The organism is Clostridium sp. AF15-41 (assembly GCF_003604095.1).
Classification (GTDB): domain Bacteria; phylum Bacillota; class Clostridia; order Lachnospirales; family Lachnospiraceae; genus Coprococcus.
This window is the reverse complement of record NZ_QTMQ01000001.1, coordinates 230,687-288,357: the sequence shown is the minus strand read 5'-3', so window position 1 is coordinate 288,357 and position 57,671 is coordinate 230,687. Positions and strand designations below refer to the sequence as shown.

Annotated in this window: 53 protein-coding genes (2 of these 53 running past the window's edge); 48 read left to right on the top strand and 5 right to left on the bottom strand. The window is 39.8% G+C overall.

Translation table 11 applies throughout. The features are described 5' to 3' along the window. Together DWW43_RS01325 and guaA are read left to right on the top strand one after the other, a co-directional pair. A protein-coding gene (locus tag DWW43_RS01325; protein WP_119962514.1) for a S41 family peptidase crosses the window boundary here: on the top strand, window positions 1-767 show its 3' portion. 481 nt of this gene lie to the left of the window's left edge; the window shows 767 of its 1,248 coding nt (coding positions 482-1,248); its start codon lies beyond the left edge, outside the window; the stop codon is at window positions 765-767. Between the two features lie 258 nt (window positions 768-1,025). Next, window positions 1,026-2,567, top strand: coding sequence for a glutamine-hydrolyzing GMP synthase (gene guaA / locus DWW43_RS01320; protein WP_044944527.1), 1,542 nt, complete (start codon window positions 1,026-1,028; stop codon window positions 2,565-2,567). 107 nt (window positions 2,568-2,674) lie between these two features. Here guaA and DWW43_RS01315 read toward each other — a convergent pair whose 3' ends face one another. Next, on the bottom strand, window positions 2,675-3,451 hold the full coding sequence (locus DWW43_RS01315) for a hypothetical protein (protein WP_119962513.1): 777 nt from the start codon (window positions 3,449-3,451) through the stop codon (window positions 2,675-2,677). Between the two features lie 296 nt (window positions 3,452-3,747). Between DWW43_RS01315 and DWW43_RS01305 the strand changes: the two genes are divergently transcribed. The 26 genes from DWW43_RS01305 to DWW43_RS01175 all read left to right on the top strand — a co-directional run bounded on the left by DWW43_RS01305 (window position 3,748) and on the right by DWW43_RS01175 (window position 33,697). After that, window positions 3,748-4,830 (top strand): ABC transporter permease, encoded by a 1,083-nt coding sequence (locus DWW43_RS01305; RefSeq protein WP_119962512.1) that lies wholly within the window; start codon window positions 3,748-3,750, stop codon window positions 4,828-4,830. A gap of 98 nt (window positions 4,831-4,928) precedes the next feature. After that, window positions 4,929-5,306: a winged helix-turn-helix domain-containing protein gene (locus DWW43_RS01300; RefSeq protein ID WP_119962511.1), complete on the top strand. Its 378-nt coding sequence runs from the start codon at window positions 4,929-4,931 to the stop codon at window positions 5,304-5,306. A gap of 79 nt (window positions 5,307-5,385) precedes the next feature. Continuing rightward, window positions 5,386-5,634, top strand: a complete 249-nt coding sequence (locus DWW43_RS01295) for a type II toxin-antitoxin system prevent-host-death family antitoxin (protein ID WP_055196174.1) — start codon at window positions 5,386-5,388, stop codon at window positions 5,632-5,634. A 3-nt stretch (window positions 5,635-5,637) separates the two neighbouring features. Further along, entirely contained in the window at window positions 5,638-5,934 is a 297-nt protein-coding gene (locus DWW43_RS01290) for a type II toxin-antitoxin system RelE/ParE family toxin (RefSeq protein ID WP_119962510.1), read from the top strand. A 108-nt stretch (window positions 5,935-6,042) separates the two neighbouring features. Then, a complete protein-coding gene (locus DWW43_RS01285) occupies window positions 6,043-6,693 on the top strand; it encodes a hypothetical protein (protein WP_119962509.1) in 651 nt (216 codons plus the stop codon). Between the two features lie 11 nt (window positions 6,694-6,704). Beyond that, on the top strand, window positions 6,705-7,934 hold the full coding sequence (locus DWW43_RS01280; protein ID WP_119962508.1) for a hypothetical protein: 1,230 nt from the start codon (window positions 6,705-6,707) through the stop codon (window positions 7,932-7,934). Window positions 7,935-8,657: 723 nt separating this feature from the next. Continuing rightward, window positions 8,658-10,343, top strand: a complete 1,686-nt coding sequence (locus DWW43_RS01275) for a hypothetical protein (protein WP_243104366.1) — start codon at window positions 8,658-8,660, stop codon at window positions 10,341-10,343. Beyond that, a complete protein-coding gene (locus DWW43_RS01270; protein WP_119962507.1) occupies window positions 10,340-11,590 on the top strand; it encodes an ATP-binding protein in 1,251 nt (416 codons plus the stop codon). Before DWW43_RS01275 ends, DWW43_RS01270 begins: the two co-directional genes overlap by 4 nt. Next, the gene (locus tag DWW43_RS01265; RefSeq protein WP_119962506.1) at window positions 11,587-12,216 is read left to right on the top strand and encodes a response regulator transcription factor; all 630 of its coding nucleotides are present in this window, start codon (window positions 11,587-11,589) and stop codon (window positions 12,214-12,216) included. Before DWW43_RS01270 ends, DWW43_RS01265 begins: the two co-directional genes overlap by 4 nt. A gap of 180 nt (window positions 12,217-12,396) precedes the next feature. Next, window positions 12,397-12,783: a response regulator transcription factor gene (locus DWW43_RS01260; protein WP_119962505.1), complete on the top strand. Its 387-nt coding sequence runs from the start codon at window positions 12,397-12,399 to the stop codon at window positions 12,781-12,783. Between the two features lie 62 nt (window positions 12,784-12,845). Then, complete coding sequence (locus DWW43_RS12225) at window positions 12,846-17,474, top strand: leucine-rich repeat protein (RefSeq protein ID WP_243104365.1); 4,629 nt, start codon at window positions 12,846-12,848, stop codon at window positions 17,472-17,474. 153 nt (window positions 17,475-17,627) lie between these two features. Next, the gene (locus DWW43_RS01250; protein ID WP_119962504.1) at window positions 17,628-17,792 is read left to right on the top strand and encodes a CopG family transcriptional regulator; all 165 of its coding nucleotides are present in this window, start codon (window positions 17,628-17,630) and stop codon (window positions 17,790-17,792) included. Between the two features lie 452 nt (window positions 17,793-18,244). Then, a complete protein-coding gene (locus tag DWW43_RS01245; RefSeq protein ID WP_008399859.1) occupies window positions 18,245-18,964 on the top strand; it encodes a response regulator transcription factor in 720 nt (239 codons plus the stop codon). Window positions 18,965-19,015: 51 nt separating this feature from the next. Then, entirely contained in the window at window positions 19,016-19,969 is a 954-nt protein-coding gene (locus tag DWW43_RS01240; RefSeq protein WP_119962503.1) for an ABC transporter ATP-binding protein, read from the top strand. Beyond that, complete coding sequence (locus DWW43_RS01235) at window positions 19,962-20,807, top strand: ABC transporter permease (RefSeq protein ID WP_008399857.1); 846 nt, start codon at window positions 19,962-19,964, stop codon at window positions 20,805-20,807. The genes DWW43_RS01240 and DWW43_RS01235 overlap by 8 nt, the downstream gene beginning before the upstream one ends. Before the next feature lie 3 nt (window positions 20,808-20,810). Then, window positions 20,811-21,719, top strand: coding sequence for a HAMP domain-containing sensor histidine kinase (locus DWW43_RS01230; RefSeq protein ID WP_119962502.1), 909 nt, complete (start codon window positions 20,811-20,813; stop codon window positions 21,717-21,719). A gap of 556 nt (window positions 21,720-22,275) precedes the next feature. Further along, the gene (locus tag DWW43_RS01225) at window positions 22,276-23,493 is read left to right on the top strand and encodes an ATP-binding protein (protein WP_243104364.1); all 1,218 of its coding nucleotides are present in this window, start codon (window positions 22,276-22,278) and stop codon (window positions 23,491-23,493) included. Beyond that, entirely contained in the window at window positions 23,483-24,112 is a 630-nt protein-coding gene (locus DWW43_RS01220) for a hypothetical protein (protein WP_119962500.1), read from the top strand. The genes DWW43_RS01225 and DWW43_RS01220 overlap by 11 nt, the downstream gene beginning before the upstream one ends. Window positions 24,113-24,138: 26 nt before the next feature. Further along, window positions 24,139-25,032, top strand: coding sequence for a macro domain-containing protein (locus tag DWW43_RS01215; RefSeq protein ID WP_008399852.1), 894 nt, complete (start codon window positions 24,139-24,141; stop codon window positions 25,030-25,032). A gap of 450 nt (window positions 25,033-25,482) precedes the next feature. Next, window positions 25,483-26,112, top strand: coding sequence for a hypothetical protein (locus DWW43_RS01205; RefSeq protein WP_207665980.1), 630 nt, complete (start codon window positions 25,483-25,485; stop codon window positions 26,110-26,112). Window positions 26,113-26,168: 56 nt separating this feature from the next. Next, on the top strand, window positions 26,169-26,723 hold the full coding sequence (locus DWW43_RS01200; RefSeq protein WP_008399848.1) for a TIR domain-containing protein: 555 nt from the start codon (window positions 26,169-26,171) through the stop codon (window positions 26,721-26,723). A gap of 480 nt (window positions 26,724-27,203) precedes the next feature. Next, a complete protein-coding gene (locus DWW43_RS01195; RefSeq protein WP_044944522.1) occupies window positions 27,204-27,587 on the top strand; it encodes a C-GCAxxG-C-C family protein in 384 nt (127 codons plus the stop codon). Between the two features lie 23 nt (window positions 27,588-27,610). Continuing rightward, window positions 27,611-29,320: a hypothetical protein gene (locus tag DWW43_RS01190; RefSeq protein WP_008399845.1), complete on the top strand. Its 1,710-nt coding sequence runs from the start codon at window positions 27,611-27,613 to the stop codon at window positions 29,318-29,320. Between the two features lie 158 nt (window positions 29,321-29,478). After that, entirely contained in the window at window positions 29,479-29,838 is a 360-nt protein-coding gene (locus DWW43_RS01185; RefSeq protein ID WP_008399844.1) for a hypothetical protein, read from the top strand. A 163-nt stretch (window positions 29,839-30,001) separates the two neighbouring features. Next, window positions 30,002-30,619: an HNH endonuclease signature motif containing protein gene (locus DWW43_RS01180; RefSeq protein ID WP_008399842.1), complete on the top strand. Its 618-nt coding sequence runs from the start codon at window positions 30,002-30,004 to the stop codon at window positions 30,617-30,619. 354 nt (window positions 30,620-30,973) lie between these two features. Continuing rightward, window positions 30,974-33,697 carry an AAA domain-containing protein gene (locus DWW43_RS01175; RefSeq protein ID WP_008399841.1) on the top strand — a complete coding sequence of 908 codons (2,724 nt, stop codon included), beginning with the start codon at window positions 30,974-30,976 and terminating at the stop codon, window positions 33,695-33,697. A gap of 2 nt (window positions 33,698-33,699) precedes the next feature. Here DWW43_RS01175 and DWW43_RS01170 read toward each other — a convergent pair whose 3' ends face one another. Continuing rightward, window positions 33,700-35,055, bottom strand: a complete 1,356-nt coding sequence (locus DWW43_RS01170) for an MATE family efflux transporter (RefSeq protein WP_119962499.1) — start codon at window positions 35,053-35,055, stop codon at window positions 33,700-33,702. A gap of 341 nt (window positions 35,056-35,396) precedes the next feature. Between DWW43_RS01170 and DWW43_RS01165 the strand changes: the two genes are divergently transcribed. The 4 genes from DWW43_RS01165 to DWW43_RS01150 are packed head-to-tail and all read left to right on the top strand — an operon-like array spanning window position 35,397 to window position 38,299. After that, window positions 35,397-36,440 carry a lysylphosphatidylglycerol synthase transmembrane domain-containing protein gene (locus tag DWW43_RS01165; protein WP_119962498.1) on the top strand — a complete coding sequence of 348 codons (1,044 nt, stop codon included), beginning with the start codon at window positions 35,397-35,399 and terminating at the stop codon, window positions 36,438-36,440. Beyond that, the gene (locus tag DWW43_RS01160; RefSeq protein WP_119962497.1) at window positions 36,434-37,054 is read left to right on the top strand and encodes a CDP-alcohol phosphatidyltransferase family protein; all 621 of its coding nucleotides are present in this window, start codon (window positions 36,434-36,436) and stop codon (window positions 37,052-37,054) included. Before DWW43_RS01165 ends, DWW43_RS01160 begins: the two co-directional genes overlap by 7 nt. A 21-nt stretch (window positions 37,055-37,075) precedes the next feature. Next, window positions 37,076-37,963: a phosphatidylserine decarboxylase gene (locus tag DWW43_RS01155; RefSeq protein ID WP_117785586.1), complete on the top strand. Its 888-nt coding sequence runs from the start codon at window positions 37,076-37,078 to the stop codon at window positions 37,961-37,963. A 45-nt stretch (window positions 37,964-38,008) separates the two neighbouring features. Next, the gene (locus tag DWW43_RS01150; protein WP_119962496.1) at window positions 38,009-38,299 is read left to right on the top strand and encodes a hypothetical protein; all 291 of its coding nucleotides are present in this window, start codon (window positions 38,009-38,011) and stop codon (window positions 38,297-38,299) included. 237 nt (window positions 38,300-38,536) lie between these two features. Here DWW43_RS01150 and DWW43_RS01145 read toward each other — a convergent pair whose 3' ends face one another. Continuing rightward, on the bottom strand, window positions 38,537-39,859 hold the full coding sequence (locus DWW43_RS01145) for a sodium-dependent transporter (RefSeq protein ID WP_119962495.1): 1,323 nt from the start codon (window positions 39,857-39,859) through the stop codon (window positions 38,537-38,539). 229 nt (window positions 39,860-40,088) lie between these two features. On the opposite strand from DWW43_RS01145, the gene metF reads away from it, so the two are divergent. The 5 genes from metF (at window position 40,089) to mutY (ending at window position 44,671) form a co-directional block, all read left to right on the top strand. Next, window positions 40,089-40,958 (top strand): methylenetetrahydrofolate reductase [NAD(P)H], encoded by an 870-nt coding sequence (gene metF / locus DWW43_RS01140; RefSeq protein WP_119962494.1) that lies wholly within the window; start codon window positions 40,089-40,091, stop codon window positions 40,956-40,958. A 626-nt stretch (window positions 40,959-41,584) separates the two neighbouring features. Next, window positions 41,585-42,559 (top strand): choloylglycine hydrolase, encoded by a 975-nt coding sequence (bsh, locus tag DWW43_RS01135; RefSeq protein WP_008399830.1) that lies wholly within the window; start codon window positions 41,585-41,587, stop codon window positions 42,557-42,559. Window positions 42,560-42,632: 73 nt separating this feature from the next. Beyond that, complete coding sequence (locus DWW43_RS01130; protein WP_008399829.1) at window positions 42,633-43,259, top strand: metallophosphoesterase; 627 nt, start codon at window positions 42,633-42,635, stop codon at window positions 43,257-43,259. A gap of 6 nt (window positions 43,260-43,265) precedes the next feature. Further along, window positions 43,266-43,505 (top strand): hypothetical protein, encoded by a 240-nt coding sequence (locus DWW43_RS01125; protein WP_008399828.1) that lies wholly within the window; start codon window positions 43,266-43,268, stop codon window positions 43,503-43,505. A 113-nt stretch (window positions 43,506-43,618) separates the two neighbouring features. Next, complete coding sequence (gene mutY / locus DWW43_RS01120; protein WP_243013925.1) at window positions 43,619-44,671, top strand: A/G-specific adenine glycosylase; 1,053 nt, start codon at window positions 43,619-43,621, stop codon at window positions 44,669-44,671. Here mutY and DWW43_RS01115 read toward each other — a convergent pair. Then, window positions 44,654-45,460, bottom strand: coding sequence for a LytTR family DNA-binding domain-containing protein (locus DWW43_RS01115; RefSeq protein WP_119962493.1), 807 nt, complete (start codon window positions 45,458-45,460; stop codon window positions 44,654-44,656). The genes mutY and DWW43_RS01115 overlap by 18 nt on opposite strands. 450 nt (window positions 45,461-45,910) lie before the next feature. On the opposite strand from DWW43_RS01115, the gene DWW43_RS01110 reads away from it, so the two are divergent. The 5 genes from DWW43_RS01110 to DWW43_RS01090 all read left to right on the top strand — a co-directional run bounded on the left by DWW43_RS01110 (window position 45,911) and on the right by DWW43_RS01090 (window position 50,098). After that, window positions 45,911-46,165: a heavy metal-associated domain-containing protein gene (locus DWW43_RS01110; protein ID WP_118674788.1), complete on the top strand. Its 255-nt coding sequence runs from the start codon at window positions 45,911-45,913 to the stop codon at window positions 46,163-46,165. Window positions 46,166-46,431: 266 nt separating this feature from the next. Further along, window positions 46,432-46,602 (top strand): chorismate--pyruvate lyase, encoded by a 171-nt coding sequence (locus DWW43_RS01105; protein ID WP_119962492.1) that lies wholly within the window; start codon window positions 46,432-46,434, stop codon window positions 46,600-46,602. Window positions 46,603-46,628: 26 nt separating this feature from the next. Further along, complete coding sequence (locus DWW43_RS01100; RefSeq protein ID WP_119962491.1) at window positions 46,629-48,140, top strand: DUF975 family protein; 1,512 nt, start codon at window positions 46,629-46,631, stop codon at window positions 48,138-48,140. Between the two features lie 178 nt (window positions 48,141-48,318). Then, entirely contained in the window at window positions 48,319-48,684 is a 366-nt protein-coding gene (locus tag DWW43_RS01095; RefSeq protein WP_119962490.1) for a BlaI/MecI/CopY family transcriptional regulator, read from the top strand. Beyond that, entirely contained in the window at window positions 48,677-50,098 is a 1,422-nt protein-coding gene (locus tag DWW43_RS01090) for a M56 family metallopeptidase (protein ID WP_021943317.1), read from the top strand. The genes DWW43_RS01095 and DWW43_RS01090 overlap by 8 nt, the downstream gene beginning before the upstream one ends. A 164-nt stretch (window positions 50,099-50,262) precedes the next feature. Here the strand turns inward: DWW43_RS01090 and DWW43_RS01085 are convergent, their stop codons facing one another. Continuing rightward, window positions 50,263-51,105, bottom strand: coding sequence for an AraC family transcriptional regulator (locus tag DWW43_RS01085; RefSeq protein ID WP_021943318.1), 843 nt, complete (start codon window positions 51,103-51,105; stop codon window positions 50,263-50,265). A 212-nt stretch (window positions 51,106-51,317) separates the two neighbouring features. Here DWW43_RS01085 and DWW43_RS01080 point away from each other — a divergent pair, with 212 nt between their 5' ends. The 6 genes from DWW43_RS01080 to gtfA all read left to right on the top strand — a co-directional run. Then, a complete protein-coding gene (locus tag DWW43_RS01080; protein ID WP_119962489.1) occupies window positions 51,318-52,601 on the top strand; it encodes an extracellular solute-binding protein in 1,284 nt (427 codons plus the stop codon). Window positions 52,602-52,654: 53 nt separating this feature from the next. Continuing rightward, window positions 52,655-53,512 carry a sugar ABC transporter permease gene (locus DWW43_RS01075; RefSeq protein ID WP_347475225.1) on the top strand — a complete coding sequence of 286 codons (858 nt, stop codon included), beginning with the start codon at window positions 52,655-52,657 and terminating at the stop codon, window positions 53,510-53,512. Further along, complete coding sequence (locus DWW43_RS01070) at window positions 53,509-54,393, top strand: carbohydrate ABC transporter permease (RefSeq protein ID WP_207665978.1); 885 nt, start codon at window positions 53,509-53,511, stop codon at window positions 54,391-54,393. The genes DWW43_RS01075 and DWW43_RS01070 overlap by 4 nt, the downstream gene beginning before the upstream one ends. A gap of 15 nt (window positions 54,394-54,408) precedes the next feature. Beyond that, window positions 54,409-56,586, top strand: a complete 2,178-nt coding sequence (locus DWW43_RS01065; RefSeq protein ID WP_119962488.1) for an alpha-galactosidase — start codon at window positions 54,409-54,411, stop codon at window positions 56,584-56,586. Window positions 56,587-56,690: 104 nt separating this feature from the next. Further along, the gene (locus tag DWW43_RS01060) at window positions 56,691-57,518 is read left to right on the top strand and encodes a zeta toxin family protein (RefSeq protein ID WP_119962487.1); all 828 of its coding nucleotides are present in this window, start codon (window positions 56,691-56,693) and stop codon (window positions 57,516-57,518) included. Window positions 57,519-57,542: 24 nt separating this feature from the next. Continuing rightward, a protein-coding gene (gene gtfA / locus DWW43_RS01055) for a sucrose phosphorylase (RefSeq protein WP_119962486.1) crosses the window boundary here: on the top strand, window positions 57,543-57,671 show its 5' portion. 1,509 nt of this gene lie beyond the right edge of the window; only the first 129 of its 1,638 coding nucleotides appear in the window; its start codon is at window positions 57,543-57,545; its stop codon lies off the right edge, out of view.

Genomic DNA, 57,671 nt, shown 5'->3' with positions numbered 1-57,671 from the left:
ATTATGAGATTCAGGAATCCGACGATCTGGACTATCTGGTTACAAAGATACGTGGAGAAGAAGGTACGGATGTTACCCTTGAAATCTATAGACCAAGTGAGAGAAAGTATCATACAGTAACCATTACCAGAAGAAAACTGGAGAACAGTACCGTTTCCTACTTTATGGCAGATGCAGATAAGAAGATTGGTTACGTCCGTGTAACACAGTTTGTAGCAAATACAAATGATTTATTCAGGGATGCTGTAGAAGATCTGAAGTCTCAGGGCATGACAGCACTGATGATCGACCTTCGTTCAGATCCGGGTGGAATGTTAGCTACAGTTGTCGATATGTGCGATTATCTGCTCCCTGCCGGAAAAATCGTATATCAGGAAGATAAGAATGGAAATGTCTTATCAACGTATGAGTCTACGGACGATGAGCAGTTTGATCTTCCGATGGTAGTGCTTGTAAATGGGGAGAGCGCAAGTGCATCTGAGATCATGACAGCAGCATTAAAGGAATATGGTGTTGCGACGATCATTGGCGAGAACACATATGGAAAGGGAATCGTACAGTCGGTTATTCCGCTTTCTGATGGCTCAGCAATAAAGCTTACAACTGCCAAATATTTCACTCCAAATGGAAATGACATTCATAAGAAGGGCGTAGCTCCGGATATCGAAGTGAAATTACCGGAAGATTATACGGCAGATGATTTCCAAGGCGAGAAGGATACACAGTACCAGAAAGGTCTGGAAGTATTGCGCGGGAAGGTAAAATAGAGCAGGATTAGGTGTAGAAAATAGAATAATTACATGGTATAATATGCGTAAGCATTGAGCCGTGCCAAAATAAACTCTGATGATTCGGCTGCTTGCAGACGAAAGCATTAGAGTTTATTTTGATAGGGCGAAAGCCCGACAACGAGGAAATACGAAGTATTTGCGAGTGTGCACGGCGAAAAGGAAAACCCGTGCGAGAGAGGAAATACGAAGTATTTGCGAGTGCGCACGGTTAAGAAAAATAAAGGAGAAACTTTCATGAATAAGGAATTGATTATCGTACTGGACTTTGGTGGTCAGTACAATCAGCTTATTGCACGAAGGGTCAGAGAATGTAATGTCTATGCAGAAGTACATCCGTACACTATGAGCATTGACGAGATCAAGAAGATGAACCCGAAAGGCATTATTTTCACCGGTGGACCGAATAGTGTATACAAAGCTGATTCACCAAGTTACAGCAAGGAAATTTTTGAACTGGGTATTCCAATCCTTGGAATCTGTTATGGTTCACAGTTGATGGCACATGTGCTCGGCGGTAAGGTAGCAACTGCTCCGGTCAGTGAATATGGCAGAACTGAGGTAACAGTGGATAAGAATTCCATTTTGTTTAAAGATGTAAATAAATCAACAATCTGCTGGATGAGTCATACCGACTATATCGCAGAAGCGCCGGAAGGATTTGTATCAACTGCAACGACTCCAAACTGTCCATTTGCGGCAATGGAAAATGCAGAGAAGAACTTATATGCAACGCAGTTCCATCCAGAGGTTATGCATACAGAAGAAGGAATGAAGATGCTTCGTGCATTTGTCATGGATGTATGTAAATGCTCCGGTGACTGGAAGATGGATTCTTTCGTTGAAGATACGATCAAGAGTCTGCGTGAGAAGATTGGAAATGGAAAAGTGCTCTGTGCATTATCCGGTGGTGTAGATTCATCGGTTGCAGCCGTTCTGTTATCCAAGGCAGTCGGCAAGCAGCTTACTTGTGTATTTGTCGATCAGGGACTTCTTCGTAAGAACGAGGGTGATGAAGTCGAAGCAGTATTTGGTCCGGATGGTCCATATGATCTGAACTTCATCCGTGTAAATGCGCAGGATCGTTTCTACCAGAAACTTGCAGGAGTTGTTGAACCGGAAGCAAAACGTAAGATCATCGGTGAAGAATTTATTCGTGTATTTGAGGAAGAAGCAAAGAAGATCGGCGCTGTTGACTTCTTGGTACAGGGAACAATTTACCCTGATGTGATCGAATCCGGTCTCGGAAAATCTGCAACGATCAAGAGTCACCACAACGTAGGCGGACTTCCGGATTATGTTGATTTCAAAGAAATCGTTGAACCGCTTCGCCTCCTGTTCAAGGACGAGGTTCGTAAAGCGGGTCGTGAGCTTGGTATCCCAGAGTATCTGGTAAGCCGTCAGCCATTCCCAGGTCCGGGTCTTGGAATCCGTATTGTTGGGGAAGTAACGGCTGAGAAGGTTAAGATTGTTCAGGATGCTGACTATATCTATCGTGAGGAGATTGCAAAAGCAGGTCTTGATAAAGGACTTGGACAATATTTTGCAGCGCTTACCAACATGCGTTCGGTTGGTGTTATGGGTGATGAACGTACCTACGATTATGCAGTTGCGCTTCGTGCCGTATGCACCAGTGATTTCATGACTGCTGACTGCGCGGATATTCCGTTTGAAGTATTGCAGAGAGTAATGACAAGAATTATTAATGAAGTGAAGGGTGTCAATCGAGTAATGTATGATCTGACGAGTAAGCCACCTGGAACGATTGAGTTTGAATAAAAAGGTAAATCCCTACAAAGCCTGTATTTATGTGCTTTGCAGGGATTTTTTTGTTGGCGTTGGGTACGATTTGGGTACAAAATTTTATTGCAGAAATGGAGAGCCTTTCACGTTGACAATGATGATTTATTTATGCTATTTTCCATTTTGCGTATTTCAGTATTTAACTTTGTAGCAATTGATTTTACCTGAGGTTCGTTGTTATAATAAAATCTTTCTTTATAAAGTTTATTACCTATGGACTTGCTTTTTAAAAAATATGCATAATTATTTGTAATTTTAAAAAAGTCCAAATATGAATTTCCAAGCAATGTAAGACACTGATAATATTCTTTATCATTAACTGACAAAGACTGAAAGCAATTAACACTTTCTTCAAGATATCTGATTGCGGCTAATTTATCTTCAGCTGCGTCGCTTTTGTTTAGCAAAAAACTTCCATATATCCATAAAATAGAAGCATAGGTTTTTGTTGATTTAATTTTTTGATAGAGAGAATTGGTTTTTATAGACCAAATACAATCTATATATGCTTTATCAATATCTTCTTTGAGATGTTCTTGCAATAGGTGTGTTTGATCAATAATTCCTAATGCTCTAGCTTTTTGATATTTTACATATGGGTGCATGGTAGTTCGTTCAAGCATAGAAAATTCTTTGATGGCAGATTCATAAGCTGATGATACATGAAAATGGCTTTCAGTTCGACAGTCGGAAAGTGTATTCTGGTATATATGGTACGATTTGGCGGCTGCAATTTTATCACCATCATATTCAATAGCCCAATCCCTAATAATGTTCCTGACATTTGGATTAGTATTCAAATCTTGATTTAGGTTGTCCAATTCTGTATTTATTTCATTAATGCTTGATTTTATTTTCATTGATAATTTTTCATAGGTGTTGCTATCCGGTAAAAGTTTTTGAATTATATATTTTTCGGCGAAAGAATTTAAATGATATGTTTCGCCATTTTTTTCAAGTATTAAGTATTGGCATAATAAGTTGATATAGGGATTGATAACCAGTAGCTTCATTGTAAGCAATATGAGAAGTAGTGGAGAAAATGTTGAACTAAGAATTGTTTCAGAAAGACAGCCGGTTGTAGGTGCAGAAAATGTGGAAAGTACACTGGAAGATGCATATCTTTATCATACACAAATAACAGGGGGAGAAAAAAATGCGACTTTATAAGATGGAGCTTTTTAAGCTTTTTCAGAATAAATTATTCAAAATAGGAATGTTGGCTGCGACAGGATTGCTGTTTCTGTATTTTTGGTTTGCAGAGGTCGGTGGAGAAATAGCGACAGTAGATGGAAAGTTTTATTCCGGTTATGAAGCAGTGCAGATGAATCGGAAGATTACGGAAGAATTTGAAGGTGATTTGACGGATGAAAAAGTGAATCAAATAATTGAAAAATATGGTTTGCCTACAAAACTTGAGGAAAATATGCCAGAGTGGAGAGATGGAAACTTTTTAAATGATTTTGTTACACGATATTTTACCAATGGTGCATGGGAAAATGGTGTACTTCCAACGGAAAGATATTCTCTGGGGGAAACGGAATTGGGAAAAGCTTATGATGAAATTGGGAAAACACCTTATTTGGCATATACAACGGGATGGAAGGTATTCGTTGAAATGCTTCAGTTTGGATTGATTTTAGGAAGCATATTGATTATTTGCGGGGTGTCTACCATTTTCGCAGAGGAAAGCCAGACGAAAATGCTGCCATTAATTTTTAGTACGGAAGAAGGAAGAAGAAAAGATGTTCCTGCTAAAATTTTAGCTTCTTTTACATTCACTATTTTCATTTTTATGTGGTTTGTGTTAGTCAATTTAGTCTTATGTTGGATGATATATGGTTTGAAGGGATTTGAAAATATATCCTGGATGGTGCTTTCTCAACATATGCTTCAACCTGTATTATTTTTGAAATATCTTGGCATTTTATTAGGATTAGCTTTTCAGGCGCTTTTATCGTTATGCGCTATTACACTATGCGTTTCTGCATATCAGGATAGCTCTTTTGGCGCAGTAATTATTGCGGCTGTATGTTGGGGACTTCCTGTATTGATAAGGATGTTTTTCGGAGGAATCATATGGCTTATAGTAGATTCTATGCCGATTTTTCTTGTCATGTCGGGAATTGTAAATGACATATATGAGATATGGTATATTGTATTGGGAATAAATGTTTGTTTTGCCATAGGGTGTTTGGTAAAAGGATTGGTATCTTATAAGACAAAACAATTTGCATAAAATAATTGACTTGTACAGGATGTGAAATGGGGTGATCATTTGGGAAGATTTTAATTCTATCATTTGAGGATGGAGAAGAGCATATTTTCAATCGTCTTTTGTCATATGTTAATGAAGAAATAGAAGTTCTGAAACATGATGACTTCTGTAAAGAAAAACTTCATTTTGAAGGACTTTGTATTGACAAGTTTAAGCGGATTGTGGTTCGTGACGGAAATGAGATTGAACTTACATATACAGAATTTGAAATTTTATTGTTGTTGGCTCAAAATGCCGGAATAGTATTTAGCAAAGAGCAGATATATGATAGTGTTTGGAAAGAACCATATTTCGGCGATTACAACATTGTTATGAGCCATATTCGCAACATACGGGAAAAGATAGAAGATAACCCAAGCAAGCCAGTTTACATTCAAACGGTCTGGGGAGTTGGTTATCGATTTAATCAGACACTGCAAATAAGGGAAATGCTGTAAAAACCTTCGTTGATTTTTACAGCATTTTTGGCTATAATAAAAGATAGAATATAGTATTGATTTTGAAAGGATGGTAACTATGCCAAATATATTACCGGTATCTGATTTGAGAAATTACAATGAAGTGTTGAAGAACTGTCAGGTGGGAGAGCCTGTTTTCCTTACGAAAAACGGAAGGGGAAGATTTGTGGTAATGGATATAGAAGATTATGAGCGTGATAAAGCAGAAAAGAAGCTTTTAGAAAAACTACAAGAGGCTGAGGCGGCTGTCAAGGATGGAGATGGCTGGTTGTCATTGGATGAACTGAAGACAATGGTGGGAGAATAGAACATGATGAAGTTACGGATCAATCCGTTAGTGGCACAGGACTTGAAATCTATTAAGAATTATATTGCTGAGGATAATGCAGATAAAGCATTGGAAACAATACAGGAGATTTACCGCCAGTTTGAAAATATACAGCAGTTTCCTTACATTGGTGCAGACTTGTCTAAGCGTGTGAGTTTTAAGACGGATTATAAGTATGTGGTGTGGCAAGATTATGTTGTGCTGTATAAGGTTGGTAAAGATGTAGTAGAGATTTACCGAGTGGTAAATCGGTATCAGGATATTACGAGGATATTTTAGTTTTATTGAGGTGAGATGAATTTAGTCTCGTTAAAATCTGTAATATGGCTTATAGATTAACAAAAGAGAAAGATATCCAAACTTTAATATGGGAGGGAAATAGATGTTATGAAAGTCAGCAAAAAGACAATTGTAATAATGATGATTATTTGTATACTTGTATTATGTATTTCTATCATTTTTGAGTTTACAAATTATGATACAGAAATTGCAAAGGGAATGCATATTGAATATTATAAAAATTTGTGTTTGGGTATGTTTGCAAGTGGACTATTAGTTTTGATTCCTGCTATTGTTCAGTATAATACTGAAAAAAGTAATTATTATATAGAAATGTATCGTTACTTGGATGGTTTATTATATAATGCTTTGGATATCATATCTGTTATGGAAGAGTACAATAATAACGCTGATATATCAAAGATGTTTGATTATTTTGGTATTACATATAATAAAATAGTTTCTTTATATTCGACTTTTACTTATTTTTTTAGGTTATCAAAGAAAGATAGGTTAATTGAAAGTACTATAAACGAAACAACAAGATTTATTATGATCCAAGAGGAGATATTGAAGTATTCTAATAAATTAAAGGCAAAAGAAATATCAGAAGGTGAATATAAGGAATGTTTTGATGTTTTTACGGCTGAGCTGATAAATTCTTATCAAGGAAAATTTATTTCCTATAGAAAAAGTATAGAAAAAAATATGAAAGGTTTATTAGATAACAGAGAATTGAAAACATATACAAATATATAAGGAGAAATCGTATGAGTTTACCAGAATTTAATTTGAGAGGTACATTGGATAAAGGGGTGCATGTATGTAAGTCGGATGAATTTTTTGAAAGATTTTGCTATGGTAATAATACTATTAGAAGTAATTATAAAGAAGTGTTAGAGCAAATGTTTGCTTTTGCAGTAAATAGAAATGCGAGCAGTGTGATTATAGGTGGTTCATTCATAACAAATAAGCCGGATCCAAATGATTTAGATTGTATACTGATTGTTCCAAATGAAGAATGCTGTAATTTTCAGACAAATGAATTGCTGGATATGGATGGCTGTGAATTAGACATAATCATTATAAACGAGAGTAGAAAAGATACTATTTATGCATTTCTGAATATGTTATCAAAAGATAGATATAGTTTAGATGTAGGTATGGTAGAAGTTATTTTAGATAAAGATAAAGATAAATCGACATGGGATGATTATGATGACTATTATAGTGTTGAGGCACTTTTAATGGCTAGAGAAGCATATATCAACAGACATATTATACGGGGAGTTAAAAAGAAGAAAATATTAGTAACAGTTTGTAATGCGGAAAAGTTTCTTATGTGGAATTATGAAATTGCACCAATAGTAAGTTCGAGTGGCTGGATATTTGCTCCCTATTTATATAGAAATGATTGTGATGTTGAGAATGAATTGCAGCGATTTAAAGGGTGGATATCCTTAATGTACTGTACATATGAAAGTGACTTATGCGTTTACGCAGATGAAATGGGTACATTTTTACTAGGAAGATATATGGTTGATGAAAGTAACTATGTTAAGGCACACTTTGATAAGGTTATTCTTTCAAGAACATTATTAAAATCTGATTTTAATTGGTCGGCTATAATAGAGAGGCAAATGGTCAATTTTGTTATCAACTTGAAAGACAAATCAGCAGAAAAAAATGTTTCACAGCATGTATTAAAAAAGTTGAAAAGAGATTCTTTCTTTGGAAAAGCATACATACATGGTTTTGCCGATAAAAAAGTTTTGAACTATACTTATGATGATATGGGAGAACTTTCTAGTCAGGACTTTAAAAACAATGTTTTGCCATTATATCATATGGAGGGAGCCTTGCAAAAAAATATTGATAATGTATGTAGAGATAATATTCAAGAAATTATGAGTAGAAGCATGGATACAGCTGATATTAATTTTAAAACAGCATCCTTACTTAATAATACAAATTATAAACAAGGAGCTCGTGATTTATAGAGTATATTATCTGTTGATATGGGTACAATTTGGGTACAGTAGTTTTGGAACCACATTAAAAAGATACAAAACCGTATCAAAATAATGCGGTTTTGAAACGTAATAACATCAGATTTATATGAAAAATCGGACCCGAAAAAGAGTTTGAGTAGACGTTTTTTTGAATTCAAATTTTAAGAAAGCCTTTAAATAAAGGGCTTTGAACCACATAATTGTATATAATATTACCGAAGTGATACCAATATGATACCATTTCGGCAAATATAGGAGAATAAGGCTCCAATGTGATTAATTAGTCACATTGGAGTCTTTTTTTTGTTTTATAAGCAAGTAAAGTAGTAGCGGTGCTACCACGACTTTGGGAAGAAATACATTTATATTAAAACTGTGGTCAATGAAAATAAAATAACAATTTATAAAAAAAGGAGATTAGAAATATGTTATCTTTAGTAGTTAATGTATAGTAAGTTAAATAATAAATATATCCTAATAAACTCAGTAAATATAAGGGTTTGTTAGGATATATCATTGTAAAGTATGAACTATTTTTCTTTTCGCGTGATTAGAAGTTCATATCATATTTGAATATAGTTTTTTCCCATAATTTTTTGGAGAACTTTCAGGAATGCAAAACCTGAAGTCTCGTAAGAAGCAGTTGAGGAATAGACGGATTTATACTATAATTTAATTTGAAAAGTTATACCCAAGGGTAAGCAAAAACGAATGAAGGCGAAATGGGGTATGTTTATGACCGAACAGAAAAAGAATACTATCATAACAAGCGGCATCGCTGTACTTGCCATGATACTGGCATATTGCTTCCGAATTGTAGGCAGGGGCAGTTTCTACCCGATGCTGTTTTCCTATATGCGCAGCTTTATCTATATCGGTCTGTTCGCTGCCTGGGGGCTCTCCGTCCGTCAGCGGATCGTGCAAAAGCAGGTGTGCAGGTTTATGACGGTCACCGCAGTGCTGCTCATCATATGGATGGTAGTCCGTTCGGCAAAGTATTTTATATTCTGGCAGCCGGATGCCGTCCGTTACCTGTGGTATCTGTTCTATCTGCCCATGCTGTTTGTGCCTATGCTGGCACTGCTGATTGCCATGTCATTGGGAAAGCCGGACGAATACAAATTCCCCAAGGGAATGTCGGTTCTGTGGATCATCTCCGGCGTATTGCTTCTGCTCGTGATCACAAATGACCTGCACCAATTCGTATTTACCTTTCCGAAGGACGCCGCCGTGTGGACAGACAAAAACTACGGTTACTCGATAGGCTACTTCATTAGTGTGGGCTGGCAGGTACTATGTGCCTTTGCCGCACTCGTAATTATGTTTTTCAAATGCCGCGTGCAAAAAGGAAGGCTCCACTTTCTGCCCATTGTTCCTATGCTGCTGGCGATTGTTTACAGCGCACTTTACTATGCGAGTGCGGATTGGCTGCTCCACTTGTTCGGCGATATTGCTGCATTCCAAAGTGTGATGTATATTCTGACCTTTGAGTTTTGCATCGCTTGCGGATATATACATTCAAACAGCCGTTATGTGGACTTGTTTGCCTCCTCTGTCGGCACATCGGCAGAGATCACCGACAAGGACTTTACCGTTCGGTATGCAGCTGTAAACGCTACACCTATCTCAAAGGAAACGATGAAAAAAGCCGAGCAAAGCCCGGTCACGATGGGCGGCTTGACCGTTCACACCATGCCCATTGACGGCGGCTATGCCGTATGGACAGAGGATGTGTCGGCTTTGCGTGACATCAAGGAGGACTCCGAGCTCCTTGCAGATGAGCTTGCCGACAGGAACGAAATACTCCGTTATGAATACAAGCGTGAAGCCAAGCGCCGCAAGGTGGAGGAGCAAAACCGCCTGTATGATCTCCTGCGTTCCGCTACGCAGACGCAGATCGACCGCATTGCGGAACTCACTAAGGAATACCGCCGAATCTCAAGCACCGATCCCGACAGCGCCAAAACGCTCCTTGCCGAGATTGCCGTGCTGTGCAGCTATATTAAACGCCGCAAGCATCTGACGCTCCTTACCGACCGAGATATTAAAATAGCGGCAACGGAACTCCACCGTGCCTTCAATGAGTCCCTCCAAACGCTGAAACTGTTGGGCGTCCGCAGCTCGCTCTATGTGGACGAGTCTCTTTCCATGCTCTCCGGCAAAACGGCGACCGCTGTATTTGATTTTTATGAATCGGTTATTGAAGCCGATATTTTGAATTTAACAGGCATACAGGTAAGCCTCATAAAGGCAGACGGCTTGCGCTTGTCACTGAATGTGTGCTGCAAGGCCGACCTTTCCGCTTTGGTAAGCGGAGACAGTATCCGCTGTGAAAAAGAGGATGACGAGGAATACCAGCGCCTTGTATTTGAAGCGAAAGAAGGTGACAGGAAATGAGTGCATTTTCTTCCATTTCTGAATTTGGGCAGACTATGCTGCCGTTTATCATGCTTGTGGAGATCGTCCTTGAAATCGGGCTGTTTATGTATCAGCTTCTTCGCAGCAATAAGCCGGTGCGCAGCCTGCTGAGTCTGGCGGTTATGGCGGTGATGATTCCACTGCTGTTTTCCGTTTCCCAGGCAGATCCCGATAATATCGGGGACGCATTTCTGCTGGATGCACCGTGGCTGATATTTGCCGCTGCCATTTTCCTTGCGGCAGTTCACTTTGCCATTGCTCTGCCGCGGGAATACCGCCGTAAAAAGAACGAGCTCTCGCCGTTCTCCATTAAGGAAGCAACCGATAAGCTGCCTATGGGCATCTGCTTTGCCGACCCCAACGGCAGGATCATCCTGTGCAACAACCGTATGCGCAGGCTCTCCTTTGCCCTTTGCGGCCACGAGCTGCAAATCAAAAGCGATATGGAAAATGCCCTGAGCGTGCCGGACAGATCCGTAACCGTCAAGGATGATTGCTACATCCTGCCCGACAAGACCGTCTGGCAGTTTCGCACACAAAATATCACCGTGGACAGCGATGACCGCTGGCAGCAGATAACGGCGCACAATGTAACCGAGCTGTATAACGGCTACCAAAAGCAAGAGAAAATAAATAAAGAACTGGCAGAAGTCAATCGGAAGCTCAGGAATATGTACGCTCGCATGGAGGACGATGTCAAGGAGAAGGAAAGCCTTGACCTAAAGGTCTATATTCACGATACCATCGGGCGAAGCCTCTTGACCATCCGTGACATCATAGACAGCGGAGAGGATACCGAGCGAAAGCTTGAGGCGCTGCAAAATGCCATCGGTATGTTGGCAAGCAACCGTGTCACCTCTGTCAGCACAATGGACGAGGTAAAAAGAACCGCACGGCAACTTGGCGTGGCTGTAAAAATCGACGGCTACCTGCCCCGTGATACCGTAGCCGAGGAGCTGACCGTTGCTGCCACCAAGGAGTGCGTGACCAACTGCATCAAGCACGCAGACGGGAATGAGGTATATATCCGCATTGCCCAGCGCGACGAATGCTATGATGTTACCATAACCAACAACGGCAAAATACCCACAGAGCCGATAAAGGAAGGCAGCGGACTGTCAACGCTTCGCCGCAGTATTGAAAGCTCCGGCGGTGAAATGCATATTTCGCACAATCCACGATTTGCTCTTCTGATTACGATTCCCGCAAAGGAGATCAGCCTATGATAAACACCATACTTGTAGAGGATGATTTATACATCCAAAAGCACTTTGTCGATCGTCTTGCTGCAGATGGCGAGTTTCATCTTGTCGGCGTTTTCCGTGACGCCTTTGAAGCGGAAAAGCATTGCGACGCCACCGTAAAGCTCGTCCTTATGGATGTGCAGACGCAGCACAAGCACTCCGGTCTTGCCGCCGCAGAGCGCATCAAAAAGGCTTTTCCGCAAATCAAAATCGTTGTGGCTACCTCGCTTGTAGATCCCGAAGTTTTGCAAAGAGCCAAAATGGGTGCTGCCGACAGCCTGTGGTATAAGGACCACGGCACAGAGGAACTGATGAGCGTGGTAAAGCGCACCCTGGTAGGCGAAAAGGTATTCCCCGATATCGCTCCGACCATTGAAATGGAGGGTACGATGTCCGATGCCTTCTCGCCACGGCAGTTAGACATCCTGCGGCTTTACATAAAGGGCTTTACCTATCAGGAAATTGCCGATAAGCTGGGCATTTCCAAAAACGGCGTTCGCTGGAACCTGGACGATATGGTGGAAAAGGGCAGCTTTAAAAGTAGAGAAGCACTGGTTGCAACTGCCATTGAAAACAAGCTCATGGTAACCACCTTAAAAGACGAATAAGCAAAACTGAACCCCTTGGCTGTATGGTCAAGGGGTTTTTCGCGCCCAAAAGGCAAAAATTTTTTGAAAAAATCGAGATTTTTCTTCTGTTACTGGCACAAGTGCCAGTGACGAGTGCCCCAAAAGTCAGTACAATTGATACTGTAAGATTAGAGTTATGCTTTTAGAAGGTGGTGATGAATGATGAAAAAAATCGTTTTGGACATTCAGAGCGATATCCATGCGCACACCATGGAGCGAATGCTGATGCAAAAATTGGACGATTGCCAAGTTGTGATTTCCGAGTCGCCGGACACAACCGCCGAGTGGTGCAAAACGCATCGACCGGATGTGCTTTTAATGGAGGTCAAGGCGTATTCGCCATGGATGTTCAAAGAACGAATGGCAATCCGTGACAAGGTAAAACGGAACACGGAAAACTGCCGGGTCATTCTCTTTGTGGATGACGATACAGACGGAGAGTTGACCGAAAAGGTACGGCAGGCAAAGCGCGAGGGTCTGATAGACGCTTTTCTCTTCGGTTCGGTATCCGAAAACTACTTTGCTTCGGTGATCGACAGTGTTTAAATCAGGCAACACAAAATGCATAGACAAATTTTCAAAATGATATTGAGAGAGGAAGTGATAATATGACAAAAACAAACACACGAAGTCGCATCGTCAGCATCCTGCTGGTGCTTGTGATGCTACTGACAATGGTGCCCATCACCGGCGTGACGGCAAATGCGGCGGACACATCATGGACGACGGTCAACACCTATGACCAGCTGAAGGCGGCACTGAGCAATCAGAATCCGCCGGACAATATCAAACTGGGCAGCGATATCGACACCGGCACACTGAACAGCGGCATGGGCATCCTTGAGACGCTGGAGGTCAAGGGCAGGAAGCAGCTTGACCTGAACGGCCACACCCTGCGGATGTACTCCGCAAAAACCGCCATGAGCGATATGATCACGATCAAGCGCGGCGACCTGACGGTGCTGGACAGCAGCTCCGGCCAGAAGGGAACCATTCTCGGCTCGACCTACAACGACTCATGCTACCTCTTTAATATACAATACGGAAAGCTCACCCTAAACAGCGGAACGCTGAAGGTGGACGCCGGCAGCCTCAAGACCGAGAACAAATGGAGGCGCGTGATCTACTGCTACGTCGGCGGAACCATCACCATCAACGGCGGCACGCTCCATGTTGCACCGGAGACATATGAAGGGGAAAATAATGCTTACGGCCAGTACTTTGAGGAGGAGTATAGGGACCTGCTCAACGGCTACTGCGGCTATACGCTGATGGCGGCGAACTCCTGCAAGGTGAGCATCAACGGCGGCACCTTCCAGGGGCCTGTGCGTCTGGACGCTGGCGGCAGCGACTGGAAGGAAAATGAACCGCGCATCCAGATCAACGGCGGCACCTTTGAAAAGAAGGTCATGCTCAATGGCCCGGGTGACGGCACCAAACCGCTCACCGTGATCAACGATGGTACTTTCCTCGACTATGTACAGGCATGGGTGGCTGCCAGCTTTGAGAACAGCTTTTCCACATCCGAAGTGGTCATCAATGGCGGTGAGTTCAACAAGAAATTCTGGCTGAGGCCAAAATTTGTAGATAAAAACGACAAGGATTTAACGGGTTACCATGTAGCGGCAAAGCTGAACGGCGGCACGTTCCATAAAACATTGTCAGTTGATAAGCAATCCTCGGATTATGGTCATGCACCTGTGAGACCGCGCCTGTCGTATAGCGATGTCACTTTTTTGGCAGATGAAATGCTGGGGAAAAACGCCGTTCAGACCGGCAAGGGCACTTTTGCGGCACAGGACACCAGCAGCTACCGCGAATACATTCCCTATTACGATTACAACAAAGCTGGGCGATGGTCAGAGGGCTTTGTATTTGAGATCAAGGCTGTGAATAACCAGCCGACCAAGATTCTATCGAACGCATGGGGAATGAAGTCCGTTACGCTGGACGGCAACCCCATCGACTACTTCAAGGACTGGAAGGGCACCGTTGAGCGGATGGACAACAGCACGGCGCATACCCTCAAGTTCGAGTGGAATCCTCTGGCGAAGGAGCTGAAAGACGCAGGCTACAGCTATCGCGCAGAGTGCGACCGCTATATCTCCGGTTCTTCCGCGGTGCAGCAGACAGATACCATCGCTGCCGATAAAACCTCGCATACGGTCACCATTCCTGCGGGCGCAGACCCCAAGGTCTATTCCTATGATTTGCAGCTGAATCTGCAAAAGGACGGCAGCTCCGTCGGCATTTTCGTCAACCAGCATATCGTCAAGCTGGTGGTGAACGAAGCACCGGTGGTAACGGAGATCTCCAGTGCCCCCGTTCGGCTGAGCGCGGCGCTGAAACCCGGAACTTCCGCTCCCAGCGCTACGGCTGTCGGCAGCGGCTATACCGTGGACAGCATCAACTGGTATACGGACAATAGCTGCACTGAACCGGCAAGCGCTTTCGTTGCAGGAACGGAATACTGTGGCAAAATCGTACTGAAGTCCGCAGAGAACTATAAGTTCGCGGCTTCTGCAAGCGCACTGTTCTTCTGCGATGACCCCAACGAGAATTATTCTATTATTGGCAGCTCTACTGTTGCAGAGGACGGTTCCTCTCTGACCCTTGTTGTGAAGGGAACGGCTGTTTCTGCTCTCAAGTGGGATAGCGTTGATAAAACTAACCGGACCTATACCATCGGGGATAGCGCGCTGACGTTCAATGCCAAGGCAATGGGCGGCGACAGCAGCAAGCCCATCACCTATAAGCTGATTGCGAAAAAGGACGGCACGGAAACGGTCAAGGCATCCGCAACGGTTGCGGCCTCCGCGACGGACAGTTTCTCTGCTTCTCTCAGATTTACTGATACAGGCAGCTATGAGTGCTGGTTCAAAGCCACACGCGGCAATGTGACCATCACCAGCGACCACTTCACCGTAACGGTCAACGCCCCCGGGCTGTCCATTGCAAATCAGTCTGGCGATCTGACCGTAAAGCAGAACGCGACCGCACGCCTGTTTGTCAAGGCGGTGGGTCATGGTGTGAACTATCAGTGGCAGGTCAAGAATGGCGGCGCTTGGAACGCGATTTCCAGTGAAACAGCTTATGATTATGCCGCCCCAACGACCAATGTTGGCGAAAAGACCTATCGCTGCAAGGTTACGGACAAATATGGCGCAACCAAATATACTAATGAGATGACGGTTACAGTGACAGAGGTCGCTGATTCGTTCCTCACTCCGGCAATCCCTCTGGCAGCCGTCAATGGCGATGCACCCGATCCTGCCAAACTGTGGTCGGATAAAGATGTAACGCCTAACGGCTGGCTGGGTCTGAAAGCTGAGTACGATGTGACCGCCGGCGATACTTTCTACGGCGTTGCAACATTCTCTACGATCCCGACGGGCTTTAACATGAATGGTCGTGACATTTACTATGACAGCTACAACAACATTCAAAAGACGCCTGTGCTTGGCACCATCAGCTATGAGTGGGAGGGAACCACAAAAAACCCGTGGGAGGCAACTTCGGGTGATTTCACCTCTTTGGGTACGGACGCTCATGCATCGTTCATGATTCCGAGTGGGGTTGATACCTACTATGTTGTGCTAAGAGTTACGAACACGATTGGGGAAGGATATGGAAACCACGCGACAAGCACGGTCTATATCACTTTCCATGTTTCTGCGGCTCATACGCATACCTACGCCTATGCCCAGCTTAATGAAACCAGCCACACCAAGTATTGCACCGCTTGCGATGACAGCATCACGGAAACCCATATGATGGAAAATGGCGTGTGCAAGTACTGCGGTTATGCTCCCGCAAAGACCTATTCCGTCACCGTGACCGACGGCAGTGCTGATCACAGTACAAATGTTGCCCCTGGCACAAAGGTTACTCTGACTGCGAACACCGCCCCATCAGGGCAGGAGTTCGACAAATGGGCGGGTAATGTTACTGTCGCATCCGACAACACCTTCACCATGCCAAACCATGATGTGATGGTGGCCGCTACTTATAAGCCTATCGCCCATACCCACGATACTGATGCGCAGCCTTGGGTATACATGGACCCAGGTACGCATATCAAGACCTGCACAGCAGGTGACGATTTCAAGGTGGAGGCCCACGACTTCTCCGCATGGACGAAGGTTGATGAAAGCACACACAGCCGTACCTGCTCCAAGTGCAAGAATTCCGGCGAAGCCACAAACTACACCGAAACCGCCGAGCATACCTGGGTATGGGTAGTGGATCAGGAAGCGGCGCTGAATCAGCCCGTCAAGCAGCACGAGGAATGCACCGGCTGCCATGCTAAGCGCAGCGAGAACACCGAGATCCCCGCCCTGCGGGATTACGCCGTTACCGTCACCGGCGGCACGGCAACCGTTGCCGCAGGCACATCCATCACCCGCGCCATGGAGGGCGTTGAGGTCACCGTTACGGCGGACGCACCGGAGACCGGCAAGGTCTTTGACAAGTGGGTCGTGCTGGAGGGCAATGTCACCCTGACAGACGCCACCAAGGCCACCACCACCTTCACCATGCCCGGCAATGATGTGAAGATTGAGGCCACCTATAAGGATGCGCCTCCTAGCCATAGCGTATACGTTGGAATGACATATACGGCAGGAAATTTCATATACCAGATTACATCAATTGATACTGCAACATTAGGACAATCAAAGGTTATTGGTGTAGTAGCTGCTAAGAAGAATAAAATAACAAAGGTTACAATTCCGGACAGAGCAGATTGTAAGGGATATAGATTAAATGTAACAGCCGTTGGAGACAAGGCATTTAAGTCTATGAAGAAACTTAAGAAGGTAACATTTGGCTCAAATGTAAAAGTCATTGGAAAGAATGCATTCAGCAACTGTAAGAAGTTAAACAAGATTAGCTTTAAGAATATTACAACAATTGGTAACAACGCGTTTGCCGGCTGCAAGGCCCTTAAGAAGCTTACAATAGGTAACAAGGTAACTGTTATCGGAAAAAATGCATTTAAGGAGTGCTCAAAACTTGAAACAGTAGTAATTGGAAAAGCAGTTAAGACAATAAGTTCTAAGGCATTTATAGGAGATAACAAGATTAAGAAGATTACATTCAAAGGTAAAAAACTTAAGACTGTAAAGAAGGATGCATTTAGCAAGAAAGCAAAGAAAAACATTAAGTCTAAGAAGACGAAACTTAAAGGAAATAAGAAAGCCATTAAGTTGTTTAAGAAGAAACTTAAAATTAAATAATTAAAAAGTAATTAAAGAGTAATTAAAGAGGCTGGCTTTTTAAGAGATGGACATGTCATGTATGTCTTGTATTCTGCGAAAAGGTAGCCTCTAATAAGTTTATTAAAAGGGAGATAAAATGAAAAAATAGCAGTTTGTTTACGAGGTATGCATATGTTAAAGATGGGAAGACCAAAATCAGACAATAACAAAGATAAAATTGTTGCTGTAAGGCTTACAGAAGAAGAACATCAAAGACTTACAATGTATGCCAAAAAACATTCTTTGAAAATTTCAGATGTACTAAAGAATGGATTGTACGAAGTGCTTAACAAATAGATGCAGATAACAACAAAAGAAAGCTTGGGTGGCTACCAATTGGCTACCACTTGAGCGGTTAATCACATTAATATACATAAATGGGGTTAAAATTGATGCAAAAAAAACATTATAACAAGATATGGTCCGCATACAAGACGTTAGAAAATGCGGAGTTTGAATAACGGACTAAAATGCCGAAAGCCTGTATTTATGCGGGCTTCCGGCATTTGTTTTATCAAATGGCTCTAGTTTGGCTCTATTTGTGGGCGGGATAAGGGTTGCGAAAGCACTGATGGAGAAATAAAGGCATAATGGTAAGGAAAAAGTGATATATGCATCTTGGAAGCACAGCAATACTGAAAATTATAAGTTCAGCTGGAACAAAAAGTATGTTATTTACTGGAGAATTCAGGGGATCTGTGGGGAGTAATTGCGGGAAAAAAGGAAAAAGCGTATAATGCAAGAAAATAATGTTTTCACAGTGTAAAATAGAGGAGAGAACTATCATGCAGAAAATACTGATTGTAGAAGATGATACAAATATCAATAATCTGCTTCAGGAAGCATTATCCAAAGCAGGCTATTCCTGTGAGCAGGCGTTTTCCGGAACTGAGGCAAAGCTGCTTTTGAATATGCAGGAGCATAGCTATGCACTGGTGTTGCTGGATTTGATGTTGCCGGGAATTACAGGAGAAGCAGTTCTGGAGGAAATACGGAAAAAGGGAAATCTTCCGGTTATTGTTTTGACTGCGAAAGATAGCTTGGATGAAAAGGTAAAGGTTTTAACTAGTGGGGCTGATGATTATATAACGAAACCTTTTGAAATCAGAGAGGTACTGGCAAGAATTCAGGTACAGCTTCGTCATACAGAAGAAAAGGAAATAAAAGAATCTAACCTTTCGTTCAGAGAGATGGTATTGAACAAAGCTACTTTTCAGGTCAGCATTGGTGGAAAAATACTTCCTAAGATAACAAGACAGGAGTTTGCGATTTTAGAATTACTGCTCAGAAATCCGAAGCAGGTTTTCAGTAAAGAGGACATTTTTGAATATGCGTGGGACGAACCATATATGGGTGAAACAAAAACTCTGGATGTACATATAAGCAATATTCGTAAAAAGATAAAAACAGTTACATCTGAGGAATATATTGAAACAGTCTGGGGAATCGGTTATCGTCTTCATCTATAATCTTTACTCTTTTTTTACTATTTATTTGCGTTTGATTAGGATTATTCCTTTATGATAAATGCAGATAAGAAAAAGGAGATGAAAAACTTGAGCGAAATGTTATTGGAAACAAGAAACTTGACTAAGCAATATGGACACCATAAAGCTGTGGACAGTGTCAATATGCATATTAAAAAAGGTGCTATTTATGGTTTTATCGGTCGGAATGGAGCTGGGAAGACAACTTGTCTGAAGATGATCAGTGGACTTTCCAAGCCAACTTGTGGAGAAATCGAGATGTTCGGATACAAGGGAAAGGATTTGCAAAAAGTTCGATCACGGATAGGATGTCTGATTGAGGCACCGGGACTTTATGGAGATATGACTGCATATGAAAATCTGAATATCAAATGCAAGCTGTTTGGAATAAAGAAAAAAAGTTATATTGAAGAAATATTGAGAATTATCGGTCTGGAGGATGTGGGAAAGAAAAAAACAAAACATTTTTCACTTGGAATGAAACAGCGTTTGGGAATTGGTCTTGCTTTGGTTGGAGAACCAGATTTATTAGTTCTTGATGAGCCAATCAATGGATTGGATCCACAGGGTATTGCAGAGATCCGGGATACGATTCAGAGACTTCAGAAAGAGAAGAATATGACAATATGCATTTCCAGTCATATTCTTGAGGAATTATCGAAGATTGCTACTGATTATGGAATTATTCATAATGGAAGTTTATTACAGGAAATTACAAGAGAAGAATTAATAAGAAGATGCAGTGAACGGATAGAGTTGACATTGGATCATCCGGAACAGGCGATTCCGGTGATGGATTCTATGGGATTTACCAACTATCAGGTAACAGATAAAGAGCATATTCATATTTTTGAACGATTGAATGAAAGTGCAGCGTTGAATATGGAACTTGCAAAGTCAGGAATTCCGGTAAAAGGGATTTCCATAACCAGTGAAGAACTGGAAACTTATTTTCTGAATCTGACGGGAGGTGCGGATCATGCTTAATATAATAAAAATGGATTTATACCGGATGCTTAAAACCAAAAGTATGTATGTAATCTGGATCGTACTGGCAGCAATATTATTGATTACAACATCTTTATGCAAGACAGATTATGAGCTTTTGACTGAAAAGGATGCCATGAAACAGGAGCAGGTTACTGAACCTACTGTGGATAATATTAATGTGGGAATGATGGTAACGCTGCCTACGGAGCCGGGAGAAAAGGTGACGGTATATGATATCTTTTTTGCCAATTCCCAAGGAAAATTGTATGCACTGCTTTTGGTAATTTTTACTGTTCTGTTTTCAACAGCGGATATCAGTAGCGGATATATTAAGAATATAGGAGGTCAGGTTAGAAATAGAGGAACTCTGATTTTTTCCAGGGCAATTGCCTTGGCTGTCTTTACGGTACTGACAATGGCAGGTGCATTCTTATTTCAGGCAGCGGCGAATGGTATTGTTTTCGGGGAATTGGAATGGGGAAATACAAAGGCAATTTTATCTTATTTTGTGACTGAACTGGCTCTTCATTATGCACTTGTGCTGATTTGTATGGCGATTGCAATTATTTTGAAAAATAATGTAATCAGCATGGTCATTGCTGTCTGTCTTAGCATGAATGTAATGACCATTGTGTATGGGGTGATCAATAGTGCTATTCAAAAAATAGGAATTCAGAATTTCCAGATTTATAAGTATACGATAACAGGAAAATTATCACTGCTTCCTATGGATCCGAGTGGAAATGAGTGTTTGGCGGCATTTGGTGTGGCAATAGTGTTCATCGTTATGATGATATCAGTAAGCAGCGTTGTTTTTCAAAAGAGGGATATTTAACGGATGTATATCGTAATTGGGATATTAGCAGGAATTATTATCTTACAATTTATTATTATGTGGAAATACCAGCGGCAGGTGAAAGACATCTGCCGCCAATTGGCGTTTATGATGAAACATGACAGTAACATGTTGATTAACCATGAATTTGATGTGGGTGGAATAGGAAAGCTTTCTGACAAGTTGAATGAGCTTTTGGAATTGCGAAGAAAAGAGAAGCAGCATTATCAGGAGAAAGAAGCTCTGATTGCGGACACTTATACAAATCTTTCTCATGATATCCGCACACCACTGACATCTTTGGACGGATATTTTCAGCTAATGGAAGAATGTGAAAATATAGAGGATCAGAAACGTTATTTAAGCATTATCCACGAAAGAATTCATAGTCTGAATGAAATGTTGGAAGAACTTTTTATGTTTACAAAGTTAAAAAACGAATCTTACAGTTTGAAATTGACATTGTGCTGTATGAACCGGATTTTGAAAGAAACAGTTTTTTCATACTATGATGAATGGGTAAGAATGGAAATTCAGCCGGATATTCAGATTACGGAAGAACAGTTGTATATACATGGAAACAGGCAGGGACTCCGCCGTGTTATCCAGAATGTGATAAAAAATGGGCTGGATCATGGAGAAAAGAAGATTAGCATTGTGTTGGAACGTGATCAAAATCAGGCGGTGCTTAGAATCAGCAATCAGGTTACACATCCAGAACAGATTAATATAGATCAGGTATTTGAGCGATTTTATAAAGCAGATGTTGCCAGAAGTAAAACATCTACTGGATTGGGACTATCTATTGCAAAGGAGTTGGTTAGTCGGATGGATGGAGAGATTGAAGCAAAAATAGAAAAAAAAGAGTTTATTGTTGAAATGAACTTTCCGATTGTAACCGATGCTAAATAGTATTTTGCGACGTAGAGGGATAATCAATAATTTTTATTTATCCTTGCAGAAGCATTAGCTCTTATTTTAGGATACTATCTAAGGAAAGTACCCATGACAGGGCATTAAGCGTCTGGGGGGGACGATTGTTTAGCGCCGATGACGGCTTATGAGATCATTTCGATTTTCATTGGGATATTAGCATTGTTGATGTCCTTTGGTAGAGAAATATTGGAACGAAGGATGATGAAAGAACTAGACTTGTTATATACAACAAATGTGGAAGCAGATATTTAAGTAGAAATTTCACCAATGCATTAAAAAGATCAGCGTTCATCTCCGAGTATTGTTCTGTTAGTAAATGATGACAAGAGGGCAGCCAAGAGGCTGTCCTTTTTTAATGGATGAGATTTTGGTAATTCTTAAAATAATATTTAGTGAAAAAAAGTTGCATAAAAAATAATCAATGATATAATAATGATAAGTAAATAGAAAAAGTGACTTGGAGGAATGAGCCATGATTATAGAGGTAAGAGCAAAAAACTGTTATGCATTTGAGGATGATATTACATTTTCAATGAAAGCAGATATGCGAAATAAGAAATTTGGAGCCAATGTTCATAAAGAGAACAATTTTAATGTCCTTAAAACGGTAGGAATATATGGACCAAACAATGCAGGGAAAACATGTTTAATTAAGTGTATTAGGGCAATAAGAAATGTGCTTTTAAATAAGAAAAATGGACTGATGCCGAATATATTTACTGATAGTGATGTATGCGAATTAGGGGTTACATTTATGGCATCTGGAAGAAAATTTTCTTATGATTTTAAGTATGACGCAGAAAAAGAAGAATATATATATGAGTCATTTTCGGAGATATTTAAAGATCAGTACAACAACGAAAAGGAAGTTTGTTGGTTAAAAAAAGATACTGTTAGTGAAATATATGAGTGTATTGATGAATCTGTTCAGAATATGATTTCAGTTGTATCGAAGAATAATTTGCTATGCTATGTGGTAGATACAAGTAAATTCGAACATATCAATGAGATGAAGCAGATTCTTGTCGGATTTGCAGAAAAAATTGATATCATCAATATGAATAACATACCTATGCAGCACACGATTGAACTTATGAAGAATAAGAATCAGTTACAGCAAAAGGTTGTTGAGTTCATAAAAAATGCTGACTTATATATGGATAATTTTGAATATGTTGATATGGATAAGATACAGCTGAAAACTGGTGAAGGTGACGAAAAGCCAGATGAGAAAGTGCTTGATATTCCAGAGAACATTATGGATCAAATCAGATTGGTTTCTACTTATAAGGGAGTCCATGTGCCAAGTATGATGTTTGACTCCACAGGAACAAAGAAGATTGCAGCTATTGCCAGCTATGTAATTGAAGCACTTGAACAAGGCAGGATTTTAGTCGTGGATGAGTTGGATAGCAGTATTCATTTTAAGCTTACCAGGGCGATTGTTGCGATGTTTAATAATGAATTAAATACAAGTGCACAGATGATATTTACAGTACATGATATAAATCTTATGGATTGCAAGAGAATGTTCCGAAAGGAGCAGATTTGGTTTGTTCATAAGGATGAAGAAGGTGTGTATGTATATTCACTTGCAGATTTTACAGCACAGCGGGGCGTACGAGATACGACAGATGTTATGGAAAAATATCGGAAAGGTGCTCTTGGAGCATTGCCTGATCCAGAACTAATCAATTCCTTGCTTAGTATTAAAGGTGGTGTAAAGGGGGATGATGCCGATGCCAAATAAGCTCCCTAAGTTTTTGGATAATCACAAAATCTGCATTATCTGCGAAGGCAATGAGGAATATGAGTATCTTAAGCGTTTGAAAGATTTGAAAGTGTGGAACGAGCAATATGACATTTCATTAGTTAATGCCGGTGGAAATGGAAATATCCCGGCGAGGTATCAAGACCGATATCAAAATGGAGCAGACGAACTTGTGCTTGTGTTTTGTGATACGGAAAAGAAACCTCACGAGCAGTATGAGGACATTAAACGCAAGATTAATGAGTTTCATGGTGTGGATAATGCTGCAGACGAAGTGATTATGTTTGGTAATCCATGTACGATGCAGATAATATCCAAGCATTGGACCGACGAAAATTTGAAATCTCCTGCAAAACCGGTAAATGCTCCCTTGATAAAGGAATATACCGGGGTGGAGAATTACAAAGGAAGAGCAGACCAGGTTCATGAGGTTATGGAACATGTTACTGCGGAGAATTACAAAGATATGAGTCGCCGAGTGAAAGATTTGGATTCGGATGATTCTGTTACTGGTAGCAGTAATTTTGGAAAGTTCATAAAGCTGTTTGAGAGTGATGATAGTGGGTGGATTGAGAAGATTAATGAACAAATAGAGTAGTATAAGGAGAGTACGAAAGTTATATTATGAACAAAGTAAATGTGATAAAACAAAATTTGGAGTTCATAGGTAAAACGTGGATTAAGTGTATTGGTACATTTGCAAGTATATTATCGCTTTTCTTTTTGTTTTGGACTTGGGATGATATACGCATTACGTCAACACGATATAAATGTGTGATAATAATATTATTATGTGTGCTTGCGCTCATACTTGCAATTCTATGGACGTGTATTTTTAAGAGAACAAAGACAATTTGGGAAAGTCCATCTGGGAAAATAAAAGTATGTTATTCTGATATTATGAAAGATGGGTTTGACAAAAGGAACAAGGAAGAAAAGTTATTTGTAATTCCGGTTAATTCATGTTTTGACACTATTGTAGATGAAGATATATCAACATGTTCAAAGCCATTGGTATCACCTAATTCGCTACATGGAAGATGGATAAAAACAATGGTTAATAAGGGATTTACTATAGAAGAAATAGACAACAAGATACATAATTGCTTGGAAATGCAAAATTTAGTGCCCAAAAGTATTATTGCTGACGAAGATAAGGAACGTGGGAAAAGAGAAGTATATGAGTTAGGTACAGTGGCGATGATTAGGGGAAATAACAATAGTACCTTTTTGTTACTTGCAATTTCGGAATACGATAAAGATAATATCGCTCATACTTCTGTCGATGATTTAGAAATGTGCATAAAATCACTTCTTAATTTTTACGATCAACATGGTCAAGGGCATAGATTGGTAATTCCATTGATGGGAACAAACCTTTCGAGAGCAGGATTGTCACATAATGATTCACTGAGAGTAATAACATCGTTATTTCAATTGTATGGAGATAAAATACATGGAGAAGTTGATGTTGTTATATATAAAGGAGATAAAGATAAAGTAACATTAGACATATAGTAAAGGAGGAATTTAATATGTCATATCGAAATGCAAATTATAGTGCGTTTTATGTTTCGGAACCATTTAGTGAAAGTAATTTAGGGGCAAATTCAACACATGATTTTGTTTACTACAATATGCTAAGATTGTGGAGGGGATAATAGTTTTCCCTTTAATGATGCACATGATAAGACATATAATGTGCGAGATGGTAGTGATTGGGAAAAGACTCTTAAGCCTAGACTTCATACAAGACTTGACAATTCTAAGAACATTATTTTATTTTTAAGTTCCATTACTGCCAATAGTCGTGCATTGAGGGAGAAAATGAATTACGGAATAGGTACAAAAGGTTTACCGGTAATTGTAATTTATCCAGATTACGACAAGAAGTCAGATATAGTTGATAGTAATAGCGGCATAGCTAATTGCCATGTAATCACATGATAAAGATGAGAGGGATACAGTATGGGATTAAGTTCTTTGACAAGATATAATCTTTTTATGGAAAGCGGAGATTCAATAGAAAGTGATGATGGAATAGTACGCTTTAGGGATTACTTATCAGTTAAGAATATGTATTATGATTCTGCAAGACTCATACGGGGCTTTGAAGACATTATTAATAATGAGGAAAGAATGTCTCAAATGGAAGAATATCAAGGAATCTTTGATCGTAATGCAAACGAAGTCCAAGATTTATTGTTCGTGCAGAGAATAACAAATCAAATACAGCAACAAATGAGTAAAAAAATGGAAAAAGAACAGTCTTCTTCCAATTCATTTAAAATATACTTTAGATACTTGTTAAAGGCTATTGCAGATTATCAAGAAGAAGTTATAGAAACCAATTTTATTGGGCTTTCGGACAATGAGATCATTCGTACCGCGAGAAAGCAAACCTTTTTGCCATACGCATATTACGACAAGGGGTTAACTCAAGCTTTGTTTTACTATTTTTGGCTTCGCTCTGGCTTTTTATATGTTAATTGGATGTGGGATGGAGCAAATAATCACAGTTCCGCCACCAAGGAGAAATTGGAAGATGCTTTAAAAGATAGCAATCAGTTTTTGTTCCTGAGAATGACGAATAAGTGATAAAGAAGAAAAATTAGGTTTGATGAACCTGAAAATGTTATAGGGAGGAACCACACGTGAACAGAACAGGTACATATGTTGCCTTTGACGGGCAGGGATCGACAGATCCTACAGAAAGCGATATTCATTATTTTAACTTGCTGAAGGCATGGAATAAATCTGGAAGTATAGATTTTAGGTTTACTAATTCACATGAAAAAACTTATCAGGTACGTGATAGCTCATCAAAAGCAACGCTTTTTAACAGATTAGAAACTAGATTATCAGCGAGTAAGAATTTTCTTCTGATTATATCGGATAAGACAAATTATGACAGAGGAATTCTTAATTGGGAAATTGAAAAGGCCGTTGATTATTATGAGTTGCCAATCATAATAGCATATCCAGGGTATTCTAAGATTGGCGCACCTTCTGAATTGAATAGCATGTGGACAAAATCTTTGGCGGAACGAATAAAAAATGAAAGGGCACATTGTATACATATACCGTTTAAAAAAGAACCGATATTTGACGCGATTAATCAGTTTTCTGTTGTTAATTCAAAGTATCCTAAGGGAGGCGCTTTGGGGTTTTACTCAGAGGAAGCGTATAAAAGCTGGGGTATTGTTTAGCAACGTGAAAACGAGCTTCGGCTTATATGCTATTCTGGGTATAATTTGGATACAGCAGCTTTGTAACCACATTAATAAGATACAAAACCGTATCAAAATAATGCGGTTTTGAAACACAATAACAATAAAGTAACATGAAAAAGTAAACCCGAAAAAGAGTTTGAATAAGAACCACAAGTCTTGGAACCCGCTAAATAAGCAAATTCCGAGACTTTTTCTTTTGCTCTGCTACTAATTTGCGACTAATAGCAACTACTCTATTTCACATCGTTTTGTTTTTTTAGATAGCTTTTCTTTGAGGCATGTGAAAAAATGATGAAAAGGTATTTGCGATGGTATTTGTATCTTGTATAATAATTTTACAATTATATTTTTTAATTCAGCAGATGATTTTTACCGAAAAGTATGCTGCTCATTAAAAACAATGGCAAATGGGTATTTTTATATCCAGATATACAAATGATAAACAGGAGGTTTTTTATGGATAAACACATAGAAAAAGCAATGCAGTTAAGAAGTAATGCGATGTGCCCGAACTGTGCGGAAACGATAATGATGACCTATGCAGAGGAGCTTGGTTTGTCGGAGAGCCAGATGAAGGCACTTGGTACAAATTTTGGTGGAGGAATGAAGTCAGGCAGTACATGTGGAGCTGTGACAGGAGCACTGATGGTACTTGGCGCATTGGGAATCTCAGATCCTCATATCGTAGGAGAGTTCCAGAGAAAGATGAAAGAGAATCATAATGGTATGATAAATTGCTTTGATCTGTTAAGAGCAAATGCACAGGCGGGCGGTCAGAAGAAACCGCATTGTGACGGTATGATCAAAGAAGCCATTGAACTGATAGAAGAATATAGGTAATACCCTGGGAGGAGAAACATTATATGAGAGGAAAACGAGGACTTTTACTAGCCGTAGTTATTTTATTAGTATTCGGTATATTTGCATTTCAGGGAGCCGATATAGAGACTTATGCAAAAGGTACAACTTCGAAATGGACGGTAGCTACGAGTAAAAAAACTTATGCTTATACAGGAAAGAAAATTAAACCGAAAGTTACAGTGAAGTATAAGGGGAAGAAATTAAAACCGAAGAACTATAAGGTTACATATCCTAAAAAGCCCGTCAAACCGGGTAAGTACAAAATTAAAGTTACCTTAAAAGGCAAATATAAAGGTAAAAAATTAAAAGGAAGCAAAACCATAGAATATAGCATAGCGGTTCCTGCGGTAAAAGGTCTGAGTGGCACAATTAAGAGCGGTGAGTATTATGGGGATGCTTTATGCTTTAGCTGGGATGACAATTCGGCTATGAATATCGATGGATATGACATAGAAGTAAAAAATAATGGGAAAAATGGAAATAAATTAACAAAGAAGAAAATAGAAGCTTATTATAGCAACTACAATGTTGAGATTTATGAATATGGGACGACATATACATTCCACATACGTTCCTATAAGAAAATAGGCGGGAAAAAATATTATTCCAAATGGTCTAAAGTAACGAAAAAGGTACCGGTACCAGATTATCATATGACTACTAAGACAGTAAATGGGATAGAGCTTGCATACAAGCAGGACGCATTTCCATTCTTTAAATATACCGGTTATTCGAGTTATGATGGCGATGTAAAGGACAGAACTTCAAAGAATTTTGCACAGTGCTATTTTCCGATCTTTATTAAGCAGAGGCTGAAGGATAATTTTATAATTCATACAGAATATAATGAAAAATGTGGATTTAGCAGTTTTTCACATTCGCAATACATTCCGAACAGAAAAGATGTTCAGGTAGCAACAAATATATCGGTGACATATTATAATGAAATGCCGGTTGAAGATAAAATGCAGCAGGCCCTTTATAAGCAGGGCTATGTTGGATACATACTTGTAAATGCAAGCTGTCTGTTGGATAAAAAGCAATCGGTAGGTGTATATTTTGGTGATGCAAAGGTTGTAACACTGGTATCAAATGGATATTCAAAAGCCAAGGAATATGACTACAGAAAATATAGAGGATATAATCCGTTCATAGAACCTGTGTATATTTATGAAAGCGAAGTGCTTCTAAAAGATATGTTAAAAGATGTTGCTAAATGTGCACCAAACATGACAGATTATGAAACATATACGGCACTTAAATATTGGATACAAAATCACACCTATACGGAGTACTCATGCTGGGGTGCGGCAACGGTGGCAAATGCTATGATGGAGCTTGGTTATCCATACATAATACTGTCTTGTTCGTATGATGGGAAGGATGGACTTTATAACGACTACAGCCGATACTATTCTCCTGCAAGTAAAATCGCACATGATTCGGCTGGACATATGATAACATTGATTTTTATGGAGCCGGGCAAATATGTAAGGTGCGAGGTTCAGGGCTATGGATTTGGCAGTTCAGAATTTAAGTTTGATCCTACAGGATGGCAGAGACCTGTTAACAGCACATTAACTTCCGCATCAGCTGAGTTTGGGTTAAATGAATATAATACCATCGAAGAATTAATGAAGGGAGATTATTATATAGATATCAATAAATACGATCCATATGACTGGCATACATGGTCCACTCATTTAGAGTAATAGTGCAAATAGATAAAAGTACTTGCATATTTATCTGCATTTATATATAATGGAAAAACATCGAAAATAATTGAAAAGACAAGGTATATATTAGGACGAGGCTAAAAGTCTGTCCGGATATATACCTTTTTTATATTATTTTCAATGGAGGTGCTGATATGGCATACAAATTTACAGAAAAAAGAAACAACATTCAGGAACAGACCACATATGTGCTCTACATGATCGTCAGCAGTTATTTTCACAAAAGCATCTGTAATTCCCGAACATTGGAGACATCGTTGTATCTTCATTATCTGGAGATGTCGAAGAACCAGCAGGAAAATCTGGAGAAGCAGGTGATCCGAAGATCGGAACAGGATCTTGGGGAAGTCATGTCTGTGCTTTCTCAGATGAATTGTGAGGTCGTGTTTACCCACAGGGATAACCGATACTATCTCGATTTCGAGACCGGGTTCGAGACGGTGTCTGTGGTGGTGGATCAGATGGGACACTACGTCATAGATGTGTTGATGTAGGTGATACCAGAAAGGCAGTCGCCAGATGCCTGCGGAAATGCAGGGGTCTGGCGATTTGCAGTATTTATATAGTGAATGGAAATGTTTTGTAGATGACCGCTTATTTGGACATTACACTTGTTACTATTGAATCATCATTGTGAAGATCAAAGGAGATTAATTTATGAGCAAAAGAGAACCAATCAAAACTACAAAAGAAGCAATTATTTCATATTGGGCAAAGCATCAGGACGAATGCGGATTAAGTGTAGACTGGGCTGAAGCGGGTGAAAGATGTTGGAGATGCGGGTGTGAGCGTTCATTGGATCGATGCCACATTATACCGGATTCATTAGGTGGAAAAGATGAACCGGAGAATTTGGTGCTTTTGTGCAAGAGATGCCATGCAGATGGTCCGAATGTTGCAGATCCGGAGATTATGTGGGACTGGATAAGAGCCTATGGGGTTTCGTTTTATGATACATTTTGGGGATGTGAGGGAATGCGCGAATATAAATTTATATATGGGTATAAATTTCGGAGCGCATTAAGATATATTCTGGATCATTCAGAAAATGAGCTGGATGAAAGAAAAATGCAGGAATATATAAGTAAAGAAATCAAGTCCCTTGCAGACAGATCAAGTGTGCATTTTGGACAAAATTACTGGAATACAGCAACATATGCAGGAAATCTTAGAATGATAATTAAGTCATTAGCAGAAAAGCAGGGGATTAACATTAAAGAAATAGATAAAGAACTACAGCAAAATAAATCCTCATGGTGGCTGGAAGCATTTTAGAGAAAGCAGCATAGTTCCTCTAAAGAGTGGGATTTTTCCCTTTTCACCTATTTTATATATTTTACATATGCGACAAACAATGCATAGCTGGAAAAGTCCGTGTAAGTGATGCTTGAAAAATAGTCGCCAGATATCTGCAGGAATGCAGGTGTCTGGCGATTTGCATATGCTGTCAGTTTAAAAATGGTAGTATGACTATACGAAATGTGTTATAATGCAAAAGAAGTAATAAGGGGTGGGTTAGTCTAATAGCCAAATCTGGCAAGAATTACCTAAAGAAATAAATAATCTTATACTTTGCGAATAAAGGACAATTTATATTATATATTGTCGAATAAAAGTAGTGAGGCACAAATGGATACAAGAAAAGAAATGATAGTTATACAGGGTGTAATAAAAACATGCAAGGTAGCATTATGTGAATACAATAGAGAAATGTATTCCTGGAATGTTTGGTATAACGATGGAAGGTTTTCTATATATAGGTATGATGAAGTGGAAAAATTAACAAATCCCAAGGTTTTAAATCCTGTTGAATACCGCATTAGCAGGAATGGTAAGGAATTCTTTAATATAGAAGAAATCTATGTTTTTAATGGTAGAGAAGAGGAATATTGGCATATTTGTTTCAAAAAAGAAATACAAGGCGATTATTTTCGGAGAGATCTTAGCATAGATAAATCCATTTTAAGTCAGGGTAATGAAGCAAATAAATTTGAGTATATGAAGCAGATTGCAGAATTGAGTGATCTCAGAAATAATAGAACAGGTGATAAATTACTGGTAAAGAAATATGAGAAAATATCCTTCATAAGCCCATATGTAGCATTATCCCATTACTTGAATCCGGCTAATTATAAAATAAAAAAGGGAAATTATACTCCAATCTTTCCGTTTGGGTGTAATAACAGTCAGTATACAGCAGTGAAAAAGGCGATGGAGAATCAGATCAGTGTCATTCAGGGACCTCCTGGTACTGGCAAGACTCAGACAATTTTGAACATAATTGCAAATATTTTAATGGATGGAAAAACAGTTCAGATTGTTTCTGGAAATAATTCAGCTACTGAAAATGTATATGAGAAATTGAGTTTTCCAGAGTATAATATGGGATTTATTGCAGCACGATTAGGTAATTCCGAAAATAAAAAACGTTTTATAGAACAACAAAGCATTGACTATCCTGACTTTTCATCATGGAGAGTACATACGGATATTCTTGCGTTACAGAGAAAAATACACGAAGATTCTGTTAAATTAAGGACTGTATTTGATAAACAGGAAAGATTGGCTGCATTAAGACAAGAACTTTCACAGATGCTTATAGAACAGGAATATTTTAATCAATATGTACAGGAAAAGAATATCTATATAGCAAAAATAAAGTTCCGGAAAAAGATATCATCGAAAAAATGGATCGAATTATGGCAGGAGTGGCAGATGGCTGTAGAGGAAAAACAGAAAATCAGTTTATGGATTAAATTGAAGTCATTATTTATGTATGGGATAGGAGATTGGAAATTTTATAAACAGGATATCACAAATGTAATTACAATATTTCAGGTTATGTATTATTATGCAAGAAAAGAAGAATTAACAAGTGAAATATTAGAAATAGAAACCTATTTAAAAAATACGGATCAGAATTTATTAAATAATCTATGTAGTGAATCTATGTTGGTTTTAAAAAATCAGATAGCAAAAAGATATGGAAATAACACGGAACGTAGAATATTTACGGAAGATGATTTATGGAAAAATTCGGAGGAGGTATTAGCGGAATATCCTGTCGTATTGAGTACAACATTTTCAGCCAGAAACAGTCTGAATTCGAAAATAATATATGATTATCTTATTATGGATGAAGCTTCACAGGTTGATATCGCAACAGGAGTATTAGCCCTTTCGTGTGCACGGAATGTTGTAATTGTTGGAGATACGAAGCAGTTGCCTAATGTTGTCCCAAATGATATAAAAAACAGAGCAGATGCTATATTTAATAATTTTAAAATTGATGAGGGATATCGGTATACCAAGAGTTTTTTGCAATCTGTTTTAGAAATTATACCAAATGTTACACAAACGATGTTGCGTGAGCACTACAGGTGTCATCCGAAGATAATTAATTTCTGTAATCAAAAATTTTATCATGGTGAATTGTTAATTATGACAGAGGATCATGGTGAGGAAGATGTGTTGTCAGTTGTTAAAACAGTTGTAGGAAATCATGCGAGAGATCATTATAGTCAGAGACAGATTGATGTTATAAAAAATGAAATTATTCCGCAGCGTAATCTTGATTTACAGAAAACAGGCATTATAACGCCATACAGAAACCAAATGGAAGCATTGTGTAATGAAATTTTAGATACAGATATTGCAACGGTACATAAATTTCAAGGACGGGAAAAGGAGAATATAATAATTTCTACCGTTGATGATGAGATTTCAGATTTTGTTGATGATCCATATTTGCTTAATGTTGCTGTATCGCGAGCAAAAAAGAGACTGATATTAGTGGTAACAGGAAATGAACAAACACGGGAGCGTAACATAACAGATTTGGTTGCTTATATTCAATACAATAATTTTGAAGTTACAGATAGCAAAATTTATTCTATATTTGATTATTTGTACAAGCAATATACAGAAGCAAGAAAGTTATATTTGAAGAATCATCCAAAAGTGTCAAAGTACGATTCTGAAAACTTAATGTATAGTTTAATTGAGGATATTCTTGCTGAAAATAAATATGCAAGTTTGGATGTCGTTTGCCACTTCCCTTTGAATAAACTAATAAGAAGTTCAGAGTTGTTAAGTGATGAAGAAAGGCGATATGTTGCCCAGTCTGGTACGCATGTAGATTTCCTTATATATAGCAGACTTGGTAAAAAGCCGATACTTGCTATCGAAGTCGATGGATATGAATATCATCAGGCAGAATCCAAACAGGCTTTCAGAGATTCAAAGAAAAATCATATATTTGAGTTGTATAAAATTCCATTATTGCGGTTTTGTACAAATGGAAGTGGAGAAAAGCAACAGATTATTGAAAAGTTGGAAGAAGTGATGGGATAGGATTACTTTATCTTCCCCTCCACCTTCTTCATATGTCTTACATATACGATAAACAGTGCACATCCGGTAAATATCCATGAAGCCACATATACATTCAACAGCCAGTCAAATGTTGGCAGCAGGCGGAAGACCGTGCCAAGCCAGATCAGACGGAAAACAACCGTTCCTAAGATGGTGAAGATTGCAGGTTCTACCGATTTGCCCATACCACGGAGAGCGGCACTTTCAACCTCGTAAGTAGTGGTCAGACCTTCCAGTGAGCAGACATGATACATACGGATCAAAGCATAGGCAGCGACTGCTGTACTTTTTGTGTAGATTCCGACGAAAAAGTCACTCCATACGATAAAGATAACTGCGAGAATCTCTGTGAAGACAATGCCAAACAGCATGTTTAACCAGAACACTTTCTTGCAGCGTTTGATGTTTCCTGCGCCATAGTTCTGGCTGGTGAAGGTGACCGTTGCCTGTGCAAATGCATTTGCAATGTCATAGGTAAAATATTCAAAATTAAGCGCAAGAGAAGAACCTGCGATCGCAAATTTGCCAAATGAATTAATACCACTCTGGATAAAAACATTCGAGATCGAGAAAATGGTTCCCTGGATACCGGATGGAATACCGATCTGAAGGATCTTGCGCAGATATGGGCGTACAATCTTCATCCGGTTGAACCGGAATGCAAACTCATCATCTCTGCGATAAAGATATACCATGACCATAACAGCACTGATAACATTAGAGATTACAGTGGAAATGGCAACACCGGCAACACCCAGATGAAAGCAGATGACGAGGATCAGATTCAGGATGACATTTACGATACCGGAGATGATAAGATAGAACATTGGTCGTCTGGTATCACCGAAGCTTCGCAGAATGGCAGCTCCAAAATTATAAACAGTCATAAACGGAATGCTTAAGAAATAGATGCGGATATATAACAGTGCTTCGGCAAGAACACCGGACGGTGTACCGGATAATTCCAGAATGATCCGGGCAGAGGCAAAGCCGAGGATCATAAGCCCAAGTCCGAGGATTGTGCCAAATGTCAGGATCGTATGTACCATATCGTTGATCTTGTCACGCTGTTTCTGACCGATCAGATTAGCGAGGACGGCATTTGGTCCCACAGCCAGACCGACGATCAGGTTGACAAAGATGCCGACCAGAGCCACACAGCTTCCGACTGCAGCGAGCGCATTATCTCCGGCAAATCTGCCGACAACAGCGACATCTGCGGAGTTGAATAATTGCTGTAAAATGCTGCTGCATGCAAGTGGCAGTGAAAAAAGGATCAGCTTGCCAACTAATCCCCCGTTTAACATATCCATTTCTTTTGACTTTATCGTTTTCATATCTATAATCCCAAAGTAGTATTTTGAAATGTTTATTTCACACATTAGAAGCAGAATCTATTTAAACACCATCGACAAATGTCGTCAAGACGGATATTATAAAAAATATAAATTTTTCTGTAACGTTTTTCCGGGAGCGTTGTCATATAAGTGATGGGAGGTGAATAAGGAATTAAAAACACTCTGCAATACAACATTAAATATTATTAATGTGATATTAATGTCAGATTAACATTTTTTTCAAACGTTGTGATATACTGAAACAGATATTGGTAAAGACATGGTAAAGAAACAGTAAAAATGCTTCATGCATAAGGCAGTGAAATTGGAAATGAGGTCGTATGGAGAGTAAGAAAAAATGGATATTTAATATAATATTTTTGCTTCTGATCTTTGCAGCAACCCTTTATGGTGTGTTTCATGGCAAGGATATGGGGCGGATTATCGAAATAATTAAAACTGTGAACCCATTTTGGTTGATTCCCGGCGTTATCTGTGTAATAATCTTCATATGGGGAGAATCTATCATTATACATTATCTGATGCATTCACTTGGTATAAAGGTAAAGAAATGGACCTGCTTTTTATTTTCATCCGTTGGTTTTTTCTTTAGCTGCATTACTCCGTCTGCATCGGGCGGTCAGCCGGCACAGGTTTACTATATGAAGAAAGAAGATATACCGATTCCGATCTCAACGATGGTATTGTTGATCATAACCATTATCTACAAGATGGTACTGGTACTGCTTGGTGTTGCATTGGTGATCTTCGGGCAGGGATTTATACATCGGTATTTATCGGATGCAATCTTCTGGTTTTATCTCGGAATGGGATTAAATGTGGTGTGTGTAGCGATTATGGTTGTATTTGCATTTCATCCGAATTTTGCGAAGTCAATTATGATCAAAGGGCATATTTTGTTAGAAAGAATCCATATATTAAAACATAGAAAGTCAAGAGCAAAGAAGCTGGTTCAGTCGATGGATCAGTATCGGGGAGCTGCTGTTTATTTGCAGGAAAATAAAAAGGTGCTGATCGTTGTATTCCTTATTACGATGGTGCAGCGGTTTGCGTTGTTTGCAGCAACCTGGTTCGTATATCTTGCATTTGGATTAAAAGGAACATCGGCGTTTACCGTGATACTTCTTCAGGGCTCGATCGCGGTTGCAGTTGATATGCTGCCGCTTCCGGGCGGAATGGGAATTAGCGAGAAGATATTCCTTGATATCTTCCTTCCGGTATTTGGAAGTATGCTTCTCCTTCCGGGTATGGTATTGTCCCGCGGCCTGGGGTATTATACGGAACTGATCCTCAGTGCGATATTTACGATTGTTGCAAATTTTACTATTGGAAGAAAAAAGAAAAGTGTGGTAGAGAAATGTTAGGTGTTTATGATTATACAGTAATTCTTACATATATCAGTCTGATGGTGTCCATCGGTGGTATGTTATTTTCATTAAATGGCGACTGCCGGATGGCGCTTGTATGTCTGGCAATTTCCGGTTTGTGCGATATGTTTGATGGCAAGGTTGCACGGACCAAGAAAGATCGTACAGAGGTTGAAAAACGATTTGGAATCCAGATCGATTCTCTGGCGGATATTGTCTGCTTTGGAGTTTCACCGGCAATCCTTTGCTACCGCATGGGAATGCGTGGATTGACTGGTGTTGCGATCCTGTTATTCTATGTGCTGGCAGGCCTCATCCGTCTGGCATGGTTCAATGTTTCTGAGGAAGTCAGACAGGATGAGACAGAGGAAAAACGTAAATATTATCAGGGACTTCCGATCACATCTATGGCTGTGCTTTTGCCGCTTCTGGCAGTATTTAAGCCGATGCTTGGCAAGCGGGAATTCATGCTCAGCCTTCATGCGTTGGTACTGTTGGTCGGTTTGCTGTTTATTACAAATTTCAAATTCCGTAAACCAAAGAACCGCACACTGGCGATCATCGTTGGCATTGTAACGTTGGCGGTGCTTCGAATGCTCCATATATGGTAGGAGAAGATTGGAGAAAAGAAAATGAGTATCATATATATAGATCGAAAAGGACATAAAAGACAGGGCGAGACCGGTCAGGATCGCCTGCTTGCATTTATCTATGGACATGCAGTGACGAGGTGTCTGATCCGTCCCTTTCTGTCACCGGTAGTGTCCCGCATAGGCGGGGCATTTTTGGATACCCGGATTTCAGGACTGGCAGTTCCGGGGTTTGTAAAGAAGAATGGCATTGATCTGTCCTTATATGAGAAACAGATATTTGATTCATATAATGATTTTTTCACTCGAAAGATCAGAGCAGAAGAACGACCGGTTAATCCGGATGCAAATGCGCTGGTCAGCCCAAGCGATGGAAAGGTCAGTGTGTATAAGATCCATGAAAATGGACATTTTCTTATTAAACACACCGAGTATACATTGGAACAGTTGTTGCAGGACAAGAAGCTGGCTAAGCGATATCTGGACGGACATATCTATGTGATCCGGTTGACGGTAGATGATTATCACAGGTATTGTTATGCGGCAGATGGAAGAAAATCCGAACAGCGTAAGATAGCAGGAATTCTGCATACGGTGAACCCGGTTGCAAATGATGTCTGTCCAATCTACAAGATGAATTCCAGGGAGTATTGTCTGATAAAGACGGAGCAGTTTGGAACGCTTCTTCAGATGGAAGTCGGGGCATTGATGGTTGGTAAGATCAGTAATAATCAGCAAGGCTTGGGATTTGTTCATAAGGGTGTTGAAAAAGGACGATTTGAATTCGGCGGTTCAACGATCATTCTGTTGACACAGAAGAATGTCGTGATACCGGATCGGGATTTATTGGAACATACCGGATCAGGAATGGAAACACTGGTGAAAATGGGAGAGCAGATCGGACGATCAGCGAACCGTTTGGATGCATAATTGGATATGCAGATATATATCGAAAGAATAGTCAGGTGATCATAAATGAAACCAAGATCAGAAGCAAGTAAAAACCTATATCAGGTGATGCTCGACCGGGGCTATCCGGTGGAATTCTGCGAGGTTATAACACAGAATCTGAATACAGATTTTACAGCCGGTCGTATGATCGGCTATTTGTCACATTATCAGACCCTTCCTATGGAGGAGGTCGTAGATGAGATGCTCGCGATCCTCACAGACCGCAACCGCATCATACAGAAAAAAGAACTGGAGCGTAACAACGCCAGGTGGAATGAGTATCTGGCGAATGGCATTCCTAATGACGAGGAGTAATGCCGAGATTCAGATATTTTATATTTATAATAATACCCCTATTGATATAACATGAACGAGATTTCGTTGTGAGAATGCACATTGCCAGTAAATGCGGGTGCATGTTTGAGCCCAAAGGGCGAGTTTGCACAGGAGCATTTACGAATCAGGCATGTGCACCGAACAGAAATCGTAGTGTGTTATTCAATAGGGGTATTGTTATAAATAGAAGTATCTGAATCTCGCATTATCCCTGTTTTAGCCGATTCCGCCTAATGCGATTCCAAGTATTAAAACCAGAATGCAGATAGGGCAATAGATATATTTGCAGATTGGCAGGAATTTGTCGGTGAACTTCTTTTCACGTCCAAGGTTTACCTGCTCCTCTACATATTTCTTACCGCATACCCAGAAGAACATGATTCCGGCAAGTCCTGCACCAAGCGGGCAGATATAGATGGACAGAACATCCATCCAGCTGGATACGATTCCTTGAATACAGATGGATACGATCACGCCGATTCCTGCGATCACGCCACAGGATAACTTACGATTTAATCCGAGCTTTTCTTGAATCGTTGCGATCGGAGCTTCGTACAGATTGATCAATGAGGACAAGCCCGCAAAGAATACTGCAACGAAGAAGATCATGGCGATGATATGTCCGCCCGGCATAGATTTGAACAGGGCAGGCAGATAGATGAACATAAGTCCGGGACCACCCTGGTCTAACTGCGCACCGGTCGTTGCCATAACCGGAATGATAACGAGGGCGGCAAGTAACGCAGCAATCGTATCAAATAAAGCAACCTGTCCGGCAGCTTCAGGTATATTTTCTTCGTCCGGCAGATAAGAGCCATAGATCAGTGTTCCGTTTCCTGCAACAGACAGGGAGAAAAATGCCTGACCAAGTGCGTAGATCCATGTCTTTGGATCGGCGAGAACCTTTGGCTCGATCCGGAAGATATATTTATATCCTTCAGTAGCACCCGGCTGGCAGGCGGTATAGATCGCAAGAATGATAAACAGGATAAAGAACAGAGGCATCAGGATCTTATTTGCCTTTTCGATTCCGTTTCCGATACCAAACATCAGAATGATAATGCCGACAGCGAGTGCAATGATCTGCCATAGGTTATTGCCGAATGCAGAAGCGGTTGAGCCAAATGCGGCACCAAAGGATTCTACATTTTCCGGTGCAAGTGTTGAACCAGTAAATGCACCGATCATGTATTTTAAGATCCAGCCCATTACGACAGTATAGCCGATCGCCATGGCAAGCGCGCCGAGTACCGGTATAAATCCAAGAATTTCGCCAAGCTTTCGTTTGCCCTTTGTTCCACAGGCATAGCCGAAAGCGTCGACCGGACCGGATTTGGTAGCACGTCCGAAACTCATTTCGCCGATCACACCGGTGAATCCGATCAGGATAACGAATATGAAGTAAGGGATCAGATAAGAGCCTCCGCCATAGAGGGATACTCTGGTTGGAAACATCCAGATATTACCCATGCCGACCGCTGAGCCGATACAGGCGAGGACAAATCCCCATTTGTTGTTGAATGATTCACGTTTTTTCATCTTTTGATAACTCCTCCAAACAAATTACATACCCATATACTATACAGGAAAATGTGGGATTACGCCAGCAAACTTTTCGAAAGTTTTCGCAATGCGGCAGAAACGAATGTTGATATTGTCATATTACCGTAGAATTTATATAATGAAAAAGGATGAGAAAATTCTCTGGGATGCGCGAATTATCCCAACTGCAGATATACAAAAGAGATGAAATGACAGGAGGAAATACATGAAGATAAGAGATATTATAGGGCAGGAGAAAGCAACATTGTCATTTGAGGTTTTTCCGCCGAAGAAGGATACAGATTTTGCAAGTGTGGAAGCTGCGGCACTTGGAATTGCGGCATTGCGGCCGAGTTATATGAGTGTTACATATGGAGCGGGTGGCAGCACAAAAGGACATACGATCAAGCTTGCAAATGAGATTCAAGAAAAATACGGAGTTCCGACGATTGCGCATCTGACCTGTGTATGCGCAAATAAAGACAGCATCCGGACAGCACTTTCTGAAATGAAAAATGCAGGGATTGAAAATATCCTGGCACTTCGTGGGGATATTCCAAAGAATTATGATGGACAGGTATTTACTGATTTTGCTCACGCATCGGAGCTGGTAAAATTAATAAAAGAGAGCGGAGACTTCTGTGTGGGCGGAGCTTGTTATCCGGAGGTTCATCCGGATTCTGCAAACAAGCAGGATGATATTGCAAACCTGAAAAAGAAAGTGGAAGCGGGATGTGAATATCTGACTACACAGATGTTTTTTGATAACAATATTTTCTTTAATTTCATGTATCGTATCAGAGAAGCAGGGATTGCTGTGCCGGTGATTCCGGGGATCATGCCGATCACGAAGCGGGTTCAGGTGAAAAATGCCGTTAAATTATCCGGCTGCAACGTGCCGGAACGTTTCAAGAATATTGTTGACCGGTTTGGAGATACCGAAGATGCAATGAAGCAGGCAGGTATCGCTTATGCGACTGATCAGATCATAGATCTTCTGGCAAATGGCGTAAAGCACATTCATGTATATTCCATGAACAAGCCGGAGGTGGCAGCAGGAATTCAGGCAAATCTGTCTGATATTTTGCTGGTTTAAAAGATGTACGATTTTTTGTGCATATAAAACTGTAATATAAAGCCATAAACGGGTTGACTGTATAAAAAATACAGGAAATTCAAAGAAAATCGGAACTTTATAGGACAGAACAAATGTACAGGAGGTCGGCATTATGATAAAAGGATATTTTGTAACGGAAGGTTATATGGGATATGTAGATGGAAGATACCAGCTTTTTGCGGATGAAACAGATTATATTGAATACATGGAAGAATAGTGAATGATGGCATTCCAATGATATTTGCCCCATGCCAGTATTCATCTATTATAAATGGCTCGCTGTGGTTTCTATTCCATGCACATGCCTGATTCGTAAATGCTCCTGTGCAAACTCGCCCTTTGGGCTCAAACAAGCACCCACATTTACTGGCAATGTGCATGTCATAACGAAATCCTCGCTGATGCCATGTTATAATAAATGAATATTGGCATCAGACAAATTATTCATTGGAATGCCATTTTTACATTGTTTATAAATATATAATTGTTTTATGCGAATACTAATAGTAACATGTGTAGTATATGAAAATAATAAGAATATAATTTTGAACCTGGTGAGTGCAAGATTGTAAAATTGAGAAAACAGGAAAGGATGATGATTATAGATGTGTACAGCAGCGACGTATAAAACGAAGGATTTTTATTTTGGCAGAACATTAGATTATGAATTTTCTTACGGGGATGAGATTACGGTGACACCGAGAAAGTTCCCGTTTGAGTTTCGTCATATGGGAAAGAGGGATTCTCATTATGCGATCATTGGCATGGCGCATGTGGCAGGTGAATATCCGCTTTATTATGATGCGATCAATGAAAAGGGTGTCGGTATGGCGGGACTTAATTTTGTTGGAAATGCAGTTTATCAGGCAGTAGAAGCTGGTAGGGATAATGTTGCGCAGTTTGAATTTATCCCGTGGATACTTGGACAGTGTGCGGATCTGGACGAGGTACGGGCATTGCTTGACCGGATGAATCTGGTCGGAACACCTTTCAGCGAACAGCTTCCATCGGCACAGTTACACTGGATCATAGCAGATCGAAATGCTGCGATCACAGTTGAGTGTATGGCGGATGGAATGCATATACATGAGAATCCGGTCGGAGTTCTCACGAACAATCCACCATTTGAGACACAGATGTTTTTATTGAATAATTATCAGGGCTTATCTCCGAAACAGCCGGAAAATACTTTCGCAGAGCAGCTGCAGTTACAGTCTTACAGCAGGGGCATGGGTGCACTTGGTTTGCCGGGAGATCTGTCGTCAGCGTCACGATTTGCAAAGGTCGCATTTACAAAAATGAATTCGAAATCCGGTGACAGCGAGGCGGAGAGTATCAGCCAGTTCTTCCATATTCTTGGATCGGTTGATCAGCAACGTGGATGCTGTGAAGTGACAGATGGCAAGTATGAGATCACGCTCTACACCTCCTGCTGTAATGCAGATAAAGGAATCTATTATTATACAACATACGAAAACCACCAGATCACAGGTGTGGATATGCACCATTGTGATCTGGATGGTTCCGAGCTTTTTAGGTATCCACTGGTTCAGGGAGAACAGATCCACTGGATGAATTGACACACCTATTTGGCAGAATGTAAAATAGTGGGAGAAAAAATGTTATAGAGGCATTGCGAGGTGAAAACACAGAATGAATTATTATATCAGTGATCTGCATTTCTGCTGTGCCAGCCAGCTCGCAGGCAGCGGAAGCGGATATGACGAAAGAGAATATAAGACACTGGAAGAAATGCATGCCGATATGCTTGCCAGATGGAACCGGAAGGTGACAAACGGAGATACGGTCTATATCCTTGGCGACATCAGTAAGCGGGGAAAAAGTGAAGAATTGATCGCATTGGTTGCGCAGTTAAAAGGGCATAAGATCCTTGTGCATGGGAACCATGATGATCTGTCAGATTACAGGCTCCGGCAGTTATTTGAGGAGGTTTGTAATTACAAAGAGATTACAGACAACATTCGAGGAAATGCATATAAGCTGGTGCTTTGTCATTATCCGATCCTGTTCTGGAATGGTCAGCATAGAGGGAATATTCTGTTGTATGGGCATACACACCGATCCCCGGAGGATGTGTTTTTTCAGGACTGCATAAAGCGGCTGAATGAACGCAAGGATCTTCATGAGGAAGACCAGGATTTCCTGGCGATCAATGTCGGTTGTATGCAGCCTTATATGAATTATGAGCCACAGTCATTGAAGGAACTGTTAGAAGCAAGAGGGATTGAGATTCCGGAAAAAAAGAAAAAAGGAAGGTAATTTCAGATGAAAAGTACATTAATTAAAGACACAACAAAATCAGAACGAATTGCACTTGTAAAACAGTGGGAGGAAGAAGAAGGCTGTGAGAATTCCGGTATGAATTTGATGGAATATTTCAGAGATTACATTGATGGCAAGAAAGAAATTGCAGAAGTAAATGCTGCATTTCGCACAAATTATGTAGTAGAAACACCGGAAACAGAAGAAAAACCTATGTGTGGTATGGGCGGAAGAAGATTTTAAGTATATAATTATTATTCTTATCAAAATGACCGGAACGGCAAAAAAATGAAAAGCTGCCGCTCCGGTCATTGATAGAGATAAAATACAAAAACGCAACAGGATGGAATGAGTTTATGCAGAATGTATATAAGCAGATCGCGGACAATCTGATCGCATGGTATCCGGAGCATGCCAGAGATCTTCCATGGAGAAAAGATAAAGAACCGTATCATGTATGGTTGTCGGAGATCATGCTGCAGCAGACGAGAGTGGAAGCAGTAAAAGAATATTACAGAACGTTTTTGCAGGAGCTTCCGACGATCGAGGCGCTGGCAGAGGTAGATGATGACCGCCTGATGAAACTTTGGGAAGGACTTGGATATTATAATCGTGCAAGAAATCTGAAAAAGGCAGCAGGAGAAGTGGTGATAGAATGGCAGGGAAACTTCCCTGCAGAATACGATGAGATTCTGAGTCTGCCGGGAATCGGAGAATATACGGCGGGAGCGATCGGCTCGATCTGCTTTGATCTGCCCACTCCTGCAGTGGACGGAAATGTCCTCCGGGTATATACCAGAGTGATGGAAGATCCGTCAAATATCGACAAGCAGGCAGTAAAGAAGAAAATCCGGGAGGAACTTCTGCAGGTGTACCGGTATGGACATTGCGATATGCTGACACAGAGTCTGATGGAGGTTGGAGCAACAATCTGTCTGCCAAATGGTGCGCCAAAATGTGAGGTGTGTCCACTACAGGAATTGTGTAAAGCTCATAAGCATGATTCCTGGCAGCAGTATCCGGTTCGTGAAGCAAAGAAGAAACGGAAAGTGGAAGAAAAAGCGGTGCTGATGCTTCGGTATGAAGATAAGGTTGCGATACGGAAGCGGACAGAGAAAGGGTTGTTACATGGATTGTGGGAATTCCCGAATCTTCCTGGAAGCTACAGCACACAGGAGATCCTTTCGTATGTAACGTCAAAAAATCTCCACCCAAAAGAAATCTGGATGGAGACAACATATACACATATTTTTTCCCATGTAGAATGGCATATGAAAGCCTTTTATATGGAATGTATGGAACAGCAGGCGAAAGATCTTCGTTGGGTTACATTAGAAGAGCTGAAGCAGGAGATTGCGATTCCGTCAGCATTTGCACCGTTTAAAGATCTTTTAAATTCCGGTGTCTGATGACCGGGCGTTAATAAAATCCAGAAGCAGACGTTTTACCTGAGTATATTTCTTTTCCGGGATTGGGATTACAAAGCCATCGGACATTGTAAGTTTAAAACGTTCAATTGATGATGCGAAATCAGGATTGATCAAATAACTCTGGTGGCAACGCAGGAAATAATCCGGGAAGCGTTTTTCCAGAGAAAGCAGACTTTCTGTAATCTCGTAGGAATTGGAGGTTGTATGGATATTGGAGTGTCTGCCATGGGATTCTATGTACAGGATCTGATTCCGATTCAGAAAAAGCAGAGATTTATCTGTACCCTTAAACGACAAACGTTCCGAGCGGGATACGCCGGCAAGCGGCATTCCGCGGAATTTGGAATCGTAATGCACCGGATAGATTGTATCTCGTTCATCGTAAGAGATAGCATTTGAGATATGGCAGAGCCGAATCTGAGGAACTCCGTTGTTCATGATCCAGGACAGATGAATCCTCTGATTAACCCGATTCATGCTGTTATCAGGCCATATCGTATCAACCATAAAGAACATAATGATCTCAACTACCCGGTTGCTGGTCGTAGCAAGAGGGGTAATAACCAGATCATGAAGAACAAATTTTAATTCGTGCTGTTCAGACAGAAATGTGTTAACCAACGCTTTTTTTGTGCGGATCACCTGTTTTTCGGCAGGACCGATCCACAGAACATCTTCATGGCATGCATCGAGAAATGGTGTAATGTTGTTGTCATAATATTGTGTCAATACCTCACCGGAAAGAGAAACAAAATCCTGAATTGTCATGGGAAGCTCCTTTCTTTTTTTATATTTTAATCAGAACTATATAAAAATACAACCCGCAAATTGGACAGTGCGTGTATGTTTGATTCGATAAGAAGAGGTAAAAAAGATAAAAATAAATGAAATAAATGGCAAATACTATCCGTTTGGTTAGTGTACAAAAAGTGGTGCAGGGTGATATAATTTGACTATGATCGATAATAGATCAGTGCATTTGGGAATTTAGTATAAAGAAAAGAGCGTGAGACCGATGTGGGGATATCGGTGATGACCGGCAGATTAGGGACTGCCGGTTTTTCCTTTTTATACAGCATGATTTTTCAAAAAGTGATTTGTGAAGTAATATACGATTAAGTGATAATTAATTCTCAATATAATAGAAACAGAATTGACATATACCCCTGTGGGGTATATATTAAATGCGACATAATAAATACGAAAGAAGGAATTGAGATGATAAAGACAACTTTAAAAATTGATGGAATGATGTGTGGTATGTGCGAAGCCCACATGAATGATGTGATCCGTAAGAATTTCAAGGTAAAAAAGGTAACTTCTTCTGCCAAGAGCGGGGAAACGGTGATCATCAGCGAGGACAATATCGATACTGAGACTGCAAAGAAGGCGATCAAGGATATCGGTTATGAGATGCTTTCCGCAACCAGTGAGCCATATGAGAAAAAGGGCTTATTCCATTTTGGCAAGTAGCAAAAATATCGCAATCAAAATAAACTGTTTATAAGCAGTATAACATTAGACAGATATATCCACTCTGAAAATATCAATGCATTTTCTATTCGATACACATAATTCTTTTCCGGGTGGATATATTTGTCTAATGATTAAATGTATGCGTATAGGCAGTTTATTTTGATTGCGAAGTTTTTTTGTAAATTTCAAATTGCATATAAAGATAGAATTTTGTCGAAAGAGATAGTATAATCAGGCTAACGCTTTTGATAGGAGATATGGAAATGTTAGTATGTGATTATATTGTAAAACAGATTGATGGGGAATATGCGCATCTGCAGAACCTGGATGGTTCCGAAGAAGATAAGCTGGTTGCAAGAGCCTTGCTTCCGGATGGAATCGCAGAGGGAACGAAGCTGCACTACGAGCTTTTACAGTATGAGATTATACAGTAAGCAGAGCCGGAGGAGAGTATAAGAACATGAACTGGAATCGAAAAGAACTGAGAAAAGGCGCGTGGAACACGGTGTTTAAGCGTGGAACGATGGCGTGGCTTGCACTGGTTGCAGTCTGCTTCATCTTTGCGTTTTTAGGTGTCGATGAATTTGCACAGTCGACATTTGTAAATGGGATTGACAAGGTAATCGGACTGGATACTTCGCATGTAGCAAGCAACGTGGAAATCTTAAAAGACTATGCTGTAAATACACCGATTGTAAAGGATGTTCCGTTTATACATTCGGATTTTGTGATTGGACTGATCGATGTTGCTTCCAAGAGTCAGACATGGATCATTAAGCTGTTAGGCGCAAATGCCGCCTATCTGGAACGTAATACCGGAGAAGTGATCATTGCACTTCTGTTATCCGCATTTATTATGATGATCGTGCATTTCTTTATTCAGAGTGCAGCCATCGTTGGAAAGAATCGGTATGCGATGGAGTGCCGGTACAGTGATAAAGTATCGATCAACCGTATGTTTGCACCATTTCATTTTAAATATTTATTGAGATTGATCTGGACGATGTTCGTATATAAGGTGGTTCTGTTCTTATGGAATCTTACGATCGTCGGTGGTATATACAAATTCTATCAGTACCGGATGATCCCGTATCTGGTCGCAGAGAATCAGACACTTGGCTGGAAAGAGGCAAAAGCTTTATCCAAAGAAATGACAAATGGATACAAATGGAAGATGTTCGTAACAGATCTGTCATGTATTCCTGTTATGCTGTTAAAGCTTGTTCCGATTGCCGGTCTGTTAGTAGCAGTACCGTTTGATGTAGAGATCGACGTGGAGATGTATTTTCATCTTAGAAAGAGAATTGACAGTGAAGCATTTGTTGAGCGGGCATTTGACGGAGCACCATACTGTAAAGGTATAGAAACTGCTGTGCCGGTATATCTCTTGCAGGATGCAGCAGTAGAAGTACCAAAGGGAATCAAAGTCAAGAGTGAATACCGGCTGACGGATTTCATCTTTTTCTTCTTCTCATTCTGTTTTGTCGGCTGGGTGTGGGAGGTTATGCTCCACATCGTCAGAGATCATGAGCTCGTAAACCGTGGAACAATGTATGGACCGTGGCTTCCGATCTATGGTGTCGGAGGTGTCGTTATTATCTTCCTGTTAGACCGGTTTAAGGCAGATAAATTGAAATTATTCTTGATGTCTATGGGTATCTGTGGCGTGCTCGAATATATCGCAAGCTGGATCCTGGATTTCTTCTTTAATTCCCACTACTGGAATTATAAGAAATTCTTCCTGAATTTAAATGGAAGGATCTGTCTGGTCGGCTTACTTGCATTTGGCATCGGAAGTCTGTTCGGTGTCTATATCGCGGCGCCGAAGCTCGGCCGCTTTATGCATAAGAAGAGCCGGAAAACACAGATCCTGATCTGCGCTGTCTTAAGCACAGCCTTTATCATCGACCTGATTTGCTGTGCGTTATTTGGCTTCAATGCCGGATCCGGCGTAGGTGGAACTTATAATTAGTAAGGAAAAAACATGTATCTTTTTTATTATAAATAGTTGTTTAGCTATAGTAATATTACATAATAATTAATAGCTAAAGAATTATCATGGAAAAGGATAGATGTTTTTTTGTTTTATAATTGACATGACGGTCTATGCGATGTAGACTAGTCTATATAATATAGACTGGAGGAAGATAATGGAAACATTAACGGAAATGGAGTATAGATTGATGGTAGTAATCTGGGAAAAACAAAATTTAACATCTATGGAGTTAGTTAATATATGTATGACTAAGTTTGCATGGAAAAAATCAACAACTTATACGATGTTAAAAAAGCTAGAAAAAAAAGGTATGATTAAAAACGATTCTACAGTACTTCAAATATTAGTTTCAAAAAAAGAATATGAAAATCAAGAAAAAAGAAAAGTGATAAAAAAATATTTTAAAAATTCATTGCCGGATTTTTTTGTTGCTTTTGCACATGAAAAAAAACTTAGTAAAGAAGATATAGATGAATTAGAACACATAATTGCTGAATATAAGGAGAATTTGGATGACTGATATTTTTCGATTTTATGTTGGCTCGTTTCTTTCAACAACAATTATCATAGTGATATTTTTGTTAATAAGATGGTTGTTTCGTAAAAAATCTAATGTACAAATTTGTTTCATTTGGATAATTTTATTATTTAGATTGCTTTTTCCAGTATCTTTAGAAACTGACTGGGGAGTGAGTGATCCAGTTTATGAAGTAGTAAATCATGAGAGCAGAACAATAGACATCAAATCTACTACAGATAATTTAAATGTAGATCAGGAAAATAATGAATTAAGCAATAAAAATAGTAATGATCGTTATGTAAGAAAAAGTGAATGTATATGGTACATAGGAATAGGAATCATGGGATTTTATTACATAATACAGTGTATATTGGTTTATAAAAAAGGAAGAGGGGCTAGATTATTAGAAAATTATAACAATGTCAGAGAATGGAAAGACTCTACAGGAGCATGTGTAATAGGCTTACTGAAACCATGTATTTATCTGCCAAACAATTTACCTGATGACATAAAAAAAGTAATAATATGTCATGAGCAGACACATATTCAACGGCGAGATTATTTGGTTGTTTTTTTATATTATATAGCATTGATGTTAAATTGGTATAATCCTTTGGCGTGGATAGTGTATATTGTGATGCTTCAAGATATAGAATGTGCATGTGATGAACAAGCATTGAGAAATGCAACATTGAATGAAAGAAAAAAGTATGCCTATTCACTGATTCAATTTTATAGTGGAACCTATGAAAGAGATTCATTTAAATATATACTTGGTTTTTCAAAAAAAGCTATAAAAAAGAGGGTGAAAGATATAGGAATTAACAAAAAAAAATCTAAGAAAATTACTATTTTAATATTGGTTTGTTGCTGTGCTATATTGGTAACTGGGGCATGTTTTTATCAGTTGGAAAATTATAAAGAAGAGATGCAGCAGATAGGAGAGAATATAATAGGAAGTGATTTGCCTAAATTTATATATGCAGATGATAACTATGTAGAGTTTTATGATTACCATGGAATATATATATATGATATTCAAAATTCTAATATATATAGATATATAACTTTTTCAGAGATGGGATTGGTTTCACAGATACAAGGAGAAAATGCTATACAGGTGTATGCAGAGCAGAATGGAAGAAAATTATATATTTTATCGGGAAAAAATCAATATGTATATGATATGGGAAAAAACAAAATTAGGCAATATGATAATGCAGTGATTGTAACTAATATGTTTCATTTTGAAAAAAATCTAGAAGATGAAGATAATAGTATTGGTGGCATATATTTATATAATGATAGAAAAATATATTGGTCATATGTTATTGGTGGAACTGGATTATATAAGGATTTGGAGTTGAATATAGAAAAGGGGGGAAAGAAAACAGTTTATACTATATTTAAATAATAAAGTGATATAAAATAAACGCTGGATTTACTTGACAATATAGTTAAGTAAATCCAGCGTTTATTATTTCAGAAAAAGCATGCGGAAGATCAGTCGGAGAAATGGACCGTAGTAAAAGCTGCCAGAAGAAAGCAACCAGGAAGTTTAAGAGGGGATTTTTTATATTAGTGATTCTGGTCCCGCCAGTTTTTGGGGGAGACACCATATATATTTTTAAAAGCTCTTGAGAAATGCAGTTGGTTTGGATAGCCGACTGCATTTCCTATGTCTGCAATTGATAATTTAGTCATTTTCAGCAGCTCTGTTGCTTTGGACATCCGATAGTTTATTAGGAATTCCTGTGGCGTTTTGCCAATGGAATCATGAAATATCTTTCCCAGATAGCTGCGGTTGATGCCGCAACAGGCAGCTATATCTTCGATAGAGATGTCATAAGGAAAATTCTGCTCTACGAAGTTGATTGCTTCTTTTATATAGTAATCGCTCATTTTACCGGTTTTTATCATCTGGGTAGAGGCGGTGGAACGGGTGAGTGCATCCAGAAAAAGGTAGGAATGACCGATCAGGTGAAATGGCGGTTCGTTTGGGTGATTGGCAATATAGAGCATTTCGTTCATCATGATTTCCCGGTATTCCTTTGAGGTAGCATGATAGATGGGCTGGTCTTTTGAAAAACCGGCAATGTCCAGTGCTTCTTTTACCCGTAGTCCATCAAATTCCAGCCAGGTATATTCCCATGGGTTTGTCTCATCTGCGATATAGGTGCTGATCTGTCCCGGATACAGAAGAAAACCCTGTCCGCTTTTGATCGAATAATTTCTTGTCTCTCCCTTTTTGTCCTGTGCCATTAAAAGTCCGGTTCCGGAGATGACATAATGAAACAGATAGTGGGTTCTGGCAGCCGGACCGAACTGATGGGCCGGTGCACAGCGTTCCCATCCGTACTGGTATAGTCCAAGATCTATAAATTTCTCATTTGGAAATATAGAAAAAAGGTATTCATGCATAAAAAAACCTCCCAAAATTAGAACAAATACACAATATAAACTCTACTGTTTTTTACTATATACCAAAATGCTAGATAAATGCAATAGTGAGATGAAAATAATGCATTTTGGTATAAAACTGGCGTTATTACGATATTTTAACAAGCATTATGATATGTTAGAATGAAAACAACTTAAAAAAGCATATTATAAAAGAAGGGAGAAATGTATTTATGCTAAAAGGGAAAAAACTATTATTTGTACTTACAATGATGACTGGTTTCTGCTTACTGGCGGGGTGTGGCAAGAATAATAAAGACGGAAAAACAGTGATCGAACTGGTACAGTACAAGCCGGAAGCAACCTCTTATTTTGAAGAAGTTGAGGAACGGTTTAATGCCAGTCATGATGATATTGAATTAAAGATCAGTTCTCCGAACGATGCAATGACGGTGTTGAAGACCAGATTTGTTCGTGAAGATAATCCGGATATCATTGGTATTGGCGGTGACATCAATTATTCGAATTTTATTGATGCCGATATGTTGATGGATATTTCTGATTTTGATGGACTGGCAGATATAAAGGAAAATTATCTGACAATCTGTGAGAATCTGAAATTTATTCCAACAGAAGGAACATACAGTGTTCCATATGTGGCAAATGCTGCCGGTATCCTGTACAACCGGGATATGTTTGAGGAGCATGGCTGGACGATCCCGGAAACATGGGATGAGCTTCTTGCATTATGCGATGAGATTGAAGCAGAAGGAATTCTTCCGTTTTATATGGGCTACAAGGATACATGGACCTGTCTTTCTCCATGGAACAGTGCAGTAGCTTCATTGACATCTTCGACTGTATGTAAGGATGTTAATAAGGGAGAAACGACATTTTCCGATCAGTATGTTCAGGTTGCGGAAGAAATGAAAACTCTGCTTCAGTATGGAGAAGCCAATCCGGTTGCATATTCTTATAATGATGCTTGTACAGCATTTGCAAAAGGTGAGTCAGCAATGTATATGATCGGAAGCTATGCTGTACCACAGATCCAGTCAGTAAATCCGGATATCAATATTGATTCATTTGTATTCCCGGCTTCTAACAATAAGGATGACATGGTTCTGACATCCGGTGTAGATCTTCAGTTCTGCGTGATGGAAGACTGTCCGAATAAGGAAGCAGCCTATGAAGTCCTCCGTTTCCTGTTAGAGGATGAAAATATACAGGACTATATAGACAATCAGAACGCAGTACCTTGTAAGAAAGGTGATTTCAAGCTTGCATCTATGTTAGACGGTATGCGGGAATATCTGGACAACGGAATCGTGACTGATTATCAGGATCATTTTTATCCATCTGAGATGGCAGTAGATGCATTGATTCAGACTTATCTGTTAGATGGAGATACAGAAGCGTTTTTGAAGAAATTTGATACGGAATGGAAACGGTACAATCGTGACCTGATCACAAAGGTTCGCAAATATGAGCAGGAGCATTCCGGAGAGGAGGAATAGAAATGGATACAAAAAAGACAGAAGATATGAAGTTTGCTAAAAAGAAAAAGAAAATGTCCGGGAAATCCAGAACATTTATGTTGATCACAATTCCTATCGTAGCATTGTTCTTTACATTCAACACATTGCCTTTGATTCAGGGTGCGATTTACAGCTTTACCAATTTCCGTGGGTATGGCAGCTATGAGTGGGTTGGTTTTCGAAACTATATTGATCTTTTTCATGATGCCAGAGTTGGTTCATCCTATCTGTTTACATTTAAGCTGGCTATAGTAACAACGATCATCGTAAATGTTGTCAGCATGATCCTTGCGATGGCATTAAACAGCAAGATTCGTTTTAAGAGCGGTCTTCGTGGACTGTATTTCCTGCCAAATATCTTAGGCGGTCTGGTTGTTGGTTATATTTTTAACTATTTCTTTACTTATATTCTGCCACAGATTGCAATCATGCTCGGTTTTGAGGGAAACAGTATGCTGGCAAGTTCTAAAACGGCCTGGCTTGCGATCGCAGTAGTATGTGCATGGCAGTCGATCGCGATGAATACGATCATTTATATATCCGGTCTTCAGACAGTTCCGGAAGATGTATACGAAGCAGGATCTTTAGATGGTGCAACCGGATTTGCAAAATTCCGTTATCTGACATTCCCGCTGATCCTTCCGTTTTTTACAATTAATGTAGTCCTTTGTATGAAGAACTTCCTGATGGTATTTGACCAGATCATGTCATTGACAAAGGGTGGTCCTGCGCAGAGTACAGAATCCATTTCCTACCTGATCTACAACAATGGTATGAGTGGCGGACAGTTTGGATTCCAGAGTGCAAATGCAGTCGTGTTCTTTATTGTAATCGTAGTGATATCTGTGTTACAGATGCGTTTCCTGGGTAAGAAGGAGGAACAGTTATGAAAAAATCGCAGAGACAGATCAGAAAAGAATATAAAGAAAAGGGGATTAAGACAGGAAAAGAACGACATAATATCGGGGTTACGATTCTGTTGATCCTTGGTCTTGTAACCATCCTGTTCCCATTATATATGACGGTTATGATCGCATTTAAGCAGCCGTCTGAGATGACAAATGATATCCATGGAATCTTATCTCTTCCACAGCACTGGAGTCTGAGTAATTTTAAGGAAGCTATGGAGGTAACAGATTTCTGGCATTCTCTCGGTAACAGTTTATTTATCACACTGGCAACTATTGCATTATCGATCGTAATACATTCCCTGATCGGTTATGTACTTGGACGAAGCAAGAAAAAGAATCGGATCTATAATGGAATTTATCTTTATCTTGTCAGTGGTATGTTTGTACCATTCGCTATTTTGATGATGCCGCTTGTAAAACAGACAGCAAAAATGGGACTGGCAAATATGATTGGTGTGGTATTACTTTATACAGTATTTTATCTTCCGATGAACACAATGTTATATGCAGGATATCTGAATAATCTTCCGCTTGAACTGGAAGAGGCAGCTTGTGTTGACGGAGCCACCACATGGACGACTTACTGGAAGATCATCTTCCCGAATATGAAACCAATGCATGCAACGGTTGCGATCCTTACAGCCCTTGGTACATGGAATGACGTTATGACACCGCTTGTAATTATGTCCGGTGATCAGAATACACTTCCGCTTGCGCAGTTGAATTTCCAGACTCAGTTTGGAACAAATTACAATCTGGCCTTTGCATCTTATCTGTTAGCGTTACTTCCGATTCTGATCTTCTATATTATTTGTCAGAAACAGATCATATCAGGTGTGGCAAACGGAGCAGTAAAATAAAAGGAGACTTAATTTATGGCTATTATATATAATAAAGAGAAAAGAATATTTTCTCTCCATACGGAACATACCACTTACCAGATGATGGCCGATACACATGATTATTTGCTTCATCTGTATTACGGAAAACGCTTGGATTCGGAAATGGATTATATACTGACTTACTATGATCGAGGTTTTTCAGGAAACCCATATGATCTTGGAAACGATCGTACTTATTCCCTAGATGCACTTCCTCAGGAATTCCCTGTTCTTGGAACCGGTGATTACAGAACAACGGCAGGAAAGATCCGTGAAGCAAATGGCTGTATGGCACTTGATCTCCGCTATACAGGATATCAGATTCAGGATGGTAAATATGATCTCCCGGGACTTCCGGCAGCACATTCTGAAGCTGCACAGACTCTGTGCATATATCTGAAGGATGAAAGAGTCGGTGTAGAAGTGACATTATTATATGGCGTGTTATCTGACTGTGATGTAATAACCAGAAGTGTAAAAGTTACAAATGTCGGAAGAAATGAAATCTATCTGGAGAAGCTTTCCAGCGCATGTCTTGATCTTTTGTATGGAGATTATGATGTACTGACATTTTATGGACGGCATGCAATGGAACGGAATATGCAGCGGACCCCGGTAACACATGGCAGACAGGTGATCGGAAGTAATCGTGGTACGTCCGGACATCAGTATAATCCATATATGATCCTTGCGGAACACGGCACAACAGAGACCGCCGGAGCCTGTTATGGTGTATCACTGGTGTACAGTGGAAGCTTTGAGGGAAGCGTAGAATTAGATCAGTATGACCAGATCCGTCTGGTTATGGGTCTTCAGGAGGATTTCTTTTCCTATCAACTAAAGCCGGAGCAGACATTTTACGCCCCGGAAGCAGTTCTGTCATATTCAGCGTATGGAATGGAACAGCTATCCAATCAGATGCATCATTTGGTGAGAGAGCATATCTGTCGCGGAAAATATAAAGATCAGATCCGTCCGGTTCTTGTAAATAGCTGGGAAGCCTGTTATTTTGATTTTAATGGTGAAGCGATCGTTAATCTTGCGGAGCAGGCTGCAGCACTCGGTGTGGAGCTCCTGGTCATGGATGATGGCTGGTTTGGCACAAGAGATGATGATAATTCATCCCTTGGTGACTGGATTGTAAATGAAGATAAGCTGGGCTGTTCTCTTACGGAGCTGACAAAACGGGTTCATGACAAAGGTGTTCAGTTTGGTATCTGGATAGAACCGGAGATGGTTTCAGAAAACAGTGATCTTTATAGAAAACATCCGGAGTGGGCAATTCAGGTTCCCGGTAAACATCCGGTACATGGCAGAAATCAGCTTGTACTTGATTTTGCAAATCCGGAGGTGGTGGATCATATCTATGAACAGATTGCAGCTGTCCTCAGGCAGGGCGATATCAATTATGTGAAATGGGATATGAATCGAAGCTTATGTGATATATATTCCGACAGTATGGTATGGCAGGGAAATGTAATGTATGACTATATGCTTGGTGTATATGACCTGCTGGAACGCCTGACGCAGGCATTTCCGGATATGTTATGGGAAGGCTGCTCCGGCGGTGGCGGAAGGTTTGATATGGGTATGATGTATTATACACCGCAGATATGGTGCAGTGATAATACAGATGCAGTTGATCGTATCCGTATCCAGTATGGTACATCGTTTGCTTATCCTTTATCAACGATGGGAGCCCATGTATCTGCGGTGCCGAATCATCAGACCGGCAGAGTGACGGATATGAATACCAGAGGTGTGGTTGCCATGACAGGTGCATTCGGATATGAACTGGATCTTGGAAAATTATCTGAGGAAGACAAGACGGCAGTCCGTGAACAGATCAAAACCTATCATGAAGCAGCACCGGTTATTTTAAAAGGGGATTATTACAGATTAAGTAATCCGTTTGAAGCGGAATATGGAGCATGGATGTCTGTCGATGAAGAAAAAAAACATGCAGTTGTAGGTGCTGTTTTATTAAATACACATGGTAATCATCCTGTATTTTATATTCGATTGAGAGGGCTTGCGCCGGAACGTTCCTATCGGGATAAGAAAACAGGTACTGTTTATTCAGGAGCTGCTTTGATGGAGCTCGGTATGCCGTTTACGGTAGCATCCGGTAATTATCCAAGCTATCAGATCCTGCTTGATGCAGTAGAATAAGAATAAATAAGACTCCCCGGTTTCTGTTTGCAGAGATCGGGGAGTTTGACAAAAACAATAGAGTAAAAGATATGTAAGATGATCAGAAATGAGGTGACGGACAGATGGATACGAAAGAAATTACAGTATCGGATCTGGCACAGGAACAGATCAAAAACGCGGAACTATTATTTCCGTTGATCCGGAAAAAAACAGAAGAAAGAAAAGAGAAAAAAACAGTCATATCGGTATCCGGAGGTTCTGGTGTTGGTAAGACCGGAATGGCTTTCTTACTTCAAAATATGTTTGAAAAACAGGGAAAGAAATCACTTATTATAAGCGGGGACAATTATCCGCATCGGATTCCCATGTATAATGATGCAGAACGAATTGCGAGATTTCGTATGTTCGGGTTAAATGGACTTATAACTGAAAGGCTATATACAGATGAAGTAAAAGAAAAATTATTAGAGCTTCAAAAAGCCGGAAGAGATGCAGAAGAACAGGAGGACATGCAGTGGTTATCCATATATCAGAAGTATGGAGACAAGGCTCTTACAGACTATCTGGGTACGGATCAGGAACTGGATTATGAAGCTGTGTCGAATCTTCTCATGCAGTTTCATGGAGGAACCTCACAACTGCTGCTACGTCATATGGGAAGAACCCCAGATGATATCTGGTATGATCGCAGGGATGTATCAGATACAGATATTCTAATCCTTGAATGGACACATGGAAACAGTGCATACCTGCAGGGGGTAGATGTATCTGTTGTATTGATCAGTACGCCGGAAGAAACACTTGAAAACCGAAAAAAGAGGAATCGTGACACTGCTATTGACAGTCCCTTTGTAGCCAGAGTATTAAGAATTGAGCAGAAAAAGATTGATGATGGACTGGATCGGGCAGATATCATTCAGGATATGCATGGCAGGATTTATACGGAATAGTAAGTGAACAGGAGGTTATAGAATATGAGGAAAACAGAGATAGAAGAAACAAATATGACAGATATAAATAAAATTGAAAATGGTCCAATGCTGAATCTGTATCCGGACAGTCTTGGCGGAGATCTGGAAGCTGTTGCGGATTTATTTGAAAGA

Coding starts and splice junctions, on each gene's coding strand:
- guaA (WP_044944527.1), top strand. CDS start 1,026: ATGAATAAGGAATTGATTATCGTACTGGACTTTGGTGGTCAGTACAAT.
- DWW43_RS01315 (WP_119962513.1), bottom strand. CDS start 3,451: ATGAAAATAAAATCAAGCATTAATGAAATAAATACAGAATTGGACAAC.
- DWW43_RS01305 (WP_119962512.1), top strand. CDS start 3,748: ATGCGACTTTATAAGATGGAGCTTTTTAAGCTTTTTCAGAATAAATTA.
- DWW43_RS01295 (WP_055196174.1), top strand. CDS start 5,386: ATGCCAAATATATTACCGGTATCTGATTTGAGAAATTACAATGAAGTG.
- DWW43_RS01290 (WP_119962510.1), top strand. CDS start 5,638: ATGATGAAGTTACGGATCAATCCGTTAGTGGCACAGGACTTGAAATCT.
- DWW43_RS01285 (WP_119962509.1), top strand. CDS start 6,043: ATGAAAGTCAGCAAAAAGACAATTGTAATAATGATGATTATTTGTATA.
- DWW43_RS01280 (WP_119962508.1), top strand. CDS start 6,705: ATGAGTTTACCAGAATTTAATTTGAGAGGTACATTGGATAAAGGGGTG.
- DWW43_RS01275 (WP_243104366.1), top strand. CDS start 8,658: ATGAAGGCGAAATGGGGTATGTTTATGACCGAACAGAAAAAGAATACT.
- DWW43_RS01270 (WP_119962507.1), top strand. CDS start 10,340: ATGAGTGCATTTTCTTCCATTTCTGAATTTGGGCAGACTATGCTGCCG.
- DWW43_RS01265 (WP_119962506.1), top strand. CDS start 11,587: ATGATAAACACCATACTTGTAGAGGATGATTTATACATCCAAAAGCAC.
- DWW43_RS01260 (WP_119962505.1), top strand. CDS start 12,397: ATGATGAAAAAAATCGTTTTGGACATTCAGAGCGATATCCATGCGCAC.
- DWW43_RS12225 (WP_243104365.1), top strand. CDS start 12,846: ATGACAAAAACAAACACACGAAGTCGCATCGTCAGCATCCTGCTGGTG.
- DWW43_RS01250 (WP_119962504.1), top strand. CDS start 17,628: ATGTTAAAGATGGGAAGACCAAAATCAGACAATAACAAAGATAAAATT.
- DWW43_RS01245 (WP_008399859.1), top strand. CDS start 18,245: ATGTTTTCACAGTGTAAAATAGAGGAGAGAACTATCATGCAGAAAATA.
- DWW43_RS01240 (WP_119962503.1), top strand. CDS start 19,016: ATGATAAATGCAGATAAGAAAAAGGAGATGAAAAACTTGAGCGAAATG.
- DWW43_RS01235 (WP_008399857.1), top strand. CDS start 19,962: ATGCTTAATATAATAAAAATGGATTTATACCGGATGCTTAAAACCAAA.
- DWW43_RS01230 (WP_119962502.1), top strand. CDS start 20,811: ATGTATATCGTAATTGGGATATTAGCAGGAATTATTATCTTACAATTT.
- DWW43_RS01225 (WP_243104364.1), top strand. CDS start 22,276: ATGAAAGCAGATATGCGAAATAAGAAATTTGGAGCCAATGTTCATAAA.
- DWW43_RS01220 (WP_119962500.1), top strand. CDS start 23,483: ATGCCAAATAAGCTCCCTAAGTTTTTGGATAATCACAAAATCTGCATT.
- DWW43_RS01215 (WP_008399852.1), top strand. CDS start 24,139: ATGAACAAAGTAAATGTGATAAAACAAAATTTGGAGTTCATAGGTAAA.
- DWW43_RS01205 (WP_207665980.1), top strand. CDS start 25,483: ATGGGATTAAGTTCTTTGACAAGATATAATCTTTTTATGGAAAGCGGA.
- DWW43_RS01195 (WP_044944522.1), top strand. CDS start 27,204: ATGGATAAACACATAGAAAAAGCAATGCAGTTAAGAAGTAATGCGATG.
- DWW43_RS01190 (WP_008399845.1), top strand. CDS start 27,611: ATGAGAGGAAAACGAGGACTTTTACTAGCCGTAGTTATTTTATTAGTA.
- DWW43_RS01185 (WP_008399844.1), top strand. CDS start 29,479: ATGGCATACAAATTTACAGAAAAAAGAAACAACATTCAGGAACAGACC.
- DWW43_RS01180 (WP_008399842.1), top strand. CDS start 30,002: ATGAGCAAAAGAGAACCAATCAAAACTACAAAAGAAGCAATTATTTCA.
- DWW43_RS01175 (WP_008399841.1), top strand. CDS start 30,974: ATGGATACAAGAAAAGAAATGATAGTTATACAGGGTGTAATAAAAACA.
- DWW43_RS01170 (WP_119962499.1), bottom strand. CDS start 35,055: ATGAAAACGATAAAGTCAAAAGAAATGGATATGTTAAACGGGGGATTA.
- DWW43_RS01165 (WP_119962498.1), top strand. CDS start 35,397: ATGGAGAGTAAGAAAAAATGGATATTTAATATAATATTTTTGCTTCTG.
- DWW43_RS01160 (WP_119962497.1), top strand. CDS start 36,434: ATGTTAGGTGTTTATGATTATACAGTAATTCTTACATATATCAGTCTG.
- DWW43_RS01155 (WP_117785586.1), top strand. CDS start 37,076: ATGAGTATCATATATATAGATCGAAAAGGACATAAAAGACAGGGCGAG.
- DWW43_RS01150 (WP_119962496.1), top strand. CDS start 38,009: ATGAAACCAAGATCAGAAGCAAGTAAAAACCTATATCAGGTGATGCTC.
- DWW43_RS01145 (WP_119962495.1), bottom strand. CDS start 39,859: ATGAAAAAACGTGAATCATTCAACAACAAATGGGGATTTGTCCTCGCC.
- metF (WP_119962494.1), top strand. CDS start 40,089: ATGAAGATAAGAGATATTATAGGGCAGGAGAAAGCAACATTGTCATTT.
- bsh (WP_008399830.1), top strand. CDS start 41,585: ATGTGTACAGCAGCGACGTATAAAACGAAGGATTTTTATTTTGGCAGA.
- DWW43_RS01130 (WP_008399829.1), top strand. CDS start 42,633: ATGAATTATTATATCAGTGATCTGCATTTCTGCTGTGCCAGCCAGCTC.
- DWW43_RS01125 (WP_008399828.1), top strand. CDS start 43,266: ATGAAAAGTACATTAATTAAAGACACAACAAAATCAGAACGAATTGCA.
- mutY (WP_243013925.1), top strand. CDS start 43,619: ATGCAGAATGTATATAAGCAGATCGCGGACAATCTGATCGCATGGTAT.
- DWW43_RS01115 (WP_119962493.1), bottom strand. CDS start 45,460: ATGACAATTCAGGATTTTGTTTCTCTTTCCGGTGAGGTATTGACACAA.
- DWW43_RS01110 (WP_118674788.1), top strand. CDS start 45,911: ATGATAAAGACAACTTTAAAAATTGATGGAATGATGTGTGGTATGTGC.
- DWW43_RS01105 (WP_119962492.1), top strand. CDS start 46,432: ATGTTAGTATGTGATTATATTGTAAAACAGATTGATGGGGAATATGCG.
- DWW43_RS01100 (WP_119962491.1), top strand. CDS start 46,629: ATGAACTGGAATCGAAAAGAACTGAGAAAAGGCGCGTGGAACACGGTG.
- DWW43_RS01095 (WP_119962490.1), top strand. CDS start 48,319: ATGGAAACATTAACGGAAATGGAGTATAGATTGATGGTAGTAATCTGG.
- DWW43_RS01090 (WP_021943317.1), top strand. CDS start 48,677: ATGACTGATATTTTTCGATTTTATGTTGGCTCGTTTCTTTCAACAACA.
- DWW43_RS01085 (WP_021943318.1), bottom strand. CDS start 51,105: ATGCATGAATACCTTTTTTCTATATTTCCAAATGAGAAATTTATAGAT.
- DWW43_RS01080 (WP_119962489.1), top strand. CDS start 51,318: ATGCTAAAAGGGAAAAAACTATTATTTGTACTTACAATGATGACTGGT.
- DWW43_RS01075 (WP_347475225.1), top strand. CDS start 52,655: ATGTCCGGGAAATCCAGAACATTTATGTTGATCACAATTCCTATCGTA.
- DWW43_RS01070 (WP_207665978.1), top strand. CDS start 53,509: ATGAAAAAATCGCAGAGACAGATCAGAAAAGAATATAAAGAAAAGGGG.
- DWW43_RS01065 (WP_119962488.1), top strand. CDS start 54,409: ATGGCTATTATATATAATAAAGAGAAAAGAATATTTTCTCTCCATACG.
- DWW43_RS01060 (WP_119962487.1), top strand. CDS start 56,691: ATGGATACGAAAGAAATTACAGTATCGGATCTGGCACAGGAACAGATC.